The 57,671-nt window shown below is 53.8% G+C and carries 52 protein-coding genes (1 of these 52 running past the window's edge); 19 read left to right on the top strand and 33 right to left on the bottom strand.

Annotated elements, in window-relative coordinates:
• From SIK97_RS23770 to SIK97_RS23760, 3 genes are all read right to left on the bottom strand, one after another.
• Positions 1–1,240, bottom strand: the beginning of a protein-coding gene (locus tag SIK97_RS23770; protein WP_057173438.1) for a fimbria/pilus outer membrane usher protein. 1,361 nt of this gene lie to the left of the window's left edge; only the first 1,240 of its 2,601 coding nucleotides appear in the window; it begins with the start codon at positions 1,238–1,240; its stop codon lies beyond the left edge, outside the window.
• Between the two features lie 2 nt (positions 1,241–1,242).
• Positions 1,243–1,950 carry a molecular chaperone gene (locus tag SIK97_RS23765; protein ID WP_032751796.1) on the bottom strand — a complete coding sequence of 236 codons (708 nt, stop codon included), beginning with the start codon at positions 1,948–1,950 and terminating at the stop codon, positions 1,243–1,245.
• A 76-nt stretch (positions 1,951–2,026) separates the two neighbouring features.
• Positions 2,027–2,569, bottom strand: a complete 543-nt coding sequence (locus SIK97_RS23760) for a fimbrial protein (RefSeq protein WP_025107553.1) — start codon at positions 2,567–2,569, stop codon at positions 2,027–2,029.
• A gap of 925 nt (positions 2,570–3,494) precedes the next feature.
• On the opposite strand from SIK97_RS23760, the gene SIK97_RS23755 reads away from it, so the two are divergent.
• Positions 3,495–3,902, top strand: coding sequence for a GNAT family N-acetyltransferase (locus SIK97_RS23755; protein ID WP_032751795.1), 408 nt, complete (start codon positions 3,495–3,497; stop codon positions 3,900–3,902).
• 65 nt (positions 3,903–3,967) lie between these two features.
• On the opposite strand, the gene SIK97_RS23750 is transcribed toward SIK97_RS23755, so the two are convergent.
• Complete coding sequence (locus tag SIK97_RS23750; protein ID WP_004116699.1) at positions 3,968–4,858, bottom strand: dihydrodipicolinate synthase family protein; 891 nt, start codon at positions 4,856–4,858, stop codon at positions 3,968–3,970.
• 147 nt (positions 4,859–5,005) lie between these two features.
• Positions 5,006–5,887, bottom strand: a complete 882-nt coding sequence (locus SIK97_RS23745) for a MurR/RpiR family transcriptional regulator (RefSeq protein ID WP_032751793.1) — start codon at positions 5,885–5,887, stop codon at positions 5,006–5,008.
• Positions 5,888–6,215: 328 nt separating this feature from the next.
• On the opposite strand from SIK97_RS23745, the gene SIK97_RS23740 reads away from it, so the two are divergent.
• The 8 genes from SIK97_RS23740 to SIK97_RS23705 all read left to right on the top strand — a co-directional run bounded on the left by SIK97_RS23740 (position 6,216) and on the right by SIK97_RS23705 (position 13,550).
• Positions 6,216–7,706: an MFS transporter gene (locus SIK97_RS23740; RefSeq protein WP_032751792.1), complete on the top strand. Its 1,491-nt coding sequence runs from the start codon at positions 6,216–6,218 to the stop codon at positions 7,704–7,706.
• A 50-nt stretch (positions 7,707–7,756) separates the two neighbouring features.
• Positions 7,757–8,446: an N-acetylmannosamine-6-phosphate 2-epimerase gene (locus tag SIK97_RS23735; RefSeq protein ID WP_032751789.1), complete on the top strand. Its 690-nt coding sequence runs from the start codon at positions 7,757–7,759 to the stop codon at positions 8,444–8,446.
• Entirely contained in the window at positions 8,443–9,318 is an 876-nt protein-coding gene (nanK, locus tag SIK97_RS23730) for an N-acetylmannosamine kinase (RefSeq protein ID WP_032751787.1), read from the top strand. Before SIK97_RS23735 ends, nanK begins: the two co-directional genes overlap by 4 nt.
• Entirely contained in the window at positions 9,315–9,779 is a 465-nt protein-coding gene (gene nanQ, locus SIK97_RS23725) for an N-acetylneuraminate anomerase (protein WP_032751785.1), read from the top strand. Before nanK ends, nanQ begins: the two co-directional genes overlap by 4 nt.
• 170 nt (positions 9,780–9,949) lie before the next feature.
• Entirely contained in the window at positions 9,950–11,134 is a 1,185-nt protein-coding gene (locus SIK97_RS23720; RefSeq protein ID WP_025107551.1) for an MFS transporter, read from the top strand.
• The gene (gene yidZ / locus SIK97_RS23715) at positions 11,103–12,062 is read left to right on the top strand and encodes an HTH-type transcriptional regulator YidZ (RefSeq protein ID WP_025107550.1); all 960 of its coding nucleotides are present in this window, start codon (positions 11,103–11,105) and stop codon (positions 12,060–12,062) included. The genes SIK97_RS23720 and yidZ overlap by 32 nt, the downstream gene beginning before the upstream one ends.
• Before the next feature lie 146 nt (positions 12,063–12,208).
• Positions 12,209–12,946: a 4'-phosphopantetheinyl transferase family protein gene (locus SIK97_RS23710; RefSeq protein WP_025107549.1), complete on the top strand. Its 738-nt coding sequence runs from the start codon at positions 12,209–12,211 to the stop codon at positions 12,944–12,946.
• 37 nt (positions 12,947–12,983) lie between these two features.
• Positions 12,984–13,550, top strand: coding sequence for an NADPH-dependent FMN reductase (locus SIK97_RS23705; protein ID WP_057173439.1), 567 nt, complete (start codon positions 12,984–12,986; stop codon positions 13,548–13,550).
• A 48-nt stretch (positions 13,551–13,598) separates the two neighbouring features.
• Here SIK97_RS23705 and adeP read toward each other — a convergent pair whose 3' ends face one another.
• Complete coding sequence (adeP, locus tag SIK97_RS23700) at positions 13,599–14,936, bottom strand: adenine permease AdeP (RefSeq protein WP_014839859.1); 1,338 nt, start codon at positions 14,934–14,936, stop codon at positions 13,599–13,601.
• A 167-nt stretch (positions 14,937–15,103) separates the two neighbouring features.
• Here adeP and yieH point away from each other — a divergent pair, with 167 nt between their 5' ends.
• The gene (gene yieH / locus SIK97_RS23695; RefSeq protein ID WP_032718760.1) at positions 15,104–15,769 is read left to right on the top strand and encodes a 6-phosphogluconate phosphatase; all 666 of its coding nucleotides are present in this window, start codon (positions 15,104–15,106) and stop codon (positions 15,767–15,769) included.
• Between the two features lie 55 nt (positions 15,770–15,824).
• On the opposite strand, the gene SIK97_RS23690 is transcribed toward yieH, so the two are convergent.
• The 10 genes from SIK97_RS23690 to glmU form a co-directional block, all read right to left on the bottom strand.
• A complete protein-coding gene (locus SIK97_RS23690) occupies positions 15,825–16,547 on the bottom strand; it encodes a glucosamine-6-phosphate deaminase (RefSeq protein WP_057173937.1) in 723 nt (240 codons plus the stop codon).
• Between the two features lie 54 nt (positions 16,548–16,601).
• Complete coding sequence (locus SIK97_RS23685) at positions 16,602–17,768, bottom strand: alpha/beta hydrolase-fold protein (RefSeq protein ID WP_057173936.1); 1,167 nt, start codon at positions 17,766–17,768, stop codon at positions 16,602–16,604.
• 41 nt (positions 17,769–17,809) lie between these two features.
• Positions 17,810–19,435 (bottom strand): carbohydrate porin, encoded by a 1,626-nt coding sequence (locus SIK97_RS23680; RefSeq protein WP_032751781.1) that lies wholly within the window; start codon positions 19,433–19,435, stop codon positions 17,810–17,812.
• 583 nt (positions 19,436–20,018) lie between these two features.
• Positions 20,019–20,744 carry a phosphate signaling complex protein PhoU gene (gene phoU, locus SIK97_RS23675; protein ID WP_004107251.1) on the bottom strand — a complete coding sequence of 242 codons (726 nt, stop codon included), beginning with the start codon at positions 20,742–20,744 and terminating at the stop codon, positions 20,019–20,021.
• A gap of 49 nt (positions 20,745–20,793) precedes the next feature.
• Entirely contained in the window at positions 20,794–21,567 is a 774-nt protein-coding gene (gene pstB / locus SIK97_RS23670; RefSeq protein ID WP_004855746.1) for a phosphate ABC transporter ATP-binding protein PstB, read from the bottom strand.
• A gap of 47 nt (positions 21,568–21,614) precedes the next feature.
• Positions 21,615–22,505, bottom strand: coding sequence for a phosphate ABC transporter permease PstA (pstA, locus tag SIK97_RS23665; RefSeq protein WP_032751778.1), 891 nt, complete (start codon positions 22,503–22,505; stop codon positions 21,615–21,617).
• Positions 22,505–23,464 (bottom strand): phosphate ABC transporter permease PstC, encoded by a 960-nt coding sequence (gene pstC / locus SIK97_RS23660; protein ID WP_004107261.1) that lies wholly within the window; start codon positions 23,462–23,464, stop codon positions 22,505–22,507. The genes pstA and pstC overlap by 1 nt, the downstream gene beginning before the upstream one ends.
• 192 nt (positions 23,465–23,656) lie before the next feature.
• The gene (gene pstS / locus SIK97_RS23655) at positions 23,657–24,697 is read right to left on the bottom strand and encodes a phosphate ABC transporter substrate-binding protein PstS (RefSeq protein ID WP_004127017.1); all 1,041 of its coding nucleotides are present in this window, start codon (positions 24,695–24,697) and stop codon (positions 23,657–23,659) included.
• Between the two features lie 316 nt (positions 24,698–25,013).
• Entirely contained in the window at positions 25,014–26,843 is a 1,830-nt protein-coding gene (gene glmS, locus SIK97_RS23650; protein WP_014227346.1) for a glutamine--fructose-6-phosphate transaminase (isomerizing), read from the bottom strand.
• A 181-nt stretch (positions 26,844–27,024) separates the two neighbouring features.
• Complete coding sequence (gene glmU, locus SIK97_RS23645) at positions 27,025–28,395, bottom strand: bifunctional UDP-N-acetylglucosamine diphosphorylase/glucosamine-1-phosphate N-acetyltransferase GlmU (RefSeq protein WP_032751777.1); 1,371 nt, start codon at positions 28,393–28,395, stop codon at positions 27,025–27,027.
• A gap of 345 nt (positions 28,396–28,740) precedes the next feature.
• Here glmU and SIK97_RS23640 point away from each other — a divergent pair, with 345 nt between their 5' ends.
• Positions 28,741–30,912, top strand: coding sequence for a right-handed parallel beta-helix repeat-containing protein (locus SIK97_RS23640; RefSeq protein WP_032751775.1), 2,172 nt, complete (start codon positions 28,741–28,743; stop codon positions 30,910–30,912).
• A gap of 413 nt (positions 30,913–31,325) precedes the next feature.
• On the opposite strand, the gene SIK97_RS23635 is transcribed toward SIK97_RS23640, so the two are convergent.
• The 13 genes from SIK97_RS23635 to asnC all read right to left on the bottom strand — a co-directional run bounded on the left by SIK97_RS23635 (position 31,326) and on the right by asnC (position 42,824).
• Positions 31,326–31,745 carry a F0F1 ATP synthase subunit epsilon gene (locus SIK97_RS23635; protein WP_004107274.1) on the bottom strand — a complete coding sequence of 140 codons (420 nt, stop codon included), beginning with the start codon at positions 31,743–31,745 and terminating at the stop codon, positions 31,326–31,328.
• Positions 31,746–31,765: 20 nt separating this feature from the next.
• The gene (gene atpD, locus SIK97_RS23630; RefSeq protein WP_004107276.1) at positions 31,766–33,148 is read right to left on the bottom strand and encodes a F0F1 ATP synthase subunit beta; all 1,383 of its coding nucleotides are present in this window, start codon (positions 33,146–33,148) and stop codon (positions 31,766–31,768) included.
• Positions 33,149–33,174: 26 nt separating this feature from the next.
• Positions 33,175–34,038: a F0F1 ATP synthase subunit gamma gene (gene atpG, locus SIK97_RS23625; RefSeq protein ID WP_004107278.1), complete on the bottom strand. Its 864-nt coding sequence runs from the start codon at positions 34,036–34,038 to the stop codon at positions 33,175–33,177.
• 50 nt (positions 34,039–34,088) lie between these two features.
• A complete protein-coding gene (gene atpA / locus SIK97_RS23620; RefSeq protein WP_004127029.1) occupies positions 34,089–35,630 on the bottom strand; it encodes a F0F1 ATP synthase subunit alpha in 1,542 nt (513 codons plus the stop codon).
• 12 nt (positions 35,631–35,642) lie between these two features.
• A complete protein-coding gene (gene atpH, locus SIK97_RS23615) occupies positions 35,643–36,176 on the bottom strand; it encodes a F0F1 ATP synthase subunit delta (protein ID WP_004855764.1) in 534 nt (177 codons plus the stop codon).
• Between the two features lie 14 nt (positions 36,177–36,190).
• Positions 36,191–36,661 (bottom strand): F0F1 ATP synthase subunit B, encoded by a 471-nt coding sequence (gene atpF / locus SIK97_RS23610; protein WP_004107293.1) that lies wholly within the window; start codon positions 36,659–36,661, stop codon positions 36,191–36,193.
• 56 nt (positions 36,662–36,717) lie between these two features.
• Positions 36,718–36,957, bottom strand: a complete 240-nt coding sequence (atpE, locus tag SIK97_RS23605) for a F0F1 ATP synthase subunit C (RefSeq protein WP_000429386.1) — start codon at positions 36,955–36,957, stop codon at positions 36,718–36,720.
• 47 nt (positions 36,958–37,004) lie between these two features.
• Positions 37,005–37,820, bottom strand: a complete 816-nt coding sequence (atpB, locus tag SIK97_RS23600; protein WP_004127037.1) for a F0F1 ATP synthase subunit A — start codon at positions 37,818–37,820, stop codon at positions 37,005–37,007.
• 8 nt (positions 37,821–37,828) lie between these two features.
• A complete protein-coding gene (gene atpI, locus SIK97_RS23595) occupies positions 37,829–38,209 on the bottom strand; it encodes a F0F1 ATP synthase subunit I (RefSeq protein ID WP_004127040.1) in 381 nt (126 codons plus the stop codon).
• A gap of 616 nt (positions 38,210–38,825) precedes the next feature.
• The gene (gene rsmG, locus SIK97_RS23590; RefSeq protein WP_032751773.1) at positions 38,826–39,449 is read right to left on the bottom strand and encodes a 16S rRNA (guanine(527)-N(7))-methyltransferase RsmG; all 624 of its coding nucleotides are present in this window, start codon (positions 39,447–39,449) and stop codon (positions 38,826–38,828) included.
• A 113-nt stretch (positions 39,450–39,562) separates the two neighbouring features.
• Positions 39,563–41,452, bottom strand: coding sequence for a tRNA uridine-5-carboxymethylaminomethyl(34) synthesis enzyme MnmG (gene mnmG, locus SIK97_RS23585; protein ID WP_004855773.1), 1,890 nt, complete (start codon positions 41,450–41,452; stop codon positions 39,563–39,565).
• A gap of 381 nt (positions 41,453–41,833) precedes the next feature.
• A complete protein-coding gene (gene mioC, locus SIK97_RS23580; RefSeq protein ID WP_009653317.1) occupies positions 41,834–42,274 on the bottom strand; it encodes an FMN-binding protein MioC in 441 nt (146 codons plus the stop codon).
• 91 nt (positions 42,275–42,365) lie between these two features.
• Entirely contained in the window at positions 42,366–42,824 is a 459-nt protein-coding gene (gene asnC, locus SIK97_RS23575) for a transcriptional regulator AsnC (protein ID WP_004107306.1), read from the bottom strand.
• 152 nt (positions 42,825–42,976) lie between these two features.
• On the opposite strand from asnC, the gene asnA reads away from it, so the two are divergent.
• Positions 42,977–43,969: an aspartate--ammonia ligase gene (asnA, locus tag SIK97_RS23570; protein ID WP_025107541.1), complete on the top strand. Its 993-nt coding sequence runs from the start codon at positions 42,977–42,979 to the stop codon at positions 43,967–43,969.
• A 7-nt stretch (positions 43,970–43,976) separates the two neighbouring features.
• Here asnA and viaA read toward each other — a convergent pair whose 3' ends face one another.
• A complete protein-coding gene (gene viaA / locus SIK97_RS23565; RefSeq protein WP_014839869.1) occupies positions 43,977–45,425 on the bottom strand; it encodes an ATPase RavA stimulator ViaA in 1,449 nt (482 codons plus the stop codon).
• Positions 45,422–46,921, bottom strand: a complete 1,500-nt coding sequence (ravA, locus tag SIK97_RS23560; protein ID WP_014227354.1) for an ATPase RavA — start codon at positions 46,919–46,921, stop codon at positions 45,422–45,424. Before ravA ends, viaA begins: the two co-directional genes overlap by 4 nt.
• A gap of 217 nt (positions 46,922–47,138) precedes the next feature.
• On the opposite strand from ravA, the gene kup reads away from it, so the two are divergent.
• The 7 genes from kup (at position 47,139) to rbsR (ending at position 55,043) form a co-directional block, all read left to right on the top strand.
• On the top strand, positions 47,139–49,007 hold the full coding sequence (gene kup, locus SIK97_RS23555; protein WP_004107313.1) for a low affinity potassium transporter Kup: 1,869 nt from the start codon (positions 47,139–47,141) through the stop codon (positions 49,005–49,007).
• Between the two features lie 184 nt (positions 49,008–49,191).
• Positions 49,192–49,611 (top strand): D-ribose pyranase, encoded by a 420-nt coding sequence (rbsD, locus tag SIK97_RS23550; RefSeq protein WP_004855789.1) that lies wholly within the window; start codon positions 49,192–49,194, stop codon positions 49,609–49,611.
• Positions 49,612–49,621: 10 nt separating this feature from the next.
• Positions 49,622–51,127, top strand: a complete 1,506-nt coding sequence (gene rbsA / locus SIK97_RS23545; protein ID WP_047722783.1) for a ribose ABC transporter ATP-binding protein RbsA — start codon at positions 49,622–49,624, stop codon at positions 51,125–51,127.
• A gap of 5 nt (positions 51,128–51,132) precedes the next feature.
• Positions 51,133–52,098 (top strand): ribose ABC transporter permease, encoded by a 966-nt coding sequence (rbsC, locus tag SIK97_RS23540; protein WP_004855792.1) that lies wholly within the window; start codon positions 51,133–51,135, stop codon positions 52,096–52,098.
• Positions 52,099–52,125: 27 nt separating this feature from the next.
• Positions 52,126–53,016: a ribose ABC transporter substrate-binding protein RbsB gene (gene rbsB / locus SIK97_RS23535; protein ID WP_047722782.1), complete on the top strand. Its 891-nt coding sequence runs from the start codon at positions 52,126–52,128 to the stop codon at positions 53,014–53,016.
• A 98-nt stretch (positions 53,017–53,114) separates the two neighbouring features.
• Positions 53,115–54,047, top strand: coding sequence for a ribokinase (gene rbsK, locus SIK97_RS23530; RefSeq protein ID WP_171972750.1), 933 nt, complete (start codon positions 53,115–53,117; stop codon positions 54,045–54,047).
• Between the two features lie 3 nt (positions 54,048–54,050).
• On the top strand, positions 54,051–55,043 hold the full coding sequence (rbsR, locus tag SIK97_RS23525) for a ribose operon transcriptional repressor RbsR (RefSeq protein ID WP_100248269.1): 993 nt from the start codon (positions 54,051–54,053) through the stop codon (positions 55,041–55,043).
• Here the strand turns inward: rbsR and mdtD are convergent.
• Complete coding sequence (gene mdtD, locus SIK97_RS23520) at positions 55,040–56,437, bottom strand: multidrug transporter subunit MdtD (protein ID WP_004855800.1); 1,398 nt, start codon at positions 56,435–56,437, stop codon at positions 55,040–55,042. The genes rbsR and mdtD overlap by 4 nt on opposite strands.
• Positions 56,438–56,449: 12 nt before the next feature.
• A complete protein-coding gene (locus tag SIK97_RS23515; protein ID WP_004855803.1) occupies positions 56,450–57,151 on the bottom strand; it encodes a FadR/GntR family transcriptional regulator in 702 nt (233 codons plus the stop codon).
• Between the last annotated feature and the right edge of the window lie 520 nt (positions 57,152–57,671).

The following is a 57,671-nucleotide window of genomic DNA, read 5'->3' as shown; positions in this document are numbered from 1 at the left end:
CGTATATCGTCATATCGTACGGTAGGCCGTAGATCAGCGTCATCTGGGCGAACTTCGGCTCCTGACCATCGCTGTTGCTGCGGTATTTACCGCCGGTGAAGTCATACTTAAGATGCCCTTCGCGCTGCATGATTGCCACGCTGGAGAACGGCTGGACGAAGCTGCGTTCGCTGCCGTCTGACTCTTTAATCGTTACCAGCAGGTCGCCGTTTGTGGAGTTTGGGTAGAGATCGTCGATCTTAAACGGCCCCGGCGGTACCTGCTTCTGGTAAATCACGCTATTATTCTGGCGAATGGTGACCGTCGCGTTGCTGGTTGCAATGCCATGTACCGTTGGCGCAAAGTTGCGCAGACTGTCAGGCAGCATGTCATCGTCTGAAGAAAGCTGGACGCCGCGGAACGTAAAACCGTCGTAAACATCGGAAGGAGTGGTCGCATCGCCCAGCGTTAACAGCCCCTGTACGGCCTGCACGTCGCGTTGTAAAAAGGTGTTGATGGAGCTCCAGTCGCTTTCGCTGCTCCCGCCGCTGCTAACGTCTTCGCCGCTTGTGGTGTCGTGATATTCCGGCGATTTGCTGTAGGTCCAGGTGCTGTAGTTTCGCAGCCGCCACGCGCCCAGGTTAATGCCGCTGTGCAGGTTCAGAAAATAGCTATCTTCCCTTCCAGAATCGTTCTCGTCGCGCCAGGTGTTTGAACCGTTAAAGTCATAGCCCAGCAGCAGCGCCGGCACTCCTTCATCCCACAGCGTCGGGCTGACGGAATCCTGCGCCGCGCTGTTGACGTCAGCCTGCGGTATGGTGAGATCCAGACGCATCTGGCTGTAATCGAGTCTGATCTGGCTATCCGGGACGGTTGCAGCCAGATCGTTGATACTGTTCTTGTTCCGCAGCGCATCGATATCACCAATCTTAATACCCCACTGCGCCAACAGCGCGGGGGTCACCACAGGCGTAAGCTGCCCATGTTTATCCTGCACAAAGTCCAGCGTTTGCGTGTCAACCTGCTCATGGTTCACATAAACGTCTACGTGGTAGCGACCCGGTAGCTGTGAACCGGGTTGGGAAAACTGGCTGAGATCAACGTTAAGTTTGGGTCCACTGGTCTCCAGCGCCGCCATATCGAACTCATCCTGAGCCAGCGCGCCCTGCGTTCCATACAGCGCTAAAATAATAATGCAGGCAAGCGGTTGTAATAAAAAAGCGCTGCTTTTGCCCGCTACGTCTATGGATGGTTGAGACATGATTACCCTTTCCCGTCCAGAACCAACGATCCTGCGCCATAATCATTGATATATTGCCAGGTGATTTTCCCGCCTGCCCCTGCCGGAATGGTGTAATCAGTCGAACCGTGCGGCGCGACCATGGTAAACGCCGTATCGACCACTTTGTCACCGACGTTCAGCTTAAAGAAGCTCAGATACCAGGGGGTTGGATTGGTGACGGTCAGCTTGTTGCCCGTCCTGTGAAAACCGATCGCCTCCATTGCCTCACTGGTGGGATCGGCAACGCCTTTGGGACGATAAAAAAGTTTGATTCGGTTTTTCAGCGAAAAGCGCAGCACGTTCTTGCCCTTATCCGCCGGATTGTTTGCCGGTATCGCCTTCACATCCAGCCAGTAAACGCTTTCCCGATCTGCCGGGAAATTCCCCCCTGTTCTGACAACGCGAATCGTATTTTCTGAACCAGCATCCAGTCGAAACAGCGGTGGCGTAACGGTAAAGGGCAGCGAACCGGTGGTACCAGGACGATCTCCTTTCGGGCCTTTGTCATCGACAAAACTTTGAATAAGGTAGGGAATCTGACCGTTAGCGCTGTTCATCACCTGAATGGACGCTTCCTTATCGCCGCCGTGATAAACCAGTCTCGTACCGCCGATAACGACCCCTGCGTGCGCAGATGTTACGGCGCACATCGCAGCCGCCAGCAGACCGTAAATAACTGACTTTCTCATGAACCGTTGCATCCTCTTTCCTAATCGTTTGAAAACAAGGGCCTCCGTGCCCTGGCGTTCTCCCTGATACGGAGGGTTACTGGTAGCTGATGGTGTAGTCAGCGTGAGAAACCAGCGTACCGGCAGTTGCGGTATCAGCCACAGCAACCATACGAGCGGTGAAGGGAATATGTGCTTCGGTCGTGGTAGCGTCCGCCGTCAGGAAAGAGCTAACGTCGACAGCAGAAGACGGGCTGACTTTGGCTGCAGATGCGTCGTACAGCTGAACGCCAACATTAGTAGCCGCGCCGCTGTCGCTGGACTCATTTTTGAACGCCGTGTTCATAGAGCCATCGGCATTACCAGTAAAAGTCACGCTTGCTGCGGTAACCGTATTCGGGCAAGCGGTGAGATCCAGCGTAAAGTTCGTTGCCGGACCGGTGTCGCCAGCTTTCGCCAGATCAACCGTGTTCACGGTACCCAGGTTCAGGGTTGGGTTTGTCTGATCGTTGATATCCACGGTGCAACTGTCGGCAGTAACGGTACCGACGAAGTTGATCGTTCCATCAACCGCATGAGCCACACCCATCCCTACGCTGAACAATGCTGCCACAGCAGTCATTACAAATTGCTTTTTCATTATTTAATCCTTAATAAAAATATAATCATTACTCATTCATTCTTTTAAAATAGAACCATACAACGGTTCATTCAGGGAAGAATGACCCCCTAATACATTATTTAAGATGAAAAACAGCGGAGTAAAATATTGAAAAAGAAAGCCCATGGCGCATTTCAATCAGCACCCTAATGCTTACACGCCAACTTCCTTATGTAATATTAATCTGCAAAAGATTATGAAATAGAACCCCCAACCATCTCAACAGAATATTTCATCCATTATTGGACTTCGCTCAACACCCCGAAAAAAACATCAAAACCACCAAAACATTTTTTAAAAAACAACAAGATATATAAAGGCACTCAACTATCATTTTAAAAGCCCCCTGGTTATCCCAGTTCTAATATGTTCAGGTACTTGCTCGCTTTCTCTTAACACACTACAAAATAACGCTTCACAACATTGCCTTTTTATACAGCCGAGCATCGAGATTCCAGCATCGATCATGGCTGCTCTTTAAATAAAAATTTGAATGCAGGCGGCTCTCAACCATCGCCTATTTATGGGGTCAGGATAAATGCAAAAAAAATATTATACGAGCCTCCAAAGCAGGGGTTCATAACACTCGGGGAGTCACTACTCGTATGCCATATGACGGTAGGTGCTTGTGCCTTGAACAGCGCTTGCTCTGTTCCCGTAGGGGCGAGGTCTTAGGCCGAGTAACAAAGCCAACGCACATGCAACTTGAAGTATGATGGGCATAAACAGATAGTTGCGGAAAAAACACACCCTATCAGCAGGACATCAGGAATGAGATTAAATAAAGCGTACTCACTCGCCTTAACGTCCTGTTAAAGCGGGTTAATTATTTTCCTTTAGCGTCTTCACGGCGTATCGCTTTGTCTATTACCCTTATCGGTACTCCCACTTACCGGATACGACAATGATGGCTGATTACACGTTTATTGATACCGTCCCTACGGCGGAAGATTTTTGTCGCCTGCGCGTCATATCAGGTATGTCGCCACGTCCGCTGGAAGGCGCCCGCGCGGGTCTGCCGCGTAGCTGCTACGGCGTGCATGTCCTCTATGCGGACGTGCCCGTTGGTATGGGACGCATCGTCGGCGACGGCGCGCTGAACTTTGAAATCGTCGACGTCGCCGTGGACCCGGCCCATCAGGGAAAAGGTCTCGGTCGCCAGATCATGCAGAAAATCGTCTCCTGGCTGGATGAAAACGCGGTTAAAGGGGCATACGTCTCGCTGGTGGCGGATGTTCCCGAACTGTACGCCAAATTTGGGTTTTCCTGCGTCAGGCCAGAAAGTGAAGGTATGGCAAAGATCTGGAAATAACTTCGCTGGTAAAGAAGCATCCGGGGATGCGGTATCCCGCGGATGCCAGTCGATGCACTTAGCGATTAAATAAAATCGGCAGCGCGAAAAGCATCCAGAGCGACGCGCTTTTGCTCGCTGGTCATCGGGCGCAGCGGGCGGCGCGGATCGCCGACGTCAATACCGTGCAGCTGCATCGCCAGCTTCCCGGCCGCAACGCCGCCGTACTGAACCAGAACGCGAATAATTGCGATGACCTTATCCATACAGGCAGCAACATCCTGATGGTCTCCCCGGTTAAAGCTGTCGATCAGACGATGATAGAGCGGCGCCGCATAGTTATAAGTACTGCCAACCGCGCCGACGGCGCCGCAGGCCAAGCCTGCGGGTAAAAACTCATCCACGCCGAACGGAATATCGAACTGGCGATTGTTGACGCGCAGGCAGCGCTGGAACTCATACATATCCGCGGAGTTAAACTTCATACCGGACAGGTTCGGGATTTTATCCGCTGCAGCGATCAGGAACTGCTCCATATCCAGGCTCAAACCCGACATGCCGGAGTGGTAGTAATAGAAGCCTTTTGACGGCGCGGCGGCGGCGATAATACGGCAATATTCCACCAGATCGTCGACGGTTGACGGTTTGAAGAAGCACGGTCCGATGACCGAGGTGGCAAAAATATCCAGGGTTTCAGCATGACGGCTGAGCTCCAGCGCATCGGCGATGCTGAGAGCCCCGGTGTGTAGCGTTATGCTTAATTGTCCCTGGCTTGCCGCGACCCAGCGCTCGGCAATTTTTTTACGCTCTTCTACGGAACAGTGGATGCCTTCTCCGGTCGTCCCGCAGACGTAAGCACCTTTAACGCCCTGCGCAATCAGATGCTCGGCAATCCGATCGATAACGGGATAGTTGACTTCGCCGTTGGCATCAAAAGGCGTATGGGGGGCGGCAATAAGACCTGTTAACTTTGTCATGTAATCCTCGAATGGTGTTTTTCTTCTTAACTTAATTAATTTTGAAGTATTACTCCATCCTAGGGGCTAACGATGCCGGTTGCAACAGGATACCGGCAGGGGGAAAAACGGGAGTATCAGATTGTGACGAATCGCACTAAATTCGCTCTACTTGAGCATGGACAGAGCATCCATCGTCCGCAGTTTATTCGCGCGGGCGGCTTCCGGGTCTCTTTGCACCAGCAGCGTATAAATGAGATCCAGTACGAAGAGCTGCGCCGTTTTAGTCCCTATGGAGTCACCCTGCAGGCGTCCCTGTCGGTTGCCGTTAATGAGCGTAATATCAGCGACTTTACTCAATGGCGATCCGAGATTATGCGTTAAGGCGACGGTGGTGGCTCCAGCCTGCCTTGCCAGATCGAGGGCGTGCGCGGTTTCCGGCGAATGTCCGGAGTGGCTGATGCCGATGGCGACATCACCGGCCTTGAGCAGCGCGGCCTGCATATACATAAAGTGATTATTTGTTAAGGCATCGACGCGCAGCCCGATTCGCATCAGCTTATGCTTCATCTCCTCGGCGGTCAGCCCGGAAGCGCCAACGCCAAAGATATAGGCGCAATTACAGGTATGCAGCGCCTCCACGACCCGTTCCACCTGCTCCATATCCAGCAGATTTAGCGTTTCCGAAAGCACGGTCGAGATGGCGCCCTGGAGCTTCAGGCCGATGGTGTGCGCATCGTCGGTTTTCTGAATTTCAGCCTCCAGCAGCGTGCTATTGTCATCGCTATCGTTCATGGCCAGCTCAATGGCCAGCTCCATTTTGAAGTTCTGAAAACCTTTATAGCCCAGCTGTCGACAGAAACGGATCACCGATGCTTCGCCCGCGTTCACTTCCTCTGAGAGATCGGCAATCGAAAGCTGAGTCACCTTATGCGGGGAAGCGATTACATACTGCGCGATGCTTTTCCCGACGCGGGTCATACTGCTTTGCATCGCCCCCAGGGTATCAAGTATTTTCCCGGCTTTGACCGGCGAAATCGGAGTCGTCATCTCTTCCCTACTGTTTACGCGATTATCAGGCGCTCATGATGGAGGACAGTTCAGCGCCAGGCAATATGGTTTTTTAAAAAACGCCGTGGTGACGCGGCTATCCCCGGCGCGGCAAAAACATATTACGTCTCATCGCGTGAGTCAGATCGCCTTTTTTCATTCCCCCTCGCCTGTGACCATGATCTTGTTCACATATCTCATGCAAAGCCCTTGTGGTGTTTAACTTCTAAAAAATACATTAATTGGAGTTTAACTTCATTTGGGTGCGCGACACCCTGCTTTTTTTTGGCCCTACAGCATAAAAACGTTGCTCATCACAGGAGAGCATATGAGTGAAATAATAAGTACCAAACCATGGTATAAGCACCTCAATAAATCGCAGTGGCGGGCGTTTTCCGCAGCCTGGCTGGGCTATTTACTGGATGGTTTTGATTTCGTTTTAATTGCTTTGGTGCTTACCGAAGTACAAAGCGAATTCCAGCTCACCACGGTACAGGCGGCGAGTATTATCTCGGCGGCGTTTATCTCCCGCTGGTTCGGCGGCTTACTGCTGGGGGCGATGGGTGACCGCTATGGCCGCCGCCTCGCGATGGTCAGCAGTATTATTCTTTTCTCCGTCGGTACGCTGGCCTGCGGCTTTGCGCCCGGATACACCTCCATGTTTATCGCCCGTATGGTGATTGGAATGGGAATGGCCGGAGAGTACGGCTCCAGTGCCACCTATGTGATTGAAAGCTGGCCAAAACACTTGCGAAATAAAGCCAGCGGCTTCCTGATTTCCGGCTTTTCCGTCGGCGCCGTCGTGGCGGCGCAGGTTTACAGTCTGGTGGTCCCCTTATGGGGCTGGCGCGCGTTGTTCTTCCTCGGCATTCTGCCGATTATTTTCGCGCTGTGGCTGCGTAAAAATATACCGGAAACGGAAGACTGGACAGAGCGCCAGACGAAGAAAACGCCGGTGCGGACGATGGTGGATATCCTCTATCGCGGTAAATATCGCGCCATGAATATGTTGATGACGCTGGCCGCAACGGCGGCGCTATGGTTCTGCTTCGCCGGAAACCTGCACAATCCGCTCGTGGTGATTGCGCTGGCGCTCGTCTGCACCGTTATTTTCATCAGCTTTATGGTACAGAGCAGCGGAAAACGTTGGCCGACCGGCGTGATGCTGATGGTTGTCGTTCTGTTCGCCTTTCTCTACTCCTGGCCTATCCAGGCGCTGTTGCCGACCTATCTGAAAACCGAGCTGGCATACGATCCGTCGACGGTCGCGAAGGTGCTCTTCTTTAGCGGATTCGGCGCAGCCGTCGGCTGCATCGTCGGCGGTTTCCTCGGCGACTGGCTGGGCACGCGAAAAGCCTACGTTTACAGCCTGCTGGCATCGCAGGTCCTGATTATTCCGGTCTTCGCCATCGGCGGCTCCAGCATCTGGGGTCTGGGCATCCTTCTCTTCTTCCAGCAGATGCTGGGTCAGGGGATTGCCGGGATCTTACCGAAACTGATCGGCGGCTACTTCGACACCGACCAGCGCGCTGCCGGTCTGGGTTTCACCTATAACGTAGGCGCCCTGGGCGGGGCGGCTGCGCCGGTCCTCGGCGCGCTGGTCGCGCAGCACATGCATCTGGGTACGGCGCTGGGGTCGCTCTCTTTCGGACTGACGTTTGTGGTGATCCTACTGATTGGCCTGGATATGCCGTCCCGCGTACAGCGCTGGATTCGCCCGGAAGCGCTGCGAACCCATGACGCTATCGATGGTAAACCGTTCAGCGGCGCACTGGTTGGTCATGACAAAGCGAACGCTCCGCTTTGCGATAAACACTAAATTCATGCGCCCGCCGCTGTCGGGCGCAAACGGAAGTAAGGGATAGTGCTATGTCTTTATTTGATGTTCTGGATATTAACGTTAAACAATTGGGTGGCCTCATTGTCTCCTGCCAGCCGGTACCGGGTAGCCCGTTAGATAAACCTGAAATCGTCGCGGCTATGGCGCTGGCGGCGGTCAATACGGGGGCGGTCGCAGTACGAATTGAAGGCCTTAACAACCTGAAGGCGACCCGCGAACTGATTTCAGTACCGATTATTGGCATCATCAAACGCGATCTGCCGGACTCGCCGGTGCGCATTACACCATTTCTGGAAGATGTAGACGCGCTGGCGCAGGCGGGGGCGGATATTATCGCCTTCGACGGTACGGATCGCCCGCGTCCGGTTGGCGTTAAGGCAATGATTGACCGAATTCATCAGCGTGGCTGCGCGGCGATGGCAGACTGCTCCAGCCTGGAGGACGGGACTGAGTGCCACAATCTTGGCGCAGACATTATCGGGACAACGATGTCCGGGTATACCACGGATGCGGTACCTACCGAACCGGATTTCCCGCTAGTGCAGGCGCTGAGCGCCAAAGGATACCGGGTTATTGCCGAAGGCCGATTTAACTCCCCGGCGCTGGCGGCGCTGGCGATAAAGCACGGCGCATGGGCGGTGACCGTCGGCTCAGCCATTACGCGTCTGGAACACATCTGCCAGTGGTACCGCGATGCGCTGACTGAGGCTACGCTATGACCACGCTGGCAATTGATATCGGCGGCACCAAGCTGGCAGCCGCGCTGATTGATACTCAGCATCGCGTGCTGGAGAAACAGACGCTGCCAACGCCAGTCAGCAAAACGCCGGCGGCGCTAACGGAAGCGTTACGCGAGCTGGTTGCGCCTTTCGCAGGCCGGCCCCGGCAGGTAGCAGTCGCCTCCACGGGCATTATTGGTCACGGCATACTAACGGCGTTAAACCCGGATAACCTGGGCGGGCTGGCGCAGTTTCCTCTTAGGGACACGCTGGCGCAGCTAACGGGGCTGCCGTGCCTGGCGGTGAACGATGCGCAGGCGGCGGCCTGGGCTGAATATCACGCTCTGGCTGTCGATGCGTGCGAGATGGTCTTCATCACCATCTCTACCGGCGTGGGCGGCGGTATCGTCTGCCACGGTAAGCTCTTGTCCGGCAAGGAGGGGCTGGCCGGACATATCGGCCATACGCTGGCTGACCCGCGCGGCCCGCGCTGCGGCTGCGGGCGTATTGGCTGCGTAGAGGCTATTGCCTCCGGCAGAGGGATCGCCGCGCTGGCGACGGACGATCTGCAGGGGATGACGGCCAAATCCATTTTTACTCTTGCGCAGAGCGGCCATCCGCAGGCAACGTCGTTAGTCCACCGTTCGGCGCAAACCATCGCCCGGCTGATTGCCGACATGAAGGCCAGCTATAACTGCCAGTATGCCGTCCTGGGCGGCAGCATCGGGCTGGCGCCCGGCTATATTCCCCTGGTTGAAAGATATCTGGCGCAGGAGCCTGCGGTATATCACACCCCTATTGTAGCCGCACACTATCAGCATGATGCCGGGCTGATCGGCGCGGCGTTGTTAGCAGAGGACAAAGCATTATGATTATCGGCGATATCCATCACCCGGAATGCGCAGGACTATCACCCGTTCTGCTTGAGGCCGTGAGGCTGGCCGTTAAGGCCCAGCCGCAGCAGTGTGAACCGGGGAGTTATGATTTGCAGGGCTATGATATTTATATGAACGTCATGCGCTTCGCCACGCAGCCGGCTGAAAGTAAAAAAGCAGAGCTGCACGAAAAATTTATTGATATTCAAATCCTGCTGGAAGGCGAAGAAACCATCCATTACGGCGTGGCCGATAGCGCCCGAGAGTGCGAAACATGGCACCACGAGGAGGACTACCGGCTATGTTCAACCATTGCCAACCAGCAGCAGGTAGTGCTGAAACCCGGTATGTTCGCCATTTTCTTGCCGGGCGAGCCGCATAAGCCGGGCGTGCAGGCCGCAGCGAGCATGGAGATAAAAAAAGCAGTAATTAAAGTTAACCGCGCGCTGCTTGTCTGAGTCACTTCCTTCGTCCGCCAGGTATGCGTCCTGGCGGGATGGCCTCCCGACGCCAAAGCGACGCTTGCTTCGTCACTTTTCCTCCCAGGAAATCGTTGTTGTCCAAATGGCAACTCGTACTCCCGCACGAACCCCACTATTCTGTACCGCATTCTTATGCGAGGGGTTCTATGGCACGCTTTCTTATCTGCAGTTTTGCGCTGGTTCTGCTTTATCCATCCGGCATCGATATGTATCTGGTCGGTCTACCGCGCATTGCGCAGGATCTGGGGGCCAGTGAAGCGCAGCTGCATATCGCCTTTTCGGTTTATCTGGCGGGAATGGCCGCGGCGATGCTGTTTGCGGGTCGTATCGCCGATAAATCAGGGCGCAAGCCGGTGGCGATTTTCGGTGCCGTTGTCTTCATACTGGCCTCCCTTCTCTGCTCGCAGGCGCAGGTCAGCGCCCACTTCCTGGCTGGGCGTTTTATTCAGGGGATTGGCGCGGGCAGCTGCTACGTCGTCGCCTTTGCGGTGCTGCGCGATACCCTCGACGATCGCCGCCGGGCGAAGGTGCTTTCCCTCCTTAACGGTATCACCTGCATTATTCCGGTACTGGCGCCGGTACTCGGCCACCTGATTATGCTGAAATACCCGTGGCAGAGCCTGTTCTATACCATGACAGGCATGGGCGTTCTGGTGGGACTGCTCTCGGTCTTTATCTTGCGGGAAACGCGTCCCACAGCCGCGCCACATGCGGCGATGCAGCAAAATAATGTCCCCGAGTCGCTGCTTAACCGCTTTTTTCTCAGCCGAATTATCATAACCACCCTGAGCGTGACGGCTATCCTGACTTACGTTAACGTCTCCCCGGTGATCATGATGGAAGTGATGGGCTTCGATCGCGGCACCTATTCCATGGCGATGGCGCTAATGGCGCTTGTTAGCATGGTGGTGTCGTTCTCAACGCCGTTCGCTTTGACGCTATTTAAGCCCCGCACCCTGATGCTGACCTCGCAGGTGCTGTTCTTTATCGCCGGCGTGCTGCTGAGCCTCTCCACCAGCCAGACGATGACGATGCTGGGTCTGGGGCTGATTTGCGCCGGGTTCTCCGCCGGCTTTGGCGTAGCAATGAGTCAGGCCCTTGGACCATTCACCCTGCGCGCCGGCGTGGCGAGTTCTGTTTTGGGAATTGCTCAGGTCTGCGGCTCTTCACTGTGGATTTGGCTGGCGGCTATCATCGGACTCAGCGCGATGAATATGCTGATCGGGATACTTATTGCCTGTAGCATAGTGAGCATTGTTCTGATTATGGTCACCTCTCCGGCGCGGGCCGCGCAACGCTATGAAGAAACCCCTGTCGAGTCTCGATCTTAACCTGCTGCTGTGCCTGCAGCTCTTAACCCAGGAGCTCAGCGTCACCCGCACGGCGAAACGGATGAACGTTTCGCCGTCGGCAGTGAGTAAATCGCTGGCCAAACTGCGCGCCTGGTTTGACGATCCGCTGTTTGTCAAAACGCCTCTGGGGCTGTCACCCACGCCGCTGATGAGCAGTATGGAGCAGGATCTGGCGGACTGGATGCAGATGGGTAATCAGATCCTCGATAAGCCTCATCACACCATGCCGAGCGGGTTAAAGTTTGAGCTGGCGGCAGAGTCGCCGCTGCTGATGATCCTGCTGAATACGCTTTCACAGCGGATCTACCAGCGCTATCCGCAGGCGCTGATCCGCCTGCGTAACTGGGATTATGATTCGCTGGATGCGATTATTCGCGGTGAAGTCGACATCGGTTTTTGCGGCCGGGAAACCCATCCTCGCTCCCGTGAACAGCTCAGCCTGCTGCCCTGGTATATCGATTTTGAAATCCTGTTTACCGATCTCCCGCAGGTATGGCTGCGCGCCGATCATCCCGCGCTGAACGAGGAGTGGAATCTGGACACTTTCCTGCGTTATCCGCATATCAATATCTGTTGGGAACAAAGCGATACCTGGGCGCTGGATGATGTTCTGCACGATCTGGGGCATAAACGCACCGTGGCGTTGACCGTCCCGGGTTTTGAGCAGTCGCTGTTTATGGCGGCCCAGCCTCATCATACGATGTTGGCCACCGCCCCGCGCTATTGCCAGCGTTACAATCAACAGCACCATCTGCCGCTGGTTTCACTCCCGTTGCCGCTGGAGCCGTCCCAGCTGGAGAAAATACGCGTCCCCTTCACCCTCCTGTGGCATAAGCGCAACAGCTACAATCCGAAGATCGTCTGGCTGCGAGAAACGCTCAGGCAGCTCTATACTGAACCGCTCTAGCGTTGGATTAGCCCGTCTTGCGCAATAAATTGTAAAATTTATGCAATTTATTGCGCAAGGGGTGATTTCCGCATTAAAACCTGGCAATTCTGAGCGATAATATAATTCGCAATTTCTATCATTGACCATTAATCACGGAGCGACGAATGGCAACGCATTTTGCAAGAGGGATACTCAACACCCGGGAACCGCTATCAACACGCCTGTCAGCGGCCTGTCATCAATCCGCCTGCCGCCTGCCTGAGTACCGACAAAGCCGCTATCGCGCATCACGGTCACTCCTCGCAGAACTCCTCTTTATGCTGTACGGCATCAGCGAACTTCCTGAAATTATTGACGAAGAGAATGGAAAACCCGCTTTCCGCGACGAAAATCTCCCGCGTTTTTCCATCTCCTATGCCGGGAATATTGTCGGCGTCGCGTTATCCACCGAAGGTGATTGCGGCCTGGATATGGAATTACCGCACGCCTCCCGCAGTTTACATGCCTCGCCCGACGCCGACCGCTACGTCTTTAACAGTAATGAGCGGGTATGGATTAGCAACCAGCACGATCCTGATGAAGCGCGCGCTCAGCTTGACGCACTCCGCAAAAGCGTCATGAAACTGACCGGTGAAAACGCCGTTAACCTCCAGCTTCTTCCGGGCTCCGGACGATTACGGACAAGCGGGACGCAGTCAATCGAAGCAGTATGCGATGCCGAAACGGTGCTGGTCTGGTCCATCGCCGCCAGTCCGGATATCGGCCAGCTGAAAGTCTGGGAATATAATGGTAAAGAGGGCTGGCGTAGCCTGCCCGACGCGCAGGCTCGCGCCAGAGAGCCGTCCGCCCGGCTGATGCGTTTCACCCATTTACCGGTAGAAAAAGCCTTCTCCCTCAACTGACCGGATAACCCGGCCATCATGATGCAAAGGAGCAATCATGTCTGATACGTTGAAAGTTGTTACGTTACTCGGAAGTCTGCGCAAAGGCTCTTTTAATGCCATGGTCGCGCGTACCCTCCCCGGCATCGCGCCCGCAGGAATGGCGATTTCCGCGTTACCGTCCATTGGCGATATTCCTCTCTATGATGCCGACGTCCAGCAGGAAGAGGGATTCCCACAAAGCGTTCAGGATATCGCTCAGCAAATTCGCGAGGCTGATGGCGTGGTTATCGTTACACCGGAATACAACTACTCGGTGCCCGGCGGCCTGAAAAACGCCATCGACTGGCTATCTCGCCTGCCGGAACAGCCGCTGGCCGGTAAGCCGGTACTGATTCAAACCAGTTCGATGGGGGCTATTGGCGGTGCGCGCTGTCAGTATCACCTGCGTCAGATTCTGGTATTCCTCGACGCTATGGTGATGAATAAGCCCGAATTTATGGGCGGCGTGATTCAGAACAAAGTGGATCCGCAGGAGGGGAAAGTCGTCGATCAGAGCACGCTCGATCATCTGAGCGGACAGCTTAGCGCTTTTGCCGAATATATTCAGCGGGTTAAAGCCTGATAGACGCCGTCACACTCGCCAGAACGGCTGAGTGTGACGGCGCGGGTATTAATGCGCGTCGATAAACACAATCTTCAGCACAAACAGCAGCGAAACCACAATCACGCATGGGCTGAGATCGCGCAGTCGACCGGTACCGATCTTCATTACGCAGTAAGAGATAAAGCCTAAGGCAATACCTTCCGTAATGGAGAAGCTAAACGGCATCATCACGGCGGTAATAAACGCCGGCACTGATTCGGTTAAATCATCCCACTTCACGCGCGCCAGGCTAGAGGTCATCAGGACGCCAACGTAAATCAGCGCGCCGGCTGCGGCATAGGCCGGGACCATACCCGCCAGCGGCGACAGGAAGATCACCAGCAGGAACAAGAGACCAACGACCACGGCGGTTAAGCCGGTACGTCCGCCTACGGAAACGCCCGAGGAAGATTCAATATAGGCGGTTACGGAAGAGGTGCCGATAAAGGAGCCCGCAACGGACGAGACGCTATCGACAAACAGCGCCTGCTTCATCCGCGGGAACTTACCCTGCGCATCGGCCAGACCAGCTTTATCGGTCACGCCGATCAGGGTACCGGAGGAGTCGAACAGGTTCACCAGCATAAACGAGAAGATCACGCCCGCCAGGCCGAGATTCAGCGAGCCTGCCAGGTCAACATGCCCAATGACCGTCGTGACGCTCGGCGGCATGGATACGATGCCGGTGTAGTGAACGTCGCCCAGCAGCCAGCCCAGCAGCGTGGTAACCACGATAGAAACCAGCACCGCGGCGTGGATGTTGCGGGAAGCCAGAATCGCAATAATAAAGAAGCCAAGAATGCCCAGCAGTACGCTGTGGGACGTCAGGTTGCCGATGCTCACCAGGGTTTCCGGGTTGGCGACGATCACGCCGGCGTTCTTCAGGCCCATCATACCGATGAACAGGCCAATACCGCTGGTGATACCGATACGCAGGCTAACCGGGATATTGGCGATCATCCAGTAGCGTACGCGGAAAATCGTCAACAGCAGCAGGCCAACCGCCCCCCAGAAAATCGCGCCCATCCCGACCTGCCACGGCAGGCCCATTGCCTGTACCACGACAAAAGCAAAGAAGGCGTTCAGTCCCATCGCCGGCGCCAGGGCCACCGGAAGGTTAGCGAACAGGCCCATCATGATGCTGCCGAACGCGGCGATCAGACAGGTTGTGACGAACACGGCGCTGGTATCCATACCCGCCACGCCGAGGATCTGTGGGTTAACAAAAACGATGTACACCATTGTCAGAAAAGTGGTGAAACCTGCAATCGCTTCGGTGCGTGCCGTCGTGCCGTGTTCACGTAGTTTGAACACGCGCTCCAGCAGACCCGGGCCAGATGACTGGCTGGTTTGTTGTTGACTCATTATCGGTTTCCGAACAAAGGAGGGAAAATTCGTCGCTATCCTATACCAAAATGCGACAATAAGGGCGGTTGTGAGATACTTTTTTTCATCGATTTTGCTTATACGGCAACGATTGCGTCTCACTAATCAGCAAGACGAAAACGTTAACTTATTAAAATGGAAACGACATGACCCAACCAGAAGCAGTATTTTTCGACTGTGACGGCACGCTGGTCGACAGCGAGGTGATCTGCTCCCGCGCCTACGTTCACATGTTCAGGGAATTCGGCATTACGCTGGATTTAGACGAGATTTTTAAGCGCTTCAAAGGCGTTAAGCTGTACGAGATTATCGACACCATTAACGCGGAGTACGGCGTTAATCTGGACAAGGCGACCCTTGAGCCGGTGTACCGCGATGAAGTCGCGCGCCTGTTTGATACTGAACTGGAAGTCATTTCTGGCGCACAGGCGCTGCTGGACGCGGTCAGCGTGCCGATGTGCGTGGTCTCCAACGGCCCGGTGAGCAAAATGCAGCACTCTCTCGGTAAAACCGCAATGCTGCACCATTTCCCGGAGCGTCTGTACAGCGGCTACGATATCCAGCGCTGGAAGCCCGATCCGGCCCTGATGCTGCATGCCGCAAAAGCGATGAACGTTAACGTCGAGAACTGCATTCTTGTCGACGACTCCAGCGCAGGCGCGCAGTCGGGGATCGCCGCCGGCATGGAAGTGTTCTACTTCTGCGCCGATCCGCATAATAAGCCGATCGAACATCCGAAGGTGACGACGTTTACCCGCCTCGAAGAGCTACCTGAGCTATGGCAGGCGCGCGGCTGGAATATAACGCGATAAACCTGGAGCGTAGCGCTATCAGGGCGCGTCCCGCCTGCGCTACGCTGAAAGTGGATTACGGTTGACTCAATTCCGCAGCCGCCGCTTTATCAGCCACAATCACCAGGGAAGGATGTAATTTCAGCACCGAAGCCGGAACCCGCTCGCTGACTTCGCCTTCAATCACCTGCCTTAGCGCCTGCGCTTTTGCCGCGCCGCTGACGATAAGCAGCAGGTTTTTCGCCGCCATGACGCTTTTTGGCCCCATCGTGACGTAGCTATCCGGCACCGCAGAGAAGTCGCCGTCCATCTCGCCGTGAGCGACAAGATCCACCATATCGCCGACGATAGAGACTTCCACCGTCGCATCGTGGAAGCGCGTGGTATTCGGCAAATTACCGCAAAAATGGCCGTCAGCGCCGAGGCCCATCACTATCAGATCGAGGCCCCCTTCGTCCTGTAACCGCTGGTCGTGATGCCTGAAGTTTTCATGGCTGAGCGGGTGGATATTCTCTTCAGAGATTTGCGCGGGGGTGAAAAACAGGCTGCGCAGATTGGAAATGGTCACGCCTTCACGATCCTGTCCGCGGAACGGAATCTCGTCAAAGTTGTAATAATGGACCTGAGAATAGAACGATTTACCTTTAACCGCGGCCGTCAGATGTTCATACATTTTCTTCGGCGTACTGCCTGCCGTTATCGCCAGGTTCACCCTGCGCGGCGCGGTGATGTAGCCCAGAACGTGATGGCTGGCGACCAGGCTCATCTCTGCATAATCTTCCGTCACGATTAATTTCATATTGTCTCCCTCAAGGTATTGAAGATAAGGAGCCAGCGAACTGGCTCCTTCATGCTATTTGAACAACTTCTGTACAAATTCGGCGTAGGCGGGACGCCAGACGTCCATTTCATGGTTCAGGCCCGGATACTCATGGTAATCAAAGTTGATTTTCTGCTTCTCCAGCTCCGCTTTCAGCCCGGCGATATCCTTGCCGGTAACCACGTCTTTCTCGCCCACGACGACGGTAAAGTTACGCAGCTGCTTGTTGATCGCCTGTGGGTTGTGTAGCTGCGCCTCGACGCCGGCATCCGGTACCGTGGTTGTCGTTACGCCGCTGAACGTCGCCAGCCAGCCGAAGCTCTCCAGATGGTTCATTCCGGAGACCAGCGCCTGATAACCGCCCTGCGACAGCCCGGCAAGCGCCCGGCCGTCCGCGTCTTTACGCACGTTAAAGCGCGCATCAATCAGCGGCATAATATCGTTCATCAGCTCTTTATCAGCCGCTTTCGCATTCAGCGGATAGAAGGTTTTACGCCGCTCCTGCGGCGGGAAGTTTTCCGCAACCGCGTCAGGAATATCGGTTTCGGTATCCGGCACCACCACCAGCATGGGCTTGATTTTGCCTTCCGCCAGCAGGTTATCCATGATTTGCGGAATACGGCCCTGGTCGATGGCCGACAGTCCGCTGTCGCCAAAACCGTGATAGAAATAGAGCACCGGCAGCGGTTCGCCGGTACCGGTATAGCCTGGCGGCGTCCACACGTAGACGCGACGCTCAGCGTTCAGCGCCTTTGAATGATAGGTCAGGGTTCGTAGCTCGCCGTGAGCGACCGCGCGATCGTCAAGAATGCTGCCGGGGACCAGGATCAGGCTGGTATTCACCTGACGCTGTGGCTTCTGATAGCGGCTACCGGTATCGATGGAACGGAATCCGTCGACATCAAAATAGTATTCGTAGAGATTGGGAGCCAGCGCATCGCTTTTCCATGTCCAGACCCCCTGCTCATCTTTGCTCATATCATGCGAGACAAAGGTATCCGGCGTTGCCCCCGTTACCACGGACACCCGTTTTGCATCCGGGGCAAACAGGCGGAAGGTGATACTCTTATCGGCGTTAACCTGGGTAATATACTGGCTGACCGGGATCGCCGCGCTCGGCGTGGCCGGAAACGGCGCGGCATGAGCGGTAAACGCCGCGCCCGCCAGCGCCAGAGCGAAGTAAATAGCATGTCGTTTCATCGTTAATCCTCTTTAGAATTTTGTCCTGACCGTTGCCAGCCTTACCACCAGATTTCAGCCTGAGCGCCAACGGCAAACTGATCGTTCTTACCATCTTCAAAAATGCTGCTGGTATTGCTGTTAGCCGCCTTATCCAGGTCGATATCCTTCGCTTTAATATAAGTCGCATAGAAACGAATTTCCGGGCGGGAGGTCAGCATACTGGTATTCACTTTAAAGGTATGGAACAGGGTAGTTTTGTAGCCGGATTCGTTATATTTCTTGCCGGTACTATCTTTGTTCTGCTGCTTGAAATAGCCCAATTCAACGCCGGTCTGATTATATTTATCCCAGATCCAGGCCGGGCGCACGACGGCGCGAAGAGACTCAAAATCGGAGTGCGCGCCGGTCTCGTAGCTGTAGACATCATTACCAAAGGAGTAAACGATGGCGTTCGCCATAATGATGTCATCACTCAAATAGGTTTCCCCCTGCGAGGTCAAGCGAACGGCGGTGCCGTTGGTATGATCGCCATAGTATCTGCCGTTGAATGTGGTATACGGGCTGGATCCCGCGTAGCGCGAGAAGCTGCTGGCGATGGAGTTATTTGCCAGCAGGAAGGAAAATTCGTTAAATCCGCCGTTATCAAATTTCTGCGTTAACGACGTCCCCGCCATCCAGGTATCTTTCCATTCATAATATCCATTATTACCTTCATTATATTTCTCGGATGAGCTCTGATTTGCCGCGACATACCGGCCGCTGACCATCAATGACGCCTTATCCCAAAGCGGGATCTCTTTATAACGAATATCAATAGTATTGGTGTTAATTTGCTGGCTTTTGGTCAACGTACGGTTGTAGTCATCAACATCCTCACGCACCAGCGCGATATCAAATTTACCCGCGCCCACTTTCCAGTTTTCAAGGCCAACGCCGGCTGCGGCATCGGTTCTTTGCGTTTTCCAGTCCAGCATCTGGATTTCAATTTTCGGCGCACCGTGCTTACCCACCCAGAAATCCGCTTCCGGCGCGAATGGCAGGAAACCTTTGGTGTTGACGTACATATCAGAGAACTGCATATAGTTCTCGCCGCCAGCGTTATCGCCAAACCAGCCGGAGGAATACTGCTGCCCGACGTTGCCGTCAAGCATCACGATCGCATCAACCCGCTTATTGCCTTCCTGATAGACCCGCTGCTTAAGTTGTAAATCAAACCAGCCCGAATATTCATTACCAAAGCGACCCAGCGAGCCAATCGCCCAGGACTTAGGTGAACCATGGGATGCGGTCCCCCAGCCGGAACGGTAATAGCCGTTATAGCTGAAGCCAATTTCATCCTTCACAAACTTGCTGAAATCCTTCATTGTCATCGAGCTATAAATGGACTCACCGTTAGCCGCGGGCTGTTCGTTTTTCACCAGAACCGCCGCCGGTTTTGCAGCGCCGCCGGCCGGTGCGGGCGCACTCTGCTCAGGTGCGCCAGGCTGCGTACTGGCAATCCAGAGTCGATTTCTGGCCTTCTCTTCATCTTGATATTTTTTTAGTTCGCTCTGCGTATCCTTAAGCGCCTTCTCCAGAAGCTCAAGACGCTGTTCAACGGTTAGCGATTCCGCCATAGCATGGGTTGTATAAGCGAGCGGCGCCATAATAAGTATGGCCGAGGTAATCAGATTTCTTTTAAACATAAGTTCCCTTTATATAAAAACAGGTGCAACTGAATATCGCGATAAAATGTCAACTAACGCGAAGGCGTATTTTTATTTTTCTATCGAATGAAGCTTGTTACCGAAAAGGTGCTTCCCCTTAAGGAAAAAATAACGTTATTAAAACCAGCACTATTATTTATTCGGTTAATACCATCCTGGTTTACCCACAAACAGCCTTGCATCAAATCAAAAAAAACCTGAAGCAATCCCCCTGCAGAAAACAGAGGAGGCTTGCTTCAGGTTTTGCCCGCGCTGCGGTAACAATCCCTTTCATCGGCTGATGGCGGATTATCTGGCAAAAAAAAACCTGACATCACCAGGTTAACGGTGATGTCAGGTTTTGCCTGCTTGCGCAGTAACAATCCAGAGTTTTATTCGAGCCTTGCCGCAACAAGTCACCCGATTAATGTACCGTATTGTTACGCTATTAAAATCAAACCACAATTGATGAAATTATTATTTGTGACGACAATCGCACCAATTTTGTTAATTAAAAACAGGAGTAACATTAATCATAACTAATTCTGATAAATCCTTTATCAGAATTAGTCTCTGTGATTTATTACTCTTTAGGATCTTTCCCTGCCAGCAGTTTATCCAGCTCGTCGCCGCCAACATGACGGAAATCCTGACCTTTGACGAAGTAGAAAATATATTCGCAGATGTTCTGACAACGGTCGCCGATACGCTCAATCGAGCGGGCGCAGAACAGGGCGGTCAGGACGCTTGGAATGGTGCGCGAATCTTCCATCATATAGGTCATCAGCTGGCGCACGATGCCTTCATATTCCTGGTCGACTTTCTTATCTTCGCGATAAATACGCACCGCTTCATCAAGGTCCATACGCGCAAAGGCGTCCAGCACATCATGCAGCATCTGCACGGTGTGGCGCCCCAGCGATTCCAGGCTCACCAGCAGCGGCTGATGCTGCTGGGAGAATTTTTCCAGCGCGGTGCGGCAGATTTTATCCGCGACGTCGCCGATGCGTTCCAGCTCGGCGATGGTTTTAATAATCGCCATCACCAGACGCAGGTCGCTGGCGGTCGGCTGACGCTTGGCGATGATGCGCACGCAGGCCTCATCGATCGCCACTTCCATCATATTGACCTGCTTGTCGCCGTCAATAACGCGCTTTGCCAGTTCGCTGTCCTGGTTATGCATCGCGGTGATCGCATCAGAAAGCTGCTGCTCCACCAGCCCACCCATGGTCATGACCTGGGTGCGGATGTACTCCAGTTCAGCATTGAACTGGCCGGAAATATGTTTGTTAAGATTTAGGTTATCCATAGTATCTCCTGATTGCCCAATAGGTTAGAGCCTGGTAGCAGAAGGGCAATCAACCGTAGCGGCCAGTAATATAATCTTCAGTTTGCTTCTTAGCGGGCTTGGTAAACAGATCGTCCGTGTTGCTGAATTCAATCAGCTCGCCAAGATACATAAATGCCGTATGGTCGGAGCAACGCGCGGCCTGCTGCATGTTGTGGGTCACGATAACGACGGTGTAATCCTGTTTCAGTTCAGTGATCAGCTCTTCAATACGCCCGGTAGAGATCGGGTCCAGCGCCGAGCAGGGCTCATCCAGCAGCAGAACTTCCGGACGAATAGCGATACCGCGCGCGATGCACAGACGCTGCTGCTGGCCACCGGAGAGAGAATATCCGCTCTGATGCAGTTTATCTTTGGTTTCATTCCACAATGCGGCTTTGGTCAATGCCCACTGCACGCGCTCATCCATATCCGTGCGGGAAAGCTTCTCAAACAGGCGCACGCCAAAGGCGATGTTGTCATAAATCGACATCGGGAACGGCGTCGGCTTCTGGAACACCATCCCCACTTTGGCGCGCAGCAGGGCGATATCCTGGGTGTTGGTCAGAATATTATCACCATCGAGCAGAATTTCGCCTTCCGCACGCTGCTCCGGGTACAGCTCAAACATTTTGTTGAACGTACGCAGCAGCGTGGATTTACCGCATCCTGACGGTCCGATAAACGCCGTAACCTGGTTTTTGGTAATATCCAGGTTGATGTTTTTCAGGGCATGGAATTTTCCGTAGTAGAAATTCAGGTTACGAACTGAAAGTTTACCCGGGGTCGCATTCACCATACTCATCTCGTTCTTTTCCTCATTCGGCGCCGCGTTTCGCCGCGCCGCAAAAATTAACCGTGTTTATTCTTCGCGAAAACAACGCGCGCCAGAATGTTCAGCAGCAATACGCACAGGGTGATAATCAAGACCCCGGCCCATGCCAGTTGCTGCCACTCCGCAAAGGGACTCATGGCAAATTTGAAAATCGTCACCGGCAGGTTCGCAATCGGCTGCATCATGTCGGTGCTCCAGAACTGGTTGGAGAGCGCGGTAAACAGCAGCGGCGCCGTTTCCCCGGCGATACGAGCGATGGCCAGCAGAATACCGGTCATAATGCCCGATACCGATGCTTTCAGGGTGATCGCAGAGATCATGCGCCACTTCGGCGTACCCAACGCATATGCCGCCTCACGCAGGCTGTCCGGAACCAGCTTCAGCATGTTTTCAGTAGTACGAATAACGATAGGCACCTGCAGCAGCGCCAGCGCAATCACGCCCGCCCAGCCGGAAAAGTGCTGCATCTGCGCAACGACGATGGTGTAAACAAACAGACCGACGACAATCGACGGCGCGGAAAGCAGGATATCGTTAATAAAACGAATCACTTCGGCCAGCAAGGATTTACGGCCATATTCCGCCAGATAAATCCCCGCCAGAATCCCCAGCGGGGTACCGATAACCGTCGACCAGAGGATCAGCAATCCGCTGCCCGCCAGGGCGTTTGCCAGACCACCGCCCGCCGTATTTGGCGGCGGCGTCATTTCAGTAAACAGCGCCAGGCTCATGCCGTCGATGCCGCGGGTGACGGTGGACATCAGGATCCAGATCAGCCAGAACAGACCAAACGCCATGGTCGCCATCGATAGCGTCAGGGCGAGACGGTTTTTCATGCGGCGTTTTGCCTGCATTTTGCGACGGGATTCCGCCAGCTCCGCGGTTGTTTGTAATTCAATCATCGCCATTAGCGAGCCCCCTCATTCTTAGCCAGGCGCATGATCATAAACTTCGATGCGGCCAGAACAATAAAGGTGATAACGAACAGAATCAGGCCCAGCTCCATCAATGCGGCAACGTGCAGTCCGGTTTCCGCTTCGGCAAACTCATTCGCCAGCGCGGAGGTAATGCTGTTGCCCGGCATATATAACGAAGCGCTATCAAGCTGGTAGGTGTTGCCGATAATAAAGGTCACCGCCATGGTTTCCCCCAGCGCGCGCCCCAGACCGAGCATTACCCCGCCGATCACGCCGTTTTTGGTGAAAGGCAGAACGATACGCCAGATAACTTCCCACGTTGTGCAGCCGATACCGTAGGCGGACTCTTTCATCATCACCGGCGTCTGTTCAAAGACGTCACGCATAACGGCCGCTATGTAAGGAATGATCATGATGGCCAGAATCACGCCCGCCGCCAGAATACCGATACCAAATGCCGGGCCCGCAAAGAGCGCGCCAACGAACGGAATGGTCGACAGAACGTTGCCAACCGGCTCCTGAAAATAGGTCGCAAACAGCGGGGCGAAAATAAACAGGCCCCACATGCCGTAAACGATACTGGGGATCGCAGCCAGCAGCTCAATAGCGATACCCAGCGGGCGCTTCAGCCAGGCGGGTGACAGTTCCGTCAGGAACAGCGCGATACCGAAGCTCACCGGTACGGCGATCAGCAGCGCGATAAATGAGGTGACCAGCGTCCCGTAAATGGGTACCAGGGCGCCGAAAATCTGGTTCGGTGCATCCCACTCTTTGGTCCACAGAAAGGCAAAGCCAAATTTCTCAATGCTTGGCCAGGACGAAATGATAAGGGAGACGATGATGCCGCCAAGCATCAATAGCACAATCAGCGCCGCCAGTTTTACCAGCACGCTGAAAATTATGTCACCCTTTTTCCCCGGAGGGTTAAATGCCGGCTTGGTTGCAGCCATAAGTTACTCTTCAGTTTCGGGCCAGAAAAAATCGTAGTTTACTGATCTTTCTGGCAAAGGTAATGCCATACCCTAAATAATTCGAGCTGCAGGCAGGCAGCTGGCTTGTGGATCCCCGGGAACATAGATGGGCTATGTGACCGGGGTGAACAAGCGCTGCCAACGCACCTGTAGCTCGAAGGCTGACGGGTATTAGTACAGCGCTTTACCGCTGCTGTCCTTTACGTTGGTCTTCCATGCCGCGCGAACTTGCTCAACCACGCTTTCCGGCAGGGTAGCATAGTCCAGCGCGTTGGCTTCTTTACCGCCGTTTTTATACGCCCAGTCGAAGAACTTCAGCACTTCGGCGGTCTGCTCTGGCTTGTTGGAAGCCTTGTGGACCAGAATGAAGGTGGTTGAAGTGATCGGCCATGCGTTGTCGCCTTTCTGATTCGTCAGATCCTGTGCAAAGGATTTGCTCCAGTCGATTTCTTTCGCCGCGTTAGCGAAGTTATCTTCAGTCGGGCTCACCGGCTTGCCATCGGCGGACAGCAGTTTGGTGTAAGCGAGGTTGTTCTGTTTTGCGTAGGCATATTCTACGTAGCCGATAGAGCCCGGCAGACGCTGAACGAACGCGGCGATGCCGTCGTTGCCTTTACCGCCCAGACCGGTCGGCCAGTTAACGGTTGAGCCCGCGCCGATTTTAGATTTCCACTCTTCGTTCACCTTCGCCAGATAGCTGGTAAAAACGAAGGAAGTACCGGAACCATCAGCACGACGAACCACCGCGATGTTCTGAGAAGGCAGCTTCATGCCCGGGTTGAGCTTAGCAATCGCCGCGTCATCCCATTTTTTGATTTTGCCCAGGTAGATATCACCCAGCGTTTTACCGTCAAGCACCAGCTCACCGGATTTCACGCCAGGCAGGTTAATTGCCAGCACTACGCCGCCGATAACGGTCGGAAACTGGAACAGACCTTCCTGAGCCAGCTTGTCATCAGCAAGAGGGGCATCAGAAGCACCGAAGTCTACGGTGTTGGCCGTAATTTGTTTTACGCCGCCAGAGGAGCCGATACCCTGGTAATTGACTTTATTACCCGTTTCCTTGTTATAGGTATCTGCCCATTTGGCATACACCGGCGCGGGGAAAGTTGCACCTGCGCCAGTCAGGCTTGCTGCTGCAAAAACAGAGAAAGCGCTCATCGATAAGGTCGCGGCGACAACTGTTGCGACGGTGGTACGCATAACGTTCATAATGTCTCCTGCTGGATTCGTAAACCATTGTTTCGAAGCTATGGTGAGCAAAATAGGACAAACAGGTGACAGTAAAATGTACGAATTATTACAGTTTTATGACAAGCAAAAAGACGGGAATTTACGTTAAATAAAAACAATACAAATCATATTGTTACTATGGTTAATGATAGAAAGATTAGCGGAAAATTTTATTTTTATGACAGCGCAAAAGCGTCTCAAAAATGACAGGCTGTCATAAAGCGGGTGGGATCTCGCTGTTCGCCGCAAATAAAAAGGGCCGCCGGACGGCAACCCTTTCAGCGCTGTAAAATCGTTATTCCACGGTAACTGATTTCGCCAGGTTACGCGGCTGGTCAACGTCAGTCCCTTTGATCAGCGCGACGTGATACGCCAGCAGCTGCAGCGGTACGGTATAGAAGATTGGCGCGATCGCCTCTTCAACATGCGGCATCTCAATGATGTGCATATTGTCGCTGCCGGTGAAACCCGCATCGCCGTCAGCAAAAACGTACAGCTGGCCGCCGCGAGCGCGAACCTCTTCAATGTTGGATTTCAATTTTTCCAGCAGTTCGTTGTTCGGCGCGACCACCACCACCGGCATTTCAGCGTCAATCAGCGCCAGCGGACCATGCTTCAGCTCGCCGGCAGCATAGGCTTCCGCATGAATATAGGAGATCTCTTTCAGCTTCAGCGCCCCTTCCAGGGCAATGGGATACTGATCGCCGCGGCCAAGGAACAGCGCGTGGTGTTTGTCAGAGAAGTTCTCAGCCAGCGCCTCAATACGCTTGTCCTGCGAAAGCACCTGCTCAATGCGGCTCGGCAGCGCCTGCAGGCCATGCACGATATCATGTTCAATCGACGCATCCTGGCCTTTGAGTCGCGCCAGTTTCGCCACCAGCATCAGCAGAACGGTCAGCTGCGTCGTGAAGGCTTTAGTCGAGGCGACGCCGATTTCCGTCCCGGCGTTGGTCATCATCGCCAGATCGGACTCACGCACCAGGGATGATCCAGGCACGTTACAAATCGCCAGCGACCCCAGATAGCCCAGCTCTTTCGACAGGCGCAGGCCGGCGAGGGTGTCCGCCGTCTCGCCGGACTGAGAGAGGGTGATCATCAGGCTGTTGCGACGTACGGCCGATTTGCGATAGCGGAACTCGGAGGCGATTTCAACATCGCACGGCACCCCTGCCAGCGACTCAAACCAGTAGCGGGACACCATACCTGAGTTGTAGGAGGTGCCGCAGGCGATGATCTGAATATGCTCGACCTTAGACAGCAGCTCGTTAGCCTGCGGGCCCAGCTCGCTTAAATCAACCTCGCCGTGGCTAATGCGCCCGGAGAGGGTATTTTTGATAGCGTTCGGCTGCTCGTAGATCTCTTTCTGCATATAGTGACGATAGATACCTTTATCGCCCGCGTCGTACTGCAGACTGGATTCAATATCCGGGCGCTGCACTTCGGCGCCGGATTTATCAAAGAGAGTCACGGAACGGCGGGTGACTTCCGCAATATCGCCCTCTTCGAGGAAGATAAAGCGGCGGGTAACCGGCAGCAGCGCCAGCTGATCGGAGGCAATGAAGTTTTCCCCCATCCCCAGGCCAATCACCAGCGGGCTTCCTGAACGAGCGGCCAGCAGCGTACCCGGATCGCGGGAATCCATGATCACGGTGCCATAAGCGCCGCGCAGCTGCGGGATAGTCCGCAGAACCGCATCACGCAGAGTACCGCCCTGTTCCAGCTCCCAGTGAACCAGGTGCGCAATAACCTCCGTGTCAGTCTCGGAGGCGAAAACGTAGCCCCTCGACTGCAACAGCTCGCGCAGCGGCTCATGGTTTTCGATAATCCCGTTATGCACCACCACAATATGGTCAGAAACATGCGGATGCGCGTTACCTTCAGACGGTTCGCCGTGCGTCGCCCAACGGGTATGGGCAATCCCGGTACCGCCGTGCAACGGATGTTCTTCCAGCGCCTGGGCCAGCATCTGTACTTTCCCGAGGCGGCGAACGCGGTTCATATGACCTTCGTTATCGACGACGGCCAGACCGGCGGAGTCATAACCGCGGTATTCCAGACGACGTAAACCTTCGAGAAGGATTTCAGCAATATCACGCTGCGCGACTGCGCCAACAATTCCACACATAGTTTTTAATTCCGATTTTGGCTGTATGCCATACGTTGTCGGTCAACCTGTTTACCCGTATTTTCGGGCGCCCCGAGCCTTGTAGAGAGTGGGGTTATTTTTATGGGTACTGCCGTGGGGGGAGGATTATTTTATCCCCTCACCCCGCTCTTTCCCCGAAAAGGGCGAAAGAGAAATAGCGTTACTTTTTCTTCACCGGGCGCTGCCAGCCCTGTTTATGAACCTGCGGCACGCGGCTTAACACTAATTCATTATCGGCAACGTTACGCGTTACCGTTGTTCCTGCGGCAATGGTGACCCCCTTGCCGACGGTCACCGGAGCGACCAGCTGGCTGTCTGAGCCAACAAACACGTCATCGCCGATCACCGTTTTATGCTTATTTGCGCCATCATAGTTACAGGTGATGGTGCCCGCGCCGATATTCACGTTATCGCCTATCTCGGCGTCTCCGAGATAGGAGAGATGCCCGGCCTTCGTGCCTTTACCCAGACGCGCCTTTTTAATTTCAACAAAGTTGCCGACGTGCGCGCCTTCGAGAAGCTCAGCGCCTGGGCGCAGCCGCGCGAACGGCCCAATGGTACAGGCGGCTGCCAGATGAGCATCCTCTACCACGGTATAGGGGCTGATCTCGCAATCATCACCAATGATGCTGTTCTTGATGACGCAGCCGGTGCCAATCTTTACCCGATCCCCCAGCACCACGTCACCTTCGAAGATAACGTTAGTATCAATTTCGACATCGCGCCCGTGTTTCAGCACGCCGCGCAGATCAAAACGCGCCGGATCGCGCAGCATAACGCCCGCGAGCAGCAGTTCTTCAGCCTTTTCAAACTGCCAGACGCGCTCAAGCCGGGAGAGCTGCAGGCGGTTATTCACGCCTTCCACTTCGCTTAGACGCTGAGGATGAACAGCGGCAATTTCACGACCTTCTTCATAGGCCATGGCGATAATATCGGTGATGTAGTATTCACCCTGAACGTTGTTGTTGGTGAGCTTAGCCAGCCAGCGTTTAAGATCCGCGCCATTGGCGACCAGAATCCCGGTATTAATTTCCTGAATCCGGCGCTGCTCGTCGCTGGCGTCTTTATGCTCGACAATGCCCGTCACCGCGCCGTTATCGCGCGTGATGCGGCCGTAGCCGGTCGGATCATCAAGCTTCACCGTCAACAGACCGATGCCGCCCTGCGGTTTCGCTTCCCGCAGACGCTTCAATGTTTCGACGGAAATGAGCGGCACGTCGCCGTACAGCATCAGGATATCTTCATCATCGCTGAAGAACGGCGCCGCCTGCTGCATGGCGTGGCCGGTGCCTAGCTGTTCGGCCTGCAGGACCCAGTTGAGGTTATCTTCGTGCAGCGTCTGGCGAAGCAGATCGCCGCCGTGCCCGTACACCAGATGTACGGCGGAAGCGCCTAATTCTTTAGCTGCATCAATAACATGCTGCACCATTGGCTTCCCGGCCAGCGAATGCAACACCTTAGGAAGATCGGAATACATGCGGGTACCTTTGCCAGCGGCAAGAATAACCACGCTCATCGGACTGTTTGACATACGCATCCTGACTGCTGTTGGAACGAAAAGTAAAAGCCTTTCACGTTGAAATATCTACATATTTTTCATCATGAAACGAGACGAAGATAAAATGCACAAGCGTAACGCTATACACCATTTTAGGTGGGTATTTTTAGTCAGCGCAAACCCGTTTAGCGCAAAAAAAGCATTTTAATGAGTGGCAATGCCGGCTATCCCTCTGCTTTTGCTGTTTTTTTGGCGGGTAAATAAAGAAAACCCATAAAATAAAACACAGTTTTAATATTCATTAATTGTGACGTGATAAATAGAAACACCATTTCATTTTCCTGATAATGCCGGTTAATAATTACCCAGGAGAAAAGAATGAATAACAAAATACCTTTGGCATTAACCCTTTGCAGTACGATGATCGCGCTACCGCTGCAGGCCAACGATGGTCATCAGTGGCGGGCAATCGCCTTTGGGCAATCTACCGACAGCAATTTTTCCTCGAATGTTCTGCCGGAAAAAATTGGCGTCAACGATGTCACCATCGCCGGAAAAAAACTGACGCCGCAGGACGTCGCCGACCTCAGCCAGCCCATTACCATCGAGAGCCGGGGAGGTAAAATAGCCAATTCTCACGACGGACTGACCTTCTTTTACACCCGGCTACCGACCAGCCAGAATTTTATCCTGCAGGCTACGGTGACCGTCAATCAGTTTGGCCCGGAAAATGGCGCGCGTCCTGCGGCACAGGAAGGTGCGGGACTGCTGGTCCGCGATGTAATAGGAGTTCCGCGTCAACAGCCGCTGAAGGTCGGCTACGAAGAGTTTCCGGCGGCATCCAATATGGTGATGAACGCCATTATGACGCAGGATAAAAAAGATGGCTCACATATCAAATTGCAGGCTATCAGCCGGGAAGGGATAACCCAACCGTGGGGCAATGCGGGCGCATCAATAAAGCGTCAGAGCTATAAAGAGAAAATCGATATCCAGCAAACGCCGACGTTCCAGCTCAGACTGGAACGCACCAACGACGGGTTTATTACCTCATGGGCAGCAACGGGCAGTAATGAATGGGTAAGCCAGCAGGTTCCTCACGCCGATCTGGTTGCCCGGCAGGATAAAGAACATTACTACGTCGGCTTCTTCGCCTCACGTAATGCAAAAATCACCGTCAGCAACGCCTCGCTCACCACCTCAGCGGCACATACGGTTCCCTCCGCGCCGTATATCGCTAAAGGCTGGCCGCCGGTTATGCAAATTGCTTCGGGAACAGTAAGCCAGAGCAAAGCTTACATCCTACAGGCGCGCACCAACAGCGATGGGCGCATCACCGTTCGTCAGGATGAAGTGGTGATCGGGCAGGATAAAACCGTGAAGGCCGGGGAAATGTTTACCCAGCCTGCCGTACTGAAAGATAAAAGCACGTTCGAAATCCGCTTCACTCCGGCTACCGGCGCGGAAACGCTGACCCAGACGCTGACGGTTGAACAGAGTCCCCAAGTGACAGGCAATACGCTCTACGCCGCGCCAGAGGGACAATCTCAGGCAAAAGGGACGGCGGACTCGCCGCTGGATTTCGTCTCCGCTATCAAACTCGTCCCGCCCGGCGGGCAAATTGTATTAGCCGCCGGAGATTACCCGCAAACGGCCATTCCTGTCAGCGCCAGCGGCCTGAAGGACAAAATCAAAACGCTAAAAGCCGACGGAAAAGCGGTGATTCACGGGCTGCTGCTGGATGCCAGCTACTGGCATATCGATGGGATTGAGATTACGGACAAGAGCCTGCGCGTACAGGGCAGCCATAACCTGATCGAGAACGTCACCGCGTATCGTAACGATGATACCGGCATTCAAATTTCCTCTCCGGCGGATGTTGGACGCCCGCTGTGGGCCAGCTTTAACCGGGTAGTGAATTCTGAATCCTTTAGTAACGAGGATCCGGGCAAAATTAACGCCGACGGCTTCGCGGTGAAAATGCGCGTAGGAGAGGGTAACCGGCTGGAGGGCTGTTACTCGCACGATAATATCGACGACGGTTTCGACCTGTTTAATAAAATTGAGGACGGTGCAAACGGCGTTGTGGCGATCGAGAACTCTATTGCCCGCAATAATACCAGTAACGGGTTTAAGCTCGGTGGGGAAGGGCAGCCGGTCGCCCACGAGGTACGTAACAGCATCGCCATCGATAACCATCTGGACGGTTTTACCGACAACTTTAACCCCGGCAAGCTGGTGGTGGTTAACAACGTCGCGGTAGATAACCAGCGCTTTAACTACCTGTTCCGCCCGAGTCCGTACGGTGCGCCGGAAACGCAGGGCACCTTCAGCGAGAACCTTTCCCTGCGCAGCCAGCCTGGGAAATATGACGATGCCGTTGTCGGGAATGTTGACGATAGCAACTATTTTATCCACGGCGGCAGAAGCATCAACGCTCAGGGCAAGCGCATTAACAGCGCCGATTATCAGACGCTGGCGCTGCCGGACCCGCTGACGCGTGAGGCCGACGGCAGCTTCAACACCGGTAACTTCCTCAGCCGCAACTAACCCGCTATACGTGAAAAACATAAAGGTCGCCCTGGGGCGACCTTTTCACTTTCTGTCTGTTTCACACCGCATGTGTTGTCGTTTTAGTTAGCGGTACAGCGCAAAAACAGTCTGGAAAGTTGACTTCTTAGTGGTTGAACGTACCGAAGGTTACGTTCATAGCACTGAAGAAAGCGACGATTTTATTAAGCAGTTTCATGATCTCTTCCTGGATAGCGATTACGTTTTTGATGAATTTTTTTGTGACTCACATCACAAAAACAAGTCTACGCTTCATCTTTTAAACGATCAACAAAAATGAGATATGCATCACAAAATTTTTAAACCCGCTTTTTAGTTTTGTTTTTTCTGAAACGAAGCCATAAAAAAAGCCAGCCTGGAAACCAGACTGGCTTTTAGCGTTCAAGCCGGTGTTACATCGCTTTTTTGGTCAACTCGATAACGCGCAGTTTAGCGATCGCTTTGGCCAGTTCCGCAGACGCCTGAGCGTAGTCCACGTCACCATGAGAGCTCTTAATGTGCTCTTCAGCCTTACGTTTCGCTTCCAGGGCTCGCGCTTCGTCGAGATCCTGGCCACGAATTGCCGTATCAGCCAGAACGGTCGTGCTACCCGGCTGCACTTCAAGAATGCCGCCTGACAGGTAGATAAATTCTTCGTGACCGTGCTGCTTAACGATGCGAATCATACCAGGCTTAATGGCGGTGAGCAGCGGCGCGTGCCCCGGGTAAATACCCAGTTCACCTTCGCTACCCGTTACCTGGATTTTCTCGACCAGACCAGAGAACATTTGTTTCTCTGCGCTGACGACGTCCAGGTGGTAAGTCATTGCCATATCACCCTCCGATTAAGGCGTTAAAGTTTTTTGGCTTTTTCCACGGCTTCGTCGATAGAACCGACCATGTAGAACGCCTGCTCCGGCAGGTGATCGTATTCGCCTTCCATGATGCCTTTAAAGCCACGGATGGTGTCTTTCAGGGAGACGTATTTGCCCGGAGAACCGGTAAATACTTCTGCCACGAAGAACGGCTGGGACAGGAAGCGCTGAATCTTACGCGCACGAGCTACCACCAGTTTATCTTCTTCAGACAGTTCATCCATACCCAGGATGGCGATGATGTCTTTCAGTTCCTGATAACGCTGCAGGATGGACTGAACGCCACGAGCGGTGTCGTAGTGCTCCTGACCAACAACCAGCGGATCCAGCTGACGGCTGGTGGAGTCCAGCGGGTCAACTGCCGGATAGATACCCAGAGAAGCGATCTGACGGCTCAGTACCACAGTTGCGTCAAGGTGCGCAAAGGTGGTGGCTGGAGACGGGTCAGTCAAGTCATCCGCAGGTACGTATACCGCCTGTACGGAAGTGATAGAGCCGGTTTTGGTGGAGGTGATACGTTCCTGCAGAACGCCCATCTCTTCCGCCAGAGTCGGCTGGTAACCTACCGCTGAAGGCATACGACCCAGCAGTGCGGATACTTCAGTACCGGCCAGGGTGTAACGATAGATGTTATCGACGAACAGCAGAACGTCACGACCTTCGTCACGGAACTTCTCAGCCATGGTCAGGCCGGTCAGCGCAACGCGCAGACGGTTTCCCGGCGGCTCGTTCATCTGGCCATACACCAGGGATACTTTATCGATAACGTTGGAGTCGGTCATTTCGTGGTAGAAGTCGTTACCCTCACGAGTACGTTCACCTACGCCCGCAAACACGGAGTAACCGGAGTGCTCGATCGCGATGTTACGGATCAGCTCCATCATGTTTACGGTTTTACCTACACCCGCACCACCGAACAGACCAACTTTACCGCCCTTCGCAAACGGACACATCAGGTCGATAACTTTGATGCCGGTTTCCAGCAGTTCCTGAGAGTTTGACAACTCTTCGTAGGAAGGTGCTGCGCGGTGGATAGCCCAACGCTCTTCTTCACCGATGTCGCCTTTCATGTCTACCGGTTGGCCCAGTACGTTCATGATACGACCCAGCGTTGCTTTACCTACCGGGACTTCGATCGGATGCTCGAGGTCTTTTACTTCCAGACCGCGACGCAGACCGTCGGAAGAACCCATGGCGATGGTACGAACAATACCGCCGCCGAGCTGCTGCTGAACTTCCAGCACCAGATTCTCACTACCATTTTGTACCTCAAGAGCCTCGTACACGCGCGGTACGGCATCCTGAGGGAATTCGACGTCGACCACGGCGCCGATTACCTGGACAATTTTTCCAGTAGCCATCTTGAATCCTCTACGAATTAACCTGGTTATACCGCGGATGCTCCACCGACGATCTCGGTGAGTTCCTGAGTAATGCTGGCCTGACGAGCTTTGTTGTATACCAACTGCAGCTCTTTAATCAGGCTGCCGCCATTGTCGGTCGCGGCTTTCATCGCCACCATACGTGCGGCCTGCTCGCTGGCCAGGTTTTCTACCACGCCCTGATAAACCTGAGATTCCACATAACGGCGCAGCAGGGTATCCAGCAGCGCTTTCGGATCGGGTTCATACAGGTAATCCCAGGATTTACGCTTCAACTCACCATCTTCTGAAGCCGGTAACGGCAGCAGCTGAGTGATGGTTGGAACCTGAGACATGGTGTTAATAAATTTGTTGCTGACAATATACAGCTTGTCCAGACGGCCTTCATCGTAGGCCTGCAACATCACTTTTACCGGACCAATCAGTTCGGACAGGGATGGGTTATCCCCCATACCCGTCACCTGGGCGACAACATTACCGCTAACGGAATTAAAGAACGACACGCCCTTGGAGCCGATCATTGCGAGTTCGCACTGAACGCCTTTATCGGACCATGCTTTCATTTCCGCCAGCAGCTTTTTGAACAGGTTAATGTTCAAGCCACCGCACAGACCACGGTCGGTAGACACCACCAGGTAGCCCACGCGTTTAACGTCGCGTTCTTCCAGGTAAGGGTGCTTATATTCCAGATTACCGTTCGCAAGGTGACCGATCACTTTGCGCATCGTATCTGCATAAGGACGGCTGGCCGCCATACGCTCCTGCGATTTACGCATTTTGGAAGCGGCGACCATTTCCATCGCTTTAGTGATCTTTTGCGTGTTCTGGACGCTTGCGATCTTACTACGTATCTCTTTTGCGCCGGCCATGAGCTTCTCCTCAATGCCTTGCGGCCTGCCCTAGAGCAAGCCGCCAGACTTTACCAGGATTGGGTTGCTTTGAAGGAATCGAGGATGCCTTTCAGCTTGCCTTCGATTTCATCGTTATAGCCACCGGACTGGTTGATCTCTTGCATCAACGGAGCGTGATCACGGTCGACGTAAGCCAGCAGAGCGGCTTCAAAGCTACCGATTTTCGACAGCTCGACATCCGCCAGATAACCACGTTCTGCCGCGAACAGAACCAGAGACTGCTGCGCAACGGACATCGGCGCATACTGTTTCTGTTTCAGCAGTTCGGTCACTTTCTGACCGTGGTCCAGCTGCTTACGGGTTGCATCATCAAGGTCAGAGGCAAACTGGGAGAACGCCGCCAGTTCGCGATACTGTGCCAGAGCGGTACGAATACCACCGGACAGTTTCTTCATGATCTTGGTCTGAGCTGCACCACCAACACGGGATACGGAGATACCCGGGTTAACCGCAGGACGAATACCGGAGTTAAACAGGTTGGTTTCCAGGAAGATCTGACCATCGGTAATGGAAATTACGTTGGTCGGAACGAACGCAGAAACGTCACCCGCCTGGGTTTCGATAATCGGCAGCGCAGTCAGAGAACCGGTTTTACCCTTCACTTCACCTTTGGTGAAAGCTTCAACGTATTCGACGTTAACACGTGCAGCACGCTCCAGCAGACGAGAGTGGAGGTAGAATACGTCGCCCGGGAATGCTTCACGTCCAGGCGGACGGCGGAGCAGCAGGGAGATCTGACGATAAGCAACGGCCTGTTTAGACAGGTCATCATAAATGATCAGCGCATCTTCACCGCGGTCGCGGAAGTATTCACCCATTGCACAACCGGCGTACGGCGCCAGGTATTGCAGTGCGGCAGATTCAGATGCGGTTGCAACCACAACGATGGTGTTAGCCAGCGCGCCGTGTTCTTCCAGTTTACGTACCACGTTAGAAATCGTGGACGCTTTCTGGCCGATAGCTACGTAGACGCACTTGATGCCGGAATCACGTTGGTTGATGATGGCGTCGATAGCCAGCGCGGTTTTACCGGTCTGACGGTCGCCGATGATCAGTTCACGTTGTCCACGACCGATTGGGATCATGGCATCAACGGATTTATAACCGGTCTGCACCGGCTGATCGACGGACTGACGTTCGATTACGCCCGGCGCGATAGCTTCAACGGCGGAGAAGCCGTCGTGCTCCAGCGGACCTTTACCATCAATCGGTGCACCCAGGGTGTTAACCACACGTCCCAGCAGGCCGCGGCCAACCGGAACTTCAAGGATACGGCCAGTACATTTAACCTTCATACCTTCGGCGAGGTCAGCGTACGGACCCATCACAACTGCACCTACGGAGTCGCGCTCCAGGTTCAGTGCGATAGCGTAACGGTTACCCGGCAGAGCGATCATCTCACCCTGCATACAATCGGCCAGGCCGTGAATGCGGATAACACCGTCACTTACAGAAACGATAGTACCTTCGTTATGAGCCTCGCTCACAACATTGAACTGAGCAATGCGCTGCTTGATCAGTTCGCTGATTTCGGTGGAATTCAGTTGCATGCTCCAGTCCCCTTAAGACTGCAAGACGTCTGCAAGGCGTTCAAGACGGCCGCGTACGCTACCATCAATGACCATATCACCCGAACGGATGATTACGCCTGCCATTACAGACTTATCGATTTTGCAATTCAGCTTAACTTTGCGTGACAGACGTTTTTCCATCGCGGCGGTAATTTTCGCAAGCTGTTCGTCACTCATTTGAGCGGCAGAAATAACTTCTACCTCTGCGGTTGCCTCACTGGCAGCGCGCAGGTGAATGAACTGCTCGAGAACATCAGGGAGCGCTTTCAGACGACCATTTTCAGCCATCACCCGGATCAGGTTTTGACCATTTTCGTCCAGTTGCTCACCACAAACCGCGATAAACACATCAGAGAGCGTTTCCGGCGCCAGTGCGCCAGAGAGTAGCTCTGCCATTTCTTCGTTTTTAGTCACTTCAGCAACAAACGCCAGCATATCCTGCCAGCGTTCAACGCTGTTGTGTTCGACGGCAAAGTCAAAAGCTGCTTTGGCGTAGGGGCGAGCTACCGTTACAAATTCAGACATCAGCCCCTCCCTCCTTACAGTTCAGCGACAAGTTTATCCACGATGTCGCTGTTAGCAGCTTCATCCACGGAACGTTCGATGATCTTCTCGGCGCCAGCAACAGCCAGGATAGCAACCTGCTTACGCAGCTCCTCACGGGCACGTTTACGTTCGGCATCGATTTCAGCCTGCGCCTGTGCGACGATTTTGGTGCGTTCCTGTTCTGCTTCCGCTTTTGCTTCATCCAGGATCTGAGAGCGACGCTTGTTCGCCTGCTCGATGATTACCTGGGCTTCCGCTTTCGCTTTTTTCAGCTGGTCGGTCGCGTTGGCCTGTGCAAGGTCCAAATCTTTCTTAGCGCGTTCTGCAGAAGCTAAACCGTCAGAAATTTCTTTCTGGCGCTTTTCGATGGCAGCCATTAAAGGCGGCCATACATACTTCATGCAGAACCATACGAAGATAACAAACGCGATGGCCTGGCCGAGGATTGTTGCGTTCATGTTCACAGCACAATACCTCTTAAAAAATAACTCTGTGGCTTAGGTTTCTTTCGAACAACTTACTACGCGACGGCGAACATCACGTACAGACCCAGACCTACAGCGATCATCGGGATAGCATCCACCAGACCCATAACGATAAAGAACTGAGTACGCAGCAGAGGAATCAGATCCGGTTGACGCGCTGCGCCTTCCAGGAATTTACCCCCGAGGATGCCGATACCGATCGCAGCACCGATTGCCGCCAGACCCATCATCACAGCGGCAGCCATGTACAGCAGATCCATATTCAGGTTTTCCATGACAGTCTCCAGTTTGTTTCAGTTAAAACGTAGTATGTTGGTAAAAATCAATGCTCTTCAGATGCCATCGACAGATAGACGATCGTCAGAACCATGAAGATGAAGGCTTGCAGCGTAATAATCAGGATGTGGAAAATGGCCCATGGCACATTCAGAATCCACTGTGACCACCACGGCAACAGGCCAGCAATCAGAATGAAAATCAGCTCACCGGCATACATGTTGCCGAACAGTCGCAGACCCAGTGATACAGGTTTTGACAGCAGGCTTACCCCTTCAAGGATTAAGTTGACAGGAATGAACGCCCAGTGATTGAACGGCTGCAGGGTCAGTTCTTTAACGAACCCGCCCACGCCTTTCATTTTGATGCTGTAGAAAAGAATCAGGATAAATACGCCAAGCGCCATCGACAGGGTGATGTTAACGTCAGCTGACGGCACCACGCGCAGAGCAGGCAGACCGAGAACGTGTTCGCCGATCCAAGGGATAAAGTCGATAGGCAGCAGATCCATCAGGTTCATCAGGAATACCCAGACGAACACAGTGAGGGCCAGCGGAGCAATGACCTTGCTCTTGCCGTGATACATATCTTTGACGCTGCCATGGACGAAGCCGATGATCATCTCAATGAAGGTCTGGAATTTACCAGGTACGCCGGTTGTCGCCTTTTTAGCCACGCTGCGGAACATAAACAGGAATAACAGACCGAGCACCACTGAGAAAAACATGGAGTCAATGTTGAGCGTCCAGAAGGTGGCCGGGGGGTTGTGCGGATCCACCAGCGAGAATGTACGCAGGTCCAGCTGAAGGTTGTTCAGATGGTGGCCTATGTAATCCTGCGGCGTCATATTTTCTGAAGCCATGATGCCTTTTACCCTTTGTTGTTAATTACAGCTGGCGCCAGAACTTGTACCACCAGCACCAAAACCCACGTCACTATCAGCGGCAAAAATACCACTTTCAAAACCGCCAGCGCCACCGCCAGAAAGGCGAAGGTCAGCAACACCTTGAAGGCTTCACCAATGGCGAAGGACCAGGCCACTCGGCCTTTAGCTGGTGTATGCGCCTGATGACGCCAGGCAAAAATCATAAATATCATGTTTGGCAAAAGAACCGCCAAACCTCCACTCACCGCGGAGATGCCCCAGAAAGGGTCTTTGAGGCTGAACAGCAGTCCACTTGCTATTACTGCCAGTAACTGAATAAACAGAAGCTTACGAGCAACGTTTCGACTCAAGAGCGACACTGACATCACGTTTTTACTCCTGCTCCCTTCGAGGTATGTCGCGTGTCGTATAAAACGTCCTTTAAGACGAAGAGTCAAGCATCAAAAAGCGGACAAATTATACGGTGACGCCTCGTGATTTCAAACAATAAGTAGCAAAATAGTGAATAAATGTTTAATTATTTTCCGACAGACAACTTTTCATGCATTTCACCGATCTGTGAGCCGTCATGCAAAACTGCAAATACCGCGAAAAATCGGCAATTAAAGCGTGCATCAGATCACATAATAAACATTTTTCGCGAAATCGAATTAATTCTGTACATAAAACTCAATTTTTTATCCGTTTGATATTCAACATAAAAACCAGGTATTCTTTCTAAAACAATCCCATATACAATAAAAACCTTTTATTGACATTCATAATAAAAATTTAACATCAGTATGAAGTGCAAGCAGCGAGATTTTTAGCGTACTGATATTTTCAATGTTGACTATTCTGTTGGTAAAGCAACAGGGCAAAGTTAACGGAAAGAAAACCCCTGGTAACCCCAGGGTTAAAGACAGTCCGATAATACCCTGCCGTGACTTTTATTTTTGTAACATCCACGGACCGTGTTTTTTTCACATTTTTTGATAAAAATTAAATCATTTTTGGCTGAATCACCACAAGGTGACGCTCCCCTTCCAGCTGAGGCACATGCAGTTCGACAACGTCCTTAATGACGACCCCTTCCGGCAGATTTGCCATTTCATCTTCCTGCGCTAAGCCCTTGAGCGCATAAAAGTGACCGTTCTCTGCAGGTAAATGATGGCACCAGCTCACCATGTCATTCAGCGACGCAAATGCGCGGCTAATCACGCCGTCAAACGGCGGCTCTGCCGGGAACTCTTCCACACGGCTTTGTACCGGGGTGACGTTATCCAGTTTGAGCTCATGCTGGACTTGCCGAAGGAAACGTACTCGCTTGCCCAGACTGTCCAGCAGGGTGAAGTGGGATTCAGGACGCACGATAGCCAGCGGGATCCCCGGCAGCCCAGGCCCCGTACCGACATCGATAAAACGCGTTCCTTTAAGGTATGGCGCAACAACAATGCTGTCGAGGATGTGGCGTACCAGCATCTCGTCAGGATCGCGAACCGAGGTCAGGTTATAGGCCTTATTCCACTTATCCAGCATGCCAACGTAGGCGACAAGCTGGTTTTTCTGGTGATCGGTAAGTGAAATACCTGCTTCATCAAGCAGACGAGAAAGTTTGTTGAGCACGATCGTTACCTGTTTAAAAACAATGAGCCCGGAGGCGATACGCTTACCGGGCTGAGAAATTGACCTGACGGATATCTGATGCGCTATTCGCCCATGTATCGTTCAGTGGAATATCAGGCGCTACGGCGCAGCATTCCCTGCTTTTTTAACCACACCAGCAAAATCGAGATTGCCGCAGGCGTAATGCCGGAAATACGCGATGCCTGCCCTATCGAAGACGGCTTATGGTCGTTCAACTTGGCAATGACCTCGTTCGACAGCCCATTCACCTGGCGATAATCAAGCGTAGCAGGCAGCAACGTGTTCTCGTTGCGCTGTTGTTTCTCGATTTCATCCTGCTGGCGCGCGATGTAGCCTTCGTATTTTACCTGAATTTCGACCTGTTCAGCCGCTTGCTTGTCCTCAAGACCCGGCGAGAACGGCGTCATCTGCACCAGCTGTTCGTAGGTCATTTCCGGACGACGGAGCAAATCTTCACCGTTAGCTTCACGGGACAAAGGCGCCGTCAGTCGAGCATTCACTTCCGCAGCGCTTTCCGCCAGCGGATTAACCCAGCTGGTTTTCAGACGCTGACGTTCACGTTCAATGCTCTCAAGCTTCTCGTTGAAACGCGCCCAGCGTTCGTCATCCACCAGACCCAGTTCACGACCTTGTTCGGTCAGGCGCAGATCGGCGTTGTCTTCACGCAGCATCAGGCGGTATTCCGCACGAGAGGTAAACATGCGGTACGGTTCTTTGGTACCGAGAGTACACAGATCGTCTACCAGGACGCCAAGGTAAGCCTGAGAGCGGCCAGGCGCCCACCCCTCTTTCTCGGCGGAGAAACGAGCGGCGTTCAGGCCTGCCAGCAGGCCCTGAGCGGCGGCTTCTTCATAACCTGTGGTGCCGTTAATCTGGCCGGCAAAGAACAGGCCATGGATAAATTTACTTTCCAGCGTCGGTTTCAGGTCGCGCGGGTCAAAGAAATCGTACTCAATAGCGTAGCCAGGACGAACGATTTTTGCATTTTCCATCCCCTGCATTGAGCGGACGATTTGCATCTGGACATCGAACGGCAGGCTGGTGGAGATGCCATTTGGATAAATTTCGTTGGACGTCAGGCCTTCCGGCTCGAGGAAAATTTGATGCTGGTTACGATCGGCAAAGCGCATGACCTTGTCTTCGATCGAAGGACAGTAGCGGGGACCGATCCCTTCAATCACGCCGGCATACATCGGGCTGCGATCGAGGTTATTACGGATCACGTCATGCGTTTTCTCGTTGGTATGCGTGACGTAGCACGGCACCTGACGCGGATGCTGCGAAGCATCTCCCATAAACGAGAAGACCGGCATCGGATTATCGCCGTGCTGCTGTGCCAGAACGCTGAAATCAATCGTCCTCGCATCGATACGCGGCGGGGTACCGGTTTTCAGGCGGCTGACGCGCAGCGGCAGTTCACGCAAGCGGCGGGACAGCGGGATCGACGGAGGATCGCCTGCACGACCGCCGCTGTAGTTATCCAGACCGATATGGATCTTACCGTCGAGAAAGGTTCCGACGGTCAGTACCACCGCTTTGGCGCGGAATTTAAGCCCCATCTGGGTGACGGCGCCAACAACACGATCGTTTTCGACAATCAGATCTTCCACCGCCTGCTGGAAGATCATTAAATTAGGCTGGTTTTCCAGCGCGGTACGTACGGCCTGCCGGTACAGCACACGGTCTGCCTGAGCGCGAGTTGCCCGTACGGCCGGGCCTTTGCTGGCGTTTAGTATCCTAAACTGGATGCCGGCGTGGTCAATTGCCTTCGCCATCAGGCCGCCAAGCGCATCCACTTCTTTTACCAGGTGTCCTTTCCCAATGCCGCCAATCGCCGGGTTGCAGCTCATCTGCCCCAGAGTGTCGATATTGTGTGTCAAAAGCAGAGTCTGTTGACCCATTCGCGCTGCGGCCATCGCGGCCTCAGTGCCTGCATGACCCCCGCCAATGATGATGACGTCAAAAGGATCCTGATAAAACATGGTGGTATGCCTCGCATAAAGCGGTTTGAAAATAGAGTGAAGCCCGGGCCGTGGATTCTACTCAACTTTAGCCTTTCGAGAAAGCGCCGGGATCCTGAGTATTAAAAAGAAGATCTTTTATTTAGAGATCTGTTTTATTGTGATCTCTTATTAGGATCGGCTTGTCTTGTGGATAAGTCAGATCCGCGATTTAAGATCAAACGCTTAAGAAGGATCGCTTTCTGTGAATGATCGGTGATCCTGGTCCGTATAAGCTGGGATCAAAATGAAGGGTTATACACAGCACAAAAATCAGTCAAGGGTTATACTTTGGATAACTACCGGTTGATCCAAGCTTTTAAGCATAGTTATCCACAGAAGAAAGTATGATCTTTACAATTCTCAGAGCAAGTTTTTCCAGGATCCCAGCCAAATCTCGGCCGGATCTTCCGGAATTTCATGTTCGAGAACGTTAATTTTTAGCGTTTCACCGATCTGTTTTGCCCCGCAGGCGTTGAGCGCCGTCTCGAGCTTATCAATTGCTCCGCAGAAGGTATCGTATTCACGGCTACCGATGCCGACTGCGCCAAAACGGACCGCAGAGAGGTCGACCTGCTTCTCCTGAAGCGCTTCATAGAAAGGCAGAAGATTATCGGGAATGTCCCCGGCGCCATGCGTCGAAGAGATAACCAGCCAGATCCCTTCCGCCTGCAGATCGTCGATCAGCGGGCCGTGCTGAATAGTCGTGCTGTGTCCAGCCTCTTCCAGCTTTTCCGCCAGATGTTCTGATACATATTCTGCGCTACCCAGCGTACTGCCGCTGATAAGAGTTATCTCTGCCATGATCGCCCGCTCCACTATTCAGAGTGGCGTATTGTACGCTGTGAGCGAGCTGGGATCTACCTGTGGAAAAATGTGGGATTAAAAAGCCCGATCACGGGCGGATGGTACGCATAATCGGGTTTTGCAGGACGATCAGCGTTTCAGTGGACTGAATTTCATCAATTGTTTGGATCTTGTTGATAAGTACATGCTGGAGCGCATCAATCGATCGGCACATCACTTTTATAAAGATACTGTAGTGTCCGGTGGTGTAATAGGCTTCAGTAACCTCATCCAGGCTGTTTAGCCTGGCCAGCGCGGAGGGGTAGTCTTTCGCGCTCTTCAGAATGATGCCGATAAAACATCCTACATCGTAACCCAGCTGCTTGGGGCTGACGTCGATGCGTGCGCCGGTAATAATTCCGGCCTGCTTCATTTTCTCTACCCGCACGTGAATGGTCCCCGGGCTGACGCCAAACTGTTTTGCCAGTTCAGCATAGGCGGTGCGCGCGTTGGCCATTAAGGCCTCTAGAATGCCGCGGTCCAGATTGTCGATCTGATAATTTTCCATAGGTTTTTCTTATGAAGTTTGACGAATATTTCTATTTTAGCCTCAAATTTTAATGAATCAAAATCGATGCAGGCTTTTTGTTGTTGGATTATTGAATTGCAGCGCTGTTTTGTTGCTTAATCAATGGCAACAGGACGCAGGAGTTATAAAAAATGAAAACCGCATACATCGCAAAACAACGCCAGATTAGTTTCGTTAAGTCACACTTTTCCCGCCAGCTTGAAGAGAAGCTCGGCCTGATCGAAGTCCAGGCGCCGATCTTAAGCCGCGTGGGCGATGGGACCCAGGATAACCTCTCTGGTTGCGAAAAAGCGGTTCAGGTTAAAGTGAAAACACTGCCAGACGCCCAGTTCGAAGTGGTTCATTCACTGGCGAAGTGGAAGCGTCAAACCCTGGGACAACACGACTTCAGCGCGGGCGAAGGGCTGTACACGCACATGAAGGCCCTTCGCCCCGATGAAGACCGATTAACTCCCATCCATTCCGTTTACGTTGACCAGTGGGACTGGGAGCGCGTAATGGGCGACGGAGAGCGCCACAGCGGCACGCTGAAAGCAACCGTTGAAGCGATCTATGCCGGGATCAAAGCGACCGAAGACGCCGTCAGTAAAGAATTTGGCCTTACGCCTTTCTTGCCGGAGACGATCCAGTTTGTTCACAGCGAGGAGCTTTTAAGCCGCTATCCGGATCTTGATGCCAAGGGCCGCGAGCGGGCGATCGCGAAAGAGCTGGGCGCGGTATTCCTGATCGGTATCGGCGGCAAGCTTTCCGATGGCCAGCGTCACGACGTTCGCGCGCCGGATTACGATGACTGGAGCACGCCTGCTGCTGAAGGCTATGCCGGTCTGAACGGTGATATTCTGGTGTGGAACCCGGTGCTTGAAGATGCATTCGAGCTCTCTTCAATGGGGATCCGCGTGGATGCCGAAGCGCTGAAGCGTCAGCTCGCGATGACCGGCGACGAAGATCGCCTGCAGCTGGAATGGCACCAGGCGCTGCTGCGCGGAGAGATGCCGCAGACGATTGGCGGCGGCATTGGCCAGTCTCGCCTGACGATGCTGCTGCTGCAGCTTGAGCATATCGGCCAGGTGCAGTGCGGCGTGTGGCCAACCCAGGTTCGTCAGAGCGTTGCTGCGCTTCTTTAATCAGTGATTAACGCCGCCAGCGTCTCAGCAGGCGGCTACGCAACCCGGTATCAAAGCGCCAGATATGATCGAATACGCGCATAATGCCGGGCTTGCCGTGTACCGACATCGCCACCGCATGAAAACGATGTTGATGTTTATGCTGTAGCTCTCCCACCTTATTGATCACCTCATCCGGCAAGCGCTGGGCGATAAAATCAGAAATCACCACCGCATCAGCATCGACCCACTGCGGATTCTGCATACGCTCAATCACCGCCCGGAAGCAGCTGGCCAGATCGGTGCCGCCGCGAAAGCGCTGGCTCAAGAAACGAATCGCCTGTTCCAGCCCCTGCGGGCCGGTGAGTTCGTAGTGCACCACTTCGCTGGAAAACAGCATAATGAAGCAGCGGCGGTTATCCGCCAGAGCGACCCGCATCAGCGCCAGACAAAACGCCTTGGCGCACTGTTCATTGAAACCGCCCATTGAGCCGGAAGTATCGACGCAGACGATAAACGGCCCGCGCGGCTGTTCATCAACGTCCTGGCGCGTTACCGGCCGTTCGGTGATCTTTTCCTTCCACGCATCACCATGTAGTCGATAGGTCAGCAGCTGCTTTTCAACCAGCTTGCGGTAGAACTCAAACTCCAGCTCGGTGATGCCGAGGGTAGCCAGCTCAGGCGGCAGCAGACGTAGAATATCGTCGCTCTGCTGAAGACCGTCGACCTGCTCCGGTACGGTAGCCGGTTCGCGCACCAGGCTGCGGAAGGTCTCCATCGGCGCATCTTTTTTCGGCACCGCTTTCGCTTCACGCGAGCGCCCCAGCTGTTCGGCGAGCTGCATGAGTTCAGGTTGTTGGCTTAAAAAGTCCCCGTAGCGAACGATCAGCTGGTAATCGCCTCGCTTCAGCTCTCCGGCGCTCATGTCCCACAGGTGTCCCGCCGCATTATCATTCTCCACCAGCACGGGCTCGAGCTGGCCGCTGAGGGTCATGCGCTCCTGAACTTCGCTCAGAAGCTGATCGCGCTCTTCATCCAGCAGCTGCTGATTAAGAGAGGTTGCCTGCACCACCAGGCTCAGACGCCAGCGCTGAAGGAATAACGTGTGCAGCGCCGGCGTAAAGGTGCTGTTGTTGTCCACCAGCTGCTGCGCCTGGCTGGCAAAAGGGGAGTGCAGCTTATGCAGCTGGCTCAGAATTTGCGGCAGCTGGACGATAAACTGCGAGGTGGAAAGCCGCTGTGATTGCTGATAGCACTGAACTTCCGCATCCAGCTCGGGCGGGACGTTGGTCTCTTTTAGTCGCGATCTGACCGCTTCCCGCCAGCGAGGAATGTCGGCGGCGATAATATTTTTGAGCCGCGGAAATTTTTCAAAGAATACCGCGAGTTGAGGCGCTGCCAGCAGGGCCAGCAGCATCTCATCGATCATGCCCTCTTCGCCGACTGCCAGCATGACATTCAGCATGTCCAGCGTCATGACTGGCGGGCCTGTTTAATCTGCGTTCCCACGTCCTGCAGGCTGGCTTCAATGCGCCCCAGCCACTCGCCGGGAATAAACAGACATTTTTGCTGTTCGCTGAAGCGGTTATGTTGCTGATGCCATTCGTCGTCCAGCGCCTCCAGCTGTTGCCTGATTTCTGCCGGCATATTTTCCCGTGATTCGCTACCGGGCAGGGAGAGTCGCGACCCCTGCAGGCTCACATCGCGCACGACCAGATGCTGGCTGGTATCGACATCCATATTCAGCTGCTGGGCAAAACCAATGCCGTTGAGCTTGCCGCGGATCTCACCCCCTTTCTCCAGCCAGTGAGCAAGCTCTTCACGAACAAACGTAATATGAATCACTTCCAGGTCGTGCAGTTTTAGCGGCTGCTGGAGAAGCAGCGTTAGCGTGGGGTCCTGCACTTCAGCAGGCAGTTCATAATGAGGTTTACGGCTGAACATCCCGCCGAGACGGGTGACTTTTAGCGCGGTCTTATCGCTTTGCTGCTGTTGAAGCTGAATGCGCCGTTGGATAATCGACCCGAGGCGGGTGAGCATCGCCTGCTGCTGCCAGGCGTGGCTGGTCATTAAGGTCTCAATCTGCACGGACATCAGATTCATCGTCTCAATATTGTGCCACAGGCAATCCTTCAGCAGGATCAGGTCTATTGGCGCAATGGTGTCGCGGCCGCTGAAAAAGGCGCTGGCCTGCAGCAGACGAATGGCTTTTTTCCAGCGACGATCTGAGACGTAAGGCGCGTTTGGCAACGTATCCAGCTGCTGGCGCAGCTGGAAAATCAGTTCAAATACGCTGTCCGGTAGCTTCACGCTGCCGATATCCTGCTGCCATTGCAGAAATTCCTCGTCGCTGACCTGCAAACTCGCCGGGACAGGATTACTGTTCTCGTCCTGCTGGCTTATCAGCATTGAGCGGAAGTTCGTTTTATCCTGTACCTTATCCAGCCATAGGCGAATAAGCATACGATCGTATAAGGCTTCCAGACTGTTGTCTGCCTCCGGGAGCTCGTTCGACGCCGCCACCAGCAGGCGCATGGGGATCTTCTCTTCGGTCGCCCCGTTGCGGAAATGGCGTTCGTTTATCGCCGTCAGCAGCGTATTGAGAATTGCCGGGCCCGCTTTCCAGATCTCATCGAGAAAAACAATTTCAGCTTCCGGAAGATAGCCGGCGGTCAAACGTTCGTAGCGCCCTTCATCTTTCAGCGCCTGAATGGAGAGTGGGCCAAAGACCTCTTCCGGCGTGGAGAAACGGGTCATCAGGTATTCAAATGCGCGAGCCTGCTGGAAGGCGAACTTGAGGCGACGGGCAATCAAGCTTTTGGCGATCCCCGGCGGGCCCAGCAGAAAAACGCTCTCGCCGCTAAGGGCGGCAAGCAGGCAAAGGCGTATTGCGTGGCTGCGTTCGAAGAGTCCTTTTTCCAGCGCGGCGCTGAGCCGGGAAATTCTTTCTGCCAGTAAATGTGATTGAGCCATAATAGAGTTGCGTGCTTTTTAGAATGTCGTTGTTAGGTCGAGTATAGATGTTTGATTAGGGGTGGTAATAGCCTGAAGAATCGATTTATTTTCTTTGAGTCAGGTTAAGATGATGTCAGTTAGGGGTACGATTCAGCAAATAATCGTGCATACTGTGCGCTTTTTGTGGGCCAAGGGACTAGGCACACATTTGTTTTATAAACGAAAAGACTAGTCTATGAGCACTGATAATAAGCAATCGCTGCCGGCAATAACGCTGGCGGCAATCGGCGTGGTATACGGCGATATCGGCACCAGTCCACTGTATACACTTCGTGAATGTCTGTCAGGTCAGTTTGGCTTTGGCGTTGAGCGTGATGCTGTTTTTGGCTTCCTGTCGCTCATTTTTTGGCTATTAATTCTTACTGTTTCACTCAAATACATCACCTTCGTGATGCGGGCAGATAACGCCGGTGAAGGCGGGATCCTGACGTTAATGTCGCTGGCGGGGCGAAACACTTCCGCGCGCGCCACGTCCATCCTGGTGATCCTTGGGCTTATCGGCGGCAGCTTCTTTTATGGCGAGGTGGTCATTACCCCTGCCATCTCGGTGATGTCGGCGATAGAAGGTCTGGAAATTATCGCTCCGGACCTGGATACCTGGGTTGTGCCCATATCCATCATTGTCCTGACGCTGCTATTTGCCATTCAAAAGCACGGTACCAGCATGGTGGGTAAGCTGTTCGCGCCGATTATGCTGATCTGGTTCCTGCTGCTGGCGGTACTGGGCGCGCGCAGTATTTTCGCTAACCCTGAAGTGCTGCAGGCGTTGAACCCTTACTGGGCGGTTCATTTCTTCCTCGAATATAAAACCGTCTCGTTTGTGGCGCTGGGGGCGGTGGTGCTGTCGATTACCGGCGTGGAAGCGCTGTATGCCGACATGGGGCATTTCGGCAAATTGCCGATTCGCCTGGCCTGGTTTTCGGTCGTGCTGCCTTCGCTGGTACTGAACTACTTTGGTCAGGGGGCGCTGCTGCTTAAACATCCGGAAGCGATTAAAAACCCGTTCTTTCTGCTGGCGCCGGAGTGGGCGCTGATCCCAATGCTGATCATTGCCGCCCTGGCGACGGTTATCGCTTCCCAGGCGGTTATCTCCGGCGTCTTCTCTCTGACTCGCCAGGCCGTGCGTCTGGGGTACCTGTCGCCGATGCGTATTATTCACACCTCGGAAATGGAGTCCGGGCAGATTTACATCCCGTTTATCAACTGGCTGCTCTATATCTCGGTGGTCATCGTTATTGTTAACTTTGAGCACTCCTCGAATCTGGCGGCGGCATATGGTATTGCGGTGACGGGAACGATGGTGCTGACCACCATTCTGTTCACGACGGTGGCGCGTCAAAACTGGCACTGGAATAAGTTTGTTGTGGCGCTGCTGCTGGTTGCCTTTATGTGCATTGATATCCCGCTCTTCTCCGCGAACCTCGATAAAATCGTCTCCGGCGGCTGGCTGCCTCTGACCCTCGGTCTGGTGATGTTTACCATCATGACCACCTGGAAGAGCGAGCGTTTCCGCCTTCTGCGTCGGATGCATGAGCACGGTAATTCTCTGGAGGCGATGATCTCTTCTCTTGAAAAATCGCCGCCGGTTCGCGTGCCGGGTACCGCTGTTTATATGTCCCGGGCGCTAAACGTGATTCCTTTCGCGCTGTTGCACAACCTGAAGCATAACAAGGTGCTGCACGAGCGGGTGATTTTGCTCACGCTTCGTACCGAAGACGCGCCGTACGTACATAACGTTCGTCGCGTACAGATTGAACAGATATCGCCGTCGTTCTGGCGCGTCGTTGCCAGCTACGGCTGGCGCGAAACGCCGAACGTCGAAGAGGTTTTCCACCGCTGCGGGCTGGAAGGCCTGAGCTGCCGGATGATGGAGACCTCCTTCTTTATGTCGCATGAGTCGTTGATCATCGGCAAGCGGCCGTGGTATCTGCGCCTGCGCGGCAAGCTGTATCTGCTGCTGCAGCGCAACGCCCTGCGGGCGCCGGATCAGTTCGAAATCCCGCCTAACCGGGTTATTGAACTCGGTACCCAGGTTGAGATTTGATTCACTAGGGCCCTTCTTAATGAAGGGCTTTTTTGTTTTATCTGCTCGCTTCAGACTTTCTCGCTGCTGCGTTGCGAAACGTTTCGATGACGATCACAATTCTCACATCTGGTGATGGTTTTCTGTTCTCTTATTGCTAATACTTATACCAGCGAAACGTTTCGCTAATGGAGCAAAAGAGAAAATGAAAAAAGGTACCGTCCTCAATGCTGATATCTCGTCGGTCATCTCCCGTCTGGGGCATACCGATACGCTGGTTGTTTGCGACGCTGGTTTACCGGTTCCCCGCAGCAGCGCGCGTATTGATATGGCGTTAACCCACGGGGTTCCCTCCTTTATGCAGGTTCTGGAGGTGGTGACGAGCGAAATGCAGGTTGAAGCGGCTATCCTGGCGGAAGAGATTAAAACCCTTAATCCGCAGCTCCATGCGACGTTGCTCACTCACCTTGAGCAGCTGCAGCAGCACCAGGGAAACACCATTGAAATTCGTTACACCAGTCATGAGCAGTTTAAAAAAGAAACCGCAGACAGTCAGGCGGTGATTCGCAGCGGGGAGTGTTCCCCGTATGCGAACGTTATTCTCTGTGCCGGCGTGACGTTCTGAGGTCGCCGATATGGAAGCCTTATTGCAACTAAAAGGGATCGATAAAGCGTTCCCTGGCGTCAAGGCGCTCTCCGGCGCCTCGCTAAATGTCTATCCAGGTCGCGTGATGGCGCTGGTCGGGGAGAACGGTGCCGGCAAGTCCACCATGATGAAGGTGCTGACCGGTATCTACTCCCGCGATGCCGGTTCGCTGCTGTGGTTGGGGAAAGAGACCACCTTCAACGGACCTAAATCTTCTCAGGAAGCCGGAATCGGCATCATTCACCAGGAACTCAACCTGATCCCCCAGCTGACGATCGCCGAGAATATTTTCCTCGGTCGTGAGTTTGTGAATCGCTTTGGCAAAATTGACTGGAAAACGATGTATGCCGAAGCTGACAAGCTATTGGCAAAGCTGAACTTACGCTTCAACAGCCAAAAGCTGGTGGGCGATTTGTCGATCGGCGATCAGCAGATGGTCGAGATCGCTAAAGTGCTGAGCTTTGAGTCGAAGGTCATCATTATGGATGAGCCCACCGACGCGCTAACCGACACCGAGACCGAATCCCTGTTCCGCGTGATCCGCGAACTGAAATCGCAGGGGCGCGGTATTGTCTATATCTCTCACCGAATGAAAGAGATCTTCGAAATTTGCGATGACGTCACGGTCTTCCGCGATGGGCAGTTTATCGCCGAGCGCGAAGTGGCCAGCCTGGATGAAGATCTGCTGATTGAGATGATGGTCGGCCGTAAGCTGGAGGATCAGTATCCGCATCTGGACAAAGCCCCGGGCGCGGTTCGCCTTAAGGTCGACAACCTGTGTGGATCAGGGGTGGAGAACATCTCCTTTATTCTGCGCCAGGGCGAAATCCTCGGCGTCGCCGGGCTGATGGGCGCCGGACGAACCGAACTGATGAAGGTGCTGTACGGTGCGCTGCCGCGCAGCAGCGGATCGGTTACCCTGGATGGGCATGAGGTCATTACGCGTTCTCCGCAGGATGGCCTGGCCAACGGCATTGTTTATATCTCCGAAGACCGCAAGCGCGATGGTTTAGTGCTCGGCATGTCGGTTAAAGAGAATATGTCGCTCACCGCGCTGCGTTACTTCAGCCGCAGCGGCGGTAGCCTGAAGCATAAAGATGAACAGCAGGCGGTAGGTGATTTTATCCGCCTGTTTAATGTGAAAACGCCGTCGATGGAGCAGGCTATTGGGCTGCTATCGGGCGGTAACCAGCAGAAGGTGGCGATTGCCCGCGGCTTGATGACCCGTCCGAAGGTGCTGATCCTTGATGAACCGACCCGCGGCGTCGACGTCGGGGCGAAGAAAGAGATCTACCAGCTGATTAACCAGTTTAAAGCCGAAGGCCTGAGCATCATTCTGGTCTCTTCGGAGATGCCGGAAGTGCTGGGCATGAGCGATCGCATCATGGTGATGCATGAAGGGCACCTCGGCGGTGAATTCACACGCGAGCAGGCCACCCAGGAAGTATTGATGGCTGCCGCTGTGGGCAAGCTTAACCGTGTGAATCAGGAGTAAAAAAGATGAATAACCCGGCTGTTTCTGGTCGTCGCTACTTCACAAAAGCGTGGCTGATGGAGCAAAAATCGCTGATTGCCCTGCTGGTGCTGATTGCGATTGTCTCGACCATGAGCCCCAACTTTTTTACCGTGAATAACCTGTTCAATATTCTGCAGCAGACTTCAGTTAACGCCATTATGGCGGTCGGGATGACGCTGGTTATCCTGACTTCGGGCATCGACCTGTCCGTCGGCTCCCTGCTGGCGCTGACCGGCGCGGTGGCGGCTTCCATTGTCGGGATTGAGGTCAACGCGCTGGTGGCGGTGGCCGCTGCGCTGGCGTTAGGTGCGGCAATTGGCGCCGTGACCGGCGTAATCGTGGCGAAAGGGCGCGTACAGGCATTTATCGCCACGCTGGTCATGATGTTGCTGCTGCGCGGCGTGACGATGGTGTATACCAACGGCAGCCCGGTAAACACCGGCTTTACCGACAACGCCGATCTGTTTGGCTGGTTCGGGATTGGCCGTCCGCTTGGGATCCCAACGCCGGTGTGGATTATGGCGATCGTCTTCCTGGCCGCCTGGTACATGCTGCACCATACCCGCCTGGGTCGTTATATCTACGCGCTCGGCGGCAACGAAGCGGCAACGCGTCTTTCCGGCATCAGCGTGAATAAAGTTAAAATCATCGTCTATTCTTTGTGCGGCATGCTGGCCTCGCTGGCCGGCATTATTGAGGTCGCGCGTCTCTCTTCCGCGCAGCCGACGGCGGGCACCGGATATGAACTGGATGCGATTGCGGCGGTGGTGCTCGGCGGTACCAGCCTTGCGGGCGGTAAAGGCCGTATTGTCGGGACGCTGATTGGCGCGTTGATCCTTGGCTTTCTGAACAACGGACTGAATTTATTAGGCGTTTCATCCTATTACCAGATGATCGTGAAAGCGGTGGTTATTTTGCTGGCGGTACTGGTAGATAACAAGAAGCAGTAACTGATAACTCTACAGGACATCTTAACTATGAATATGAAAAAACTGGCGACCCTGGTCTCTGCTGTAGCGTTAAGTGCGACCGTAAGCGCAAACGCGATGGCAAAAGACACTATCGCTCTGGTTATCTCAACCCTTAACAACCCGTTCTTTGTCTCGCTGAAGGATGGCGCGCAAAAAGAAGCGGACAAACTGGGCTATAACCTGGTGGTTCTGGACTCTCAGAATAACCCGGCCAAAGAGCTGGCTAACGTGCAGGATTTAACCGTTCGTGGTACCAAACTGCTGCTGATCAACCCAACGGATTCCGATGCGGTGGGTAACGCCGTGAAGCTGGCTAACCAGGCTAAAATTCCGGTTATCACCCTCGACCGTCAGGCGTCAAAAGGCGACGTGGTGAGCCATATCGCGTCTGATAACGTGCTGGGCGGTAAGATGGCCGGTGACTATATCGCGAAGAAAGTCGGTGAAAGCGCGAAGATCATTGAACTACAGGGCATTGCCGGGACGTCCGCGGCGCGCGAGCGTGGCGAAGGTTTCCAGCAGGCCGTTGCTGCGCATAAGTTTAACGTTCTGGCCAGCCAGCCGGCAGATTTTGACCGTACCAAGGGCCTGAACGTCATGCAGAACCTGCTGACGGCGCATCCTGATGTGCAGGCCGTATTCGCCCAAAACGATGAAATGGCGCTGGGCGCGCTGCGTGCCCTGCAAACGGCAGGCAAATCTGATGTGATGGTTGTTGGATTTGACGGCACTCCGGATGGCGAAAAAGCGGTAAATAGTGGCAAACTGGCAGCGACCATCGCCCAGTTACCGGAGCAGATCGGCGTGAAAGGCGTTGAGACAGCCGATAAAGTGCTGAAGGGCGAAAAAGTGGAAACCACCTATCCGGTTGAGTTGAAACTGGTCATTAAGCAATAATGTGCGATTCGGATCGGCGACGGTCCGAGGGACAACATAATAAAGAAAAGCAGGGCATGCGCCACCGGATTCGGGTGGCGCGCTTTCCGGGAATATTGATTATGAAAACCGCAGGCAAACTTGTCGTCCTTGGCAGTATCAACGCCGATCACATCCTGAATCTTGACGCTTTCCCAACGCCGGGTGAAACCGTTACCGGTCATCACTATCAGGTCGCTTTTGGCGGTAAGGGCGCAAACCAGGCGGTTGCTGCCGGACGCAGCGGAGCTAATATCGCCTTTATCGCCTGTACCGGCGATGACGATATTGGCGAACGCGTTCGTCGTCAGTTGGAAAGCGATAATATCGACGTCGCGCCGATCAGAGCCGTAGCCGGAGAATCAACCGGCGTGGCGCTGATTTTTGTTAACGCTGAAGGTGAGAATACTATCGGTATTCATGCTGGCGCTAACGCCGCGCTCAGCGTGGCTCAGGTTGATGCGGAAAAAGAGCGTATTGCCGGCGCGCAGGCGCTGCTGATGCAGCTGGAATCGCCGCTGGAAAGCGTTCTGGCCGCGGCGAAAATCGCTCACCAGAATCAAACCTCAGTTATCCTCAATCCGGCGCCGGCACGTGAATTGCCCGATGAACTGCTCACGCTGGTGGATATCATTACCCCTAACGAGACCGAAGCGGAAAAGCTCACTGGCGTTCGCGTAGAAAGCGACGATGATGCGGCAAAAGCCGCCAAAGTGCTCCATGATAAAGGTATTGGTACGGTGATCATTACGCTTGGCAGCCGTGGCGTATGGGTCAGCAGCGAAGGTGAAGGTCGTCGGGTTCCCGGTTTTAAAGTGCAGGCGGTTGATACCATCGCCGCTGGCGATACCTTTAATGGTGCGCTGGTCACCGCGCTGCTTGAAGGTAGCGAACTGGCGCAGGCGATTCGTTTTGCCCATGCCGCCGCCGCTATCGCCGTCACCCGCAAAGGGGCTCAGCCCTCCGTGCCCTGGCGAAAAGAAATAGACGAATTTTTACGTCAACAGGGGTAACGATTGGCTACCATGAAGGATGTAGCCCGCATTGCGGGCGTTTCCACTTCGACGGTTTCTCATGTCATCAACAAAGATCGTTTCGTTAGCGAAGCGATTACCGCTAAAGTCGACGCCGCGATTAAGAGCCTGAACTACGCGCCGTCCGCGCTGGCGCGCAGCCTCAAATTAAATCAAACCCGCACCATAGGCATGCTCATTACCGCCAGTACCAATCCGTTTTACTCGGAGCTGGTGCGCGGCGTGGAGCGCAGCTGCTTTGAACGGGGTTATAGCCTTGTGCTGTGTAATACCGAAGGCGATGAACAGCGGATGAACCGTAATCTGGAGACGCTGATGCAAAAGCGCGTCGATGGTTTACTGCTGCTGTGCACTGAAACGCATCAACCTTCGCCGGAGATTATGCAGCGCTACCCTTCTGTACCGACGGTGATGATGGACTGGGCGCCGTTCGACGGGGATAGCGATCTGATTCAGGATAACTCTCTGCTGGGCGGCGATATGGCGACGCAGTATCTGATCGACCAGGGCTATACGCGGATTGCCTGTATTGCGGGTCCGCTGGATAAAACTCCTGCCCGACTGCGCCTGGAGGGATATCAGGAAGCGATGGCCCGAACCGGACTCTCGGTACCTGAAGGATATGTGATTAGCAGCGATTTTGAGTTTGGCGGCGGTTTCAGCGCCATGCAGAAACTGCTGATGCTGCCAGCGCTGCCGCAGGCGGTGTTTATCGGTAACGATGCGATGGCGGTAGGCGCCTATCAGGCCCTTTATCAGAGCGGTCTGCGTATCCCACAGGATATGGCGCTGGTAGGCTATGACGACATTGAACTGGCGCGCTATATGACGCCGCCGTTAACCACAATTCATCAACCGAAAGATGAACTGGGCGAGCTGGCCATCGATGTGCTGATTCACCGTATGGCCGACCCGGGACAAAAACAGCAGCGCGTACAGTTAACCCCCGAGCTGGTGGTTCGCGGCTCAGCCTAACGCTTGTGCCGCTCCTTAATCAGGTTGCGGCCATCTTTTGCTCTTAATAAGGTAAATACCAGCGCCGATACCACGGTGATAACCCCCATGGTAATAAAGGTGTAGTGAAACTGCTCGATGGTATTTGCGCTATCGAATCCTTCATAAAACCGCAGCACCGCCGCGCTAACGGCGACCCCGAGACTGATCGATAGCTGCTGCGTCACGGCCAACATGCTGTTGCCGCTGCTGGCGTTTTCATCAGTTAAATCGGCGAGCGTGATGGTGTTCATGGAGGTGAACTGGGTGGACATTGCCATTCCCAGAATGAAGAGCGGCAGCAGCAGCATCCAGATCGACATATCCGGCGATTGCAGCGAAAACTGAGCGATCATCAGGCCAATAAATATCGTGACCCCAACCAGCGTTTTACGGTAACCAAACCAGCGAAGAATCTGGGTGACGGTTGATTTCGCAATAATCGAACCAATAGCCGTAGGCGCTATCATGCAGCCGGCGACGATCGCCGGATAACCGAAGCCAACCTGTAACATCAGCGGCATCAGGAACGGAACGCAACCGGTACCCAGGCGCGTGGCCAGGTTTCCCGCAATCCCGACAGAGAAAGTATGCGTCTTGAATAAAGAAAGCGAAATGAGCGGCGTGGGATGGCGGCGAGCGTGACGAATATAGGCCCACAGTAAAACGATGCTCAGGGCGATAACCGCCAGAGCCATCCATGTGGCGACAATTTTCTCGCCAAACAGCTCGATTCCGCTGGAAAACAGAACCAGGCTCAGGCCAAACAGGATAAAACCGAGCGTGTCGAAGCGGCGCCGTGGCGTGGTGAAATCCGGCATATACTTGCGGGCATACACGATCCCGATAATACCGATGGGAATATTAATCAGGAAAATCCAGTGCCAGCTGGCCCAGGTCACCAGTACGCCGCCGAGCACGGGACCGAGGATAGGGCCGACCAGTCCAGGCATCGTGACGAAGTTGAGCACCGGCAGCAGTTCGCTGCGCGGATAGGCGCGCAGTAGCGCCAGCCTGGCTACCGGCATCATCATGGCCCCGCCGATGCCCTGAATGACGCGGAAGATAACCAGTTCCATCAGGGAGTTGGAAAGCGCGCAGGCCAGGGAACCGAGGGTAAACAGGCTGACGGCGATGATAAACACTTTTCGCGTGCCGAAGCGGTCGGCCAGCCAACCGCTGACCGGGATAAGCATGGCCACCGTCAGCGTATAGCTGATAATGGCCGACTGCATCGCTAGCGGTGAACGGTTGAGACTATGGGCGATAGCGGGAAGGGCTGTATTCAGAATGGTGGCGTCGAGCGCCTGCATAAAAAAAGCCATCGCTGCGATCCATGGCAGCCCGGCCATACTGCGGGCTTTCTTTTTGGTCATTCGATACCCTTGCTATTTATCGGAATGGTTGGGAGCGCTCAACAACGCCTGGCAGGCGCTCAGCGCCCGCAAGCCGTCGCTATCCAGAATGGCATCAACGATTGCCTGGTGCAGATCCAGTTTCACCACTTCATTCTGCGTAATCGACGTGAAGTAGGTGTGATAGACCGAATGAAATAAAGAAGCGAAAGAGATCAGGAAAGGGTTGCCGCTCATTTCATATATATGTTCATGCCAGGCCATATCGACTTCAATCCAGCGTTCGCGCTGAAAGTTCCTCTTCAGCTCAACCATCTCCTCCATCAAAGCGTTGAGCTGGGCTTTTTGCTCCGGCGTCCCTGAGGTTGACGCCAGGAAACAGGCTTGAGGTTCCAGACTGCCGCGCATCACGAGGAAATGGCTGACAACATCGGAGAAGTTATCTTCTGTTAACCACCAGGCCAGGAGTTCTTTATCGAGAAAGTTCCAGCTGCTGCGTGGCATCACCCGCGTTCCGATGCGCGGCCGTGGTAAAAGCATGCCTTTTGCCGCTAGCGTCTTCACCGCTTCACGCACGGCGGTGCGGCTCACGCCAAACTGCTCGCCCAGTTCCATCTCGCCTGGAAGGATACTTTCTGGCTGATATTCACCGGTCAAAATTTTTTGAGCCAGCTTCTCCGCTAATACCCAGGAGATATTCTTTTGTGCCGCCAACTGCTGTGCGCTTAAAGACATACGTGCCGTTCCTTTCTCTTTTTTACCTTACCAGTATGCCATCTGGCGGCTTACTTCGTTGGTTAAAACGGCAAAACGCCGGTTTTTTGCTACATTACGCGCCGTAATGATGAAAAAAGAGGCGGTTAAAAAGTTTTTTGCATTTAGCCCTTGTCACTTCGGAATAACTCCCTATAATGCGCCTCCACTGACACGGAACAACGGCTTACAGCCCGCCGGGTCAGCGGGATTCAGCGATGAATACCGGCAGAGAAAAGCGAAATTAAACGCTTGACTCTGAATGAGGAAAGCGTAATATACGCCACCTCGCAACGGTGAGCGAAAGCCGCGTTGCACTGCTCTTTAACAATTTATCAGACAATCTGTGTGGGCACTCAAAGTGACATGGATTCTTAACGTCGCAAGACGAAAAATGAATACCAAGTCTCTGAGTGAACATACGTAATTCATTACGAAGTTTAATTCACGAGCATCAAACTTAAATTGAAGAGTTTGATCATGGCTCAGATTGAACGCTGGC

The organism is Klebsiella sp. JN_Kp126 (genome assembly GCF_033843325.1).
GTDB lineage: Bacteria > Pseudomonadota > Gammaproteobacteria > Enterobacterales > Enterobacteriaceae > Klebsiella > Klebsiella michiganensis.
This window is presented reverse-complemented; position numbering and strand designations above follow the sequence as displayed.

What these genes read in the sequence shown, in the direction of transcription:
- atpE (WP_000429386.1), bottom strand. Translation starts at nt 36,957, where the DNA reads ATGGAAAACCTGAATATGGATCTGCTGTACATGGCTGCCGCTGTGATG.
- SIK97_RS23745 (WP_032751793.1), bottom strand. Translation starts at nt 5,887, where the DNA reads ATGACGACTCCGATTTCGCCGGTCAAAGCCGGGAAAATACTTGATACC.
- SIK97_RS23635 (WP_004107274.1), bottom strand. Translation starts at nt 31,745, where the DNA reads ATGGCAATGACTTACCACCTGGACGTCGTCAGCGCAGAGAAACAAATG.
- pstC (WP_004107261.1), bottom strand. Translation starts at nt 23,464, where the DNA reads ATGGCTGCAACCAAGCCGGCATTTAACCCTCCGGGGAAAAAGGGTGAC.
- viaA (WP_014839869.1), bottom strand. Translation starts at nt 45,425, where the DNA reads ATGACGCTGGACATGCTGAATGTCATGCTGGCAGTCGGCGAAGAGGGC.
- SIK97_RS23680 (WP_032751781.1), bottom strand. Translation starts at nt 19,435, where the DNA reads ATGTTTAAAAGAAATCTGATTACCTCGGCCATACTTATTATGGCGCCG.
- SIK97_RS23740 (WP_032751792.1), top strand. Translation starts at nt 6,216, where the DNA reads ATGAGTGAAATAATAAGTACCAAACCATGGTATAAGCACCTCAATAAA.
- ravA (WP_014227354.1), bottom strand. Translation starts at nt 46,921, where the DNA reads ATGGCTCAATCACATTTACTGGCAGAAAGAATTTCCCGGCTCAGCGCC.
- atpG (WP_004107278.1), bottom strand. Translation starts at nt 34,038, where the DNA reads ATGGCCGGCGCAAAAGAGATACGTAGTAAGATCGCAAGCGTCCAGAAC.
- phoU (WP_004107251.1), bottom strand. Translation starts at nt 20,744, where the DNA reads ATGGATAACCTAAATCTTAACAAACATATTTCCGGCCAGTTCAATGCT.
- rbsC (WP_004855792.1), top strand. Translation starts at nt 51,133, where the DNA reads ATGAATAACCCGGCTGTTTCTGGTCGTCGCTACTTCACAAAAGCGTGG.
- mnmG (WP_004855773.1), bottom strand. Translation starts at nt 41,452, where the DNA reads ATGTTTTATCAGGATCCTTTTGACGTCATCATCATTGGCGGGGGTCAT.
- SIK97_RS23710 (WP_025107549.1), top strand. Translation starts at nt 12,209, where the DNA reads ATGGCAACGCATTTTGCAAGAGGGATACTCAACACCCGGGAACCGCTA.
- glmU (WP_032751777.1), bottom strand. Translation starts at nt 28,395, where the DNA reads ATGTCAAACAGTCCGATGAGCGTGGTTATTCTTGCCGCTGGCAAAGGT.
- mdtD (WP_004855800.1), bottom strand. Translation starts at nt 56,437, where the DNA reads ATGACCAAAAAGAAAGCCCGCAGTATGGCCGGGCTGCCATGGATCGCA.
- rbsA (WP_047722783.1), top strand. Translation starts at nt 49,622, where the DNA reads ATGGAAGCCTTATTGCAACTAAAAGGGATCGATAAAGCGTTCCCTGGC.
- yidZ (WP_025107550.1), top strand. Translation starts at nt 11,103, where the DNA reads ATGAAGAAACCCCTGTCGAGTCTCGATCTTAACCTGCTGCTGTGCCTG.
- rbsD (WP_004855789.1), top strand. Translation starts at nt 49,192, where the DNA reads ATGAAAAAAGGTACCGTCCTCAATGCTGATATCTCGTCGGTCATCTCC.
- SIK97_RS23735 (WP_032751789.1), top strand. Translation starts at nt 7,757, where the DNA reads ATGTCTTTATTTGATGTTCTGGATATTAACGTTAAACAATTGGGTGGC.
- glmS (WP_014227346.1), bottom strand. Translation starts at nt 26,843, where the DNA reads ATGTGTGGAATTGTTGGCGCAGTCGCGCAGCGTGATATTGCTGAAATC.
- atpB (WP_004127037.1), bottom strand. Translation starts at nt 37,820, where the DNA reads ATGGCTTCAGAAAATATGACGCCGCAGGATTACATAGGCCACCATCTG.
- yieH (WP_032718760.1), top strand. Translation starts at nt 15,104, where the DNA reads ATGACCCAACCAGAAGCAGTATTTTTCGACTGTGACGGCACGCTGGTC.
- SIK97_RS23515 (WP_004855803.1), bottom strand. Translation starts at nt 57,151, where the DNA reads ATGTCTTTAAGCGCACAGCAGTTGGCGGCACAAAAGAATATCTCCTGG.
- atpD (WP_004107276.1), bottom strand. Translation starts at nt 33,148, where the DNA reads ATGGCTACTGGAAAAATTGTCCAGGTAATCGGCGCCGTGGTCGACGTC.
- SIK97_RS23755 (WP_032751795.1), top strand. Translation starts at nt 3,495, where the DNA reads ATGATGGCTGATTACACGTTTATTGATACCGTCCCTACGGCGGAAGAT.
- SIK97_RS23760 (WP_025107553.1), bottom strand. Translation starts at nt 2,569, where the DNA reads ATGAAAAAGCAATTTGTAATGACTGCTGTGGCAGCATTGTTCAGCGTA.
- SIK97_RS23765 (WP_032751796.1), bottom strand. Translation starts at nt 1,950, where the DNA reads ATGAGAAAGTCAGTTATTTACGGTCTGCTGGCGGCTGCGATGTGCGCC.
- SIK97_RS23750 (WP_004116699.1), bottom strand. Translation starts at nt 4,858, where the DNA reads ATGACAAAGTTAACAGGTCTTATTGCCGCCCCCCATACGCCTTTTGAT.
- SIK97_RS23705 (WP_057173439.1), top strand. Translation starts at nt 12,984, where the DNA reads ATGTCTGATACGTTGAAAGTTGTTACGTTACTCGGAAGTCTGCGCAAA.
- SIK97_RS23685 (WP_057173936.1), bottom strand. Translation starts at nt 17,768, where the DNA reads ATGAAACGACATGCTATTTACTTCGCTCTGGCGCTGGCGGGCGCGGCG.
- kup (WP_004107313.1), top strand. Translation starts at nt 47,139, where the DNA reads ATGAGCACTGATAATAAGCAATCGCTGCCGGCAATAACGCTGGCGGCA.
- asnC (WP_004107306.1), bottom strand. Translation starts at nt 42,824, where the DNA reads ATGGAAAATTATCAGATCGACAATCTGGACCGCGGCATTCTAGAGGCC.
- asnA (WP_025107541.1), top strand. Translation starts at nt 42,977, where the DNA reads ATGAAAACCGCATACATCGCAAAACAACGCCAGATTAGTTTCGTTAAG.
- SIK97_RS23720 (WP_025107551.1), top strand. Translation starts at nt 9,950, where the DNA reads ATGGCACGCTTTCTTATCTGCAGTTTTGCGCTGGTTCTGCTTTATCCA.
- pstA (WP_032751778.1), bottom strand. Translation starts at nt 22,505, where the DNA reads ATGGCGATGATTGAATTACAAACAACCGCGGAGCTGGCGGAATCCCGT.
- atpA (WP_004127029.1), bottom strand. Translation starts at nt 35,630, where the DNA reads ATGCAACTGAATTCCACCGAAATCAGCGAACTGATCAAGCAGCGCATT.
- nanQ (WP_032751785.1), top strand. Translation starts at nt 9,315, where the DNA reads ATGATTATCGGCGATATCCATCACCCGGAATGCGCAGGACTATCACCC.
- mioC (WP_009653317.1), bottom strand. Translation starts at nt 42,274, where the DNA reads ATGGCAGAGATAACTCTTATCAGCGGCAGTACGCTGGGTAGCGCAGAA.
- atpI (WP_004127040.1), bottom strand. Translation starts at nt 38,209, where the DNA reads ATGTCAGTGTCGCTCTTGAGTCGAAACGTTGCTCGTAAGCTTCTGTTT.
- SIK97_RS23690 (WP_057173937.1), bottom strand. Translation starts at nt 16,547, where the DNA reads ATGAAATTAATCGTGACGGAAGATTATGCAGAGATGAGCCTGGTCGCC.
- pstS (WP_004127017.1), bottom strand. Translation starts at nt 24,697, where the DNA reads ATGAACGTTATGCGTACCACCGTCGCAACAGTTGTCGCCGCGACCTTA.
- adeP (WP_014839859.1), bottom strand. Translation starts at nt 14,936, where the DNA reads ATGAGTCAACAACAAACCAGCCAGTCATCTGGCCCGGGTCTGCTGGAG.
- pstB (WP_004855746.1), bottom strand. Translation starts at nt 21,567, where the DNA reads ATGAGTATGGTGAATGCGACCCCGGGTAAACTTTCAGTTCGTAACCTG.
- rbsB (WP_047722782.1), top strand. Translation starts at nt 52,126, where the DNA reads ATGAATATGAAAAAACTGGCGACCCTGGTCTCTGCTGTAGCGTTAAGT.
- atpH (WP_004855764.1), bottom strand. Translation starts at nt 36,176, where the DNA reads ATGTCTGAATTTGTAACGGTAGCTCGCCCCTACGCCAAAGCAGCTTTT.
- SIK97_RS23640 (WP_032751775.1), top strand. Translation starts at nt 28,741, where the DNA reads ATGAATAACAAAATACCTTTGGCATTAACCCTTTGCAGTACGATGATC.
- nanK (WP_032751787.1), top strand. Translation starts at nt 8,443, where the DNA reads ATGACCACGCTGGCAATTGATATCGGCGGCACCAAGCTGGCAGCCGCG.